Origin of the sequence: Polyangium sp. 15x6 (assembly GCF_029960785.1) — a bacterium.
GTDB lineage: Bacteria > Myxococcota_A > Polyangia > Polyangiales > Polyangiaceae > Polyangium.
The window spans coordinates 1-57671 of sequence record NZ_JASBQE010000036.1 but is presented as its reverse complement, the minus strand read 5'-3'; the positions used below and the strand labels follow the sequence as shown (position 1 = coordinate 57671).

At 67.9% G+C, this 57671-nt stretch carries 47 protein-coding genes (1 of these 47 running past the window's edge); 24 read left to right on the top strand and 23 right to left on the bottom strand.

The window, feature by feature from the left end; genetic code table 11:
* Window positions 1–1001: the 5' portion of a hypothetical protein gene (locus tag QHF83_RS25550; RefSeq protein WP_282420544.1), read on the bottom strand. It extends 2278 nt beyond the left edge of the window; 1001 of the gene's 3279 nt are visible here — the first part of the coding sequence; the start codon lies at window positions 999–1001; its stop codon lies off the left edge, out of view.
* A 14-nt stretch (window positions 1002–1015) separates the two neighbouring features.
* Window positions 1016–3010: a hypothetical protein gene (locus tag QHF83_RS25545; protein ID WP_282420543.1), complete on the bottom strand. Its 1995-nt coding sequence runs from the start codon at window positions 3008–3010 to the stop codon at window positions 1016–1018.
* 189 nt (window positions 3011–3199) lie between these two features.
* On the opposite strand from QHF83_RS25545, the gene QHF83_RS25540 reads away from it, so the two are divergent.
* On the top strand, window positions 3200–4198 hold the full coding sequence (locus QHF83_RS25540; protein WP_282420542.1) for an RNA ligase (ATP): 999 nt from the start codon (window positions 3200–3202) through the stop codon (window positions 4196–4198).
* Between the two features lie 3 nt (window positions 4199–4201).
* Here the strand turns inward: QHF83_RS25540 and QHF83_RS25535 are convergent, their stop codons facing one another.
* The 9 genes from QHF83_RS25535 to QHF83_RS25495 form a co-directional block, all read right to left on the bottom strand.
* On the bottom strand, window positions 4202–6961 hold the full coding sequence (locus QHF83_RS25535; protein ID WP_282420541.1) for a hsp70 family protein: 2760 nt from the start codon (window positions 6959–6961) through the stop codon (window positions 4202–4204).
* Between the two features lie 10 nt (window positions 6962–6971).
* The gene (locus QHF83_RS25530; protein ID WP_282420540.1) at window positions 6972–8819 is read right to left on the bottom strand and encodes an Hsp70 family protein; all 1848 of its coding nucleotides are present in this window, start codon (window positions 8817–8819) and stop codon (window positions 6972–6974) included.
* A complete protein-coding gene (locus QHF83_RS25525; protein WP_282420539.1) occupies window positions 8816–9391 on the bottom strand; it encodes a DUF2760 domain-containing protein in 576 nt (191 codons plus the stop codon). Before QHF83_RS25525 ends, QHF83_RS25530 begins: the two co-directional genes overlap by 4 nt.
* Before the next feature lie 228 nt (window positions 9392–9619).
* Window positions 9620–10402 (bottom strand): hypothetical protein, encoded by a 783-nt coding sequence (locus QHF83_RS25520; protein ID WP_282420538.1) that lies wholly within the window; start codon window positions 10400–10402, stop codon window positions 9620–9622.
* A 65-nt stretch (window positions 10403–10467) separates the two neighbouring features.
* Window positions 10468–11277: a hypothetical protein gene (locus tag QHF83_RS25515; protein ID WP_282420537.1), complete on the bottom strand. Its 810-nt coding sequence runs from the start codon at window positions 11275–11277 to the stop codon at window positions 10468–10470.
* Between the two features lie 466 nt (window positions 11278–11743).
* Entirely contained in the window at window positions 11744–12244 is a 501-nt protein-coding gene (locus QHF83_RS25510; RefSeq protein WP_282420536.1) for a hypothetical protein, read from the bottom strand.
* Window positions 12241–13413: an AAA family ATPase gene (locus tag QHF83_RS25505; RefSeq protein WP_282420535.1), complete on the bottom strand. Its 1173-nt coding sequence runs from the start codon at window positions 13411–13413 to the stop codon at window positions 12241–12243. The genes QHF83_RS25510 and QHF83_RS25505 overlap by 4 nt, the downstream gene beginning before the upstream one ends.
* A 106-nt stretch (window positions 13414–13519) precedes the next feature.
* Window positions 13520–14155: a hypothetical protein gene (locus QHF83_RS25500; protein WP_282420534.1), complete on the bottom strand. Its 636-nt coding sequence runs from the start codon at window positions 14153–14155 to the stop codon at window positions 13520–13522.
* Between the two features lie 481 nt (window positions 14156–14636).
* Window positions 14637–15083 carry a Fur family transcriptional regulator gene (locus QHF83_RS25495; RefSeq protein ID WP_282420533.1) on the bottom strand — a complete coding sequence of 149 codons (447 nt, stop codon included), beginning with the start codon at window positions 15081–15083 and terminating at the stop codon, window positions 14637–14639.
* 233 nt (window positions 15084–15316) lie between these two features.
* On the opposite strand from QHF83_RS25495, the gene QHF83_RS25490 reads away from it, so the two are divergent.
* The 11 genes from QHF83_RS25490 to QHF83_RS25440 all read left to right on the top strand — a co-directional run bounded on the left by QHF83_RS25490 (window position 15317) and on the right by QHF83_RS25440 (window position 28958).
* On the top strand, window positions 15317–17569 hold the full coding sequence (locus QHF83_RS25490; RefSeq protein ID WP_282420532.1) for a DUF4139 domain-containing protein: 2253 nt from the start codon (window positions 15317–15319) through the stop codon (window positions 17567–17569).
* Between the two features lie 190 nt (window positions 17570–17759).
* Window positions 17760–18677: a DUF898 family protein gene (locus QHF83_RS25485; RefSeq protein WP_282420531.1), complete on the top strand. Its 918-nt coding sequence runs from the start codon at window positions 17760–17762 to the stop codon at window positions 18675–18677.
* Between the two features lie 13 nt (window positions 18678–18690).
* Entirely contained in the window at window positions 18691–19056 is a 366-nt protein-coding gene (locus QHF83_RS25480; protein ID WP_282420530.1) for a DUF2752 domain-containing protein, read from the top strand.
* Window positions 19057–19179: 123 nt separating this feature from the next.
* Entirely contained in the window at window positions 19180–21402 is a 2223-nt protein-coding gene (gene tssI, locus QHF83_RS25475; protein ID WP_282420529.1) for a type VI secretion system tip protein TssI/VgrG, read from the top strand.
* A gap of 17 nt (window positions 21403–21419) precedes the next feature.
* A complete protein-coding gene (locus QHF83_RS25470; RefSeq protein ID WP_282420528.1) occupies window positions 21420–21821 on the top strand; it encodes a PAAR domain-containing protein in 402 nt (133 codons plus the stop codon).
* 3 nt (window positions 21822–21824) lie between these two features.
* Window positions 21825–22742 carry a DUF4123 domain-containing protein gene (locus tag QHF83_RS25465; RefSeq protein ID WP_282420527.1) on the top strand — a complete coding sequence of 306 codons (918 nt, stop codon included), beginning with the start codon at window positions 21825–21827 and terminating at the stop codon, window positions 22740–22742.
* A complete protein-coding gene (locus QHF83_RS25460) occupies window positions 22742–23161 on the top strand; it encodes a hypothetical protein (protein ID WP_282420526.1) in 420 nt (139 codons plus the stop codon). Before QHF83_RS25465 ends, QHF83_RS25460 begins: the two co-directional genes overlap by 1 nt.
* Complete coding sequence (locus QHF83_RS25455) at window positions 23158–24801, top strand: DUF2235 domain-containing protein (RefSeq protein ID WP_282420525.1); 1644 nt, start codon at window positions 23158–23160, stop codon at window positions 24799–24801. The genes QHF83_RS25460 and QHF83_RS25455 overlap by 4 nt, the downstream gene beginning before the upstream one ends.
* A 12-nt stretch (window positions 24802–24813) precedes the next feature.
* Complete coding sequence (gene tssI, locus QHF83_RS25450) at window positions 24814–27642, top strand: type VI secretion system tip protein TssI/VgrG (RefSeq protein WP_282420524.1); 2829 nt, start codon at window positions 24814–24816, stop codon at window positions 27640–27642.
* The gene (locus QHF83_RS25445) at window positions 27639–28253 is read left to right on the top strand and encodes a hypothetical protein (RefSeq protein ID WP_282420523.1); all 615 of its coding nucleotides are present in this window, start codon (window positions 27639–27641) and stop codon (window positions 28251–28253) included. Before tssI (QHF83_RS25450) ends, QHF83_RS25445 begins: the two co-directional genes overlap by 4 nt.
* A gap of 18 nt (window positions 28254–28271) precedes the next feature.
* A complete protein-coding gene (locus QHF83_RS25440; protein WP_282420522.1) occupies window positions 28272–28958 on the top strand; it encodes a penicillin-insensitive murein endopeptidase in 687 nt (228 codons plus the stop codon).
* A gap of 27 nt (window positions 28959–28985) precedes the next feature.
* Here the strand turns inward: QHF83_RS25440 and QHF83_RS25435 are convergent, their stop codons facing one another.
* On the bottom strand, window positions 28986–29312 hold the full coding sequence (locus QHF83_RS25435) for a hypothetical protein (protein WP_282420521.1): 327 nt from the start codon (window positions 29310–29312) through the stop codon (window positions 28986–28988).
* A 205-nt stretch (window positions 29313–29517) separates the two neighbouring features.
* Here QHF83_RS25435 and QHF83_RS25430 point away from each other — a divergent pair, with 205 nt between their 5' ends.
* On the top strand, window positions 29518–29943 hold the full coding sequence (locus tag QHF83_RS25430) for an META domain-containing protein (protein WP_282420520.1): 426 nt from the start codon (window positions 29518–29520) through the stop codon (window positions 29941–29943).
* Window positions 29944–29958: 15 nt separating this feature from the next.
* On the opposite strand, the gene QHF83_RS25425 is transcribed toward QHF83_RS25430, so the two are convergent.
* From QHF83_RS25425 to QHF83_RS25415, 3 genes are all read right to left on the bottom strand, one after another.
* Entirely contained in the window at window positions 29959–32580 is a 2622-nt protein-coding gene (locus QHF83_RS25425; RefSeq protein ID WP_282420519.1) for a DUF2169 domain-containing protein, read from the bottom strand.
* 38 nt (window positions 32581–32618) lie between these two features.
* Window positions 32619–33431 (bottom strand): hypothetical protein, encoded by an 813-nt coding sequence (locus QHF83_RS25420; RefSeq protein WP_282420518.1) that lies wholly within the window; start codon window positions 33429–33431, stop codon window positions 32619–32621.
* Between the two features lie 67 nt (window positions 33432–33498).
* Window positions 33499–34998 carry a hypothetical protein gene (locus QHF83_RS25415; RefSeq protein ID WP_282420517.1) on the bottom strand — a complete coding sequence of 500 codons (1500 nt, stop codon included), beginning with the start codon at window positions 34996–34998 and terminating at the stop codon, window positions 33499–33501.
* Between the two features lie 244 nt (window positions 34999–35242).
* On the opposite strand from QHF83_RS25415, the gene QHF83_RS25410 reads away from it, so the two are divergent.
* On the top strand, window positions 35243–36472 hold the full coding sequence (locus tag QHF83_RS25410; protein WP_282420516.1) for a hypothetical protein: 1230 nt from the start codon (window positions 35243–35245) through the stop codon (window positions 36470–36472).
* Window positions 36473–36707: 235 nt separating this feature from the next.
* Here the strand turns inward: QHF83_RS25410 and QHF83_RS25405 are convergent, their stop codons facing one another.
* The gene (locus QHF83_RS25405; protein WP_282420515.1) at window positions 36708–38726 is read right to left on the bottom strand and encodes a hypothetical protein; all 2019 of its coding nucleotides are present in this window, start codon (window positions 38724–38726) and stop codon (window positions 36708–36710) included.
* A gap of 335 nt (window positions 38727–39061) precedes the next feature.
* Here QHF83_RS25405 and QHF83_RS25400 point away from each other — a divergent pair.
* A protein-coding gene (locus QHF83_RS25400; protein WP_282420514.1) for an IS5 family transposase occupies window positions 39062–39843 on the top strand; the annotation gives its coding sequence in 2 pieces (ribosomal slippage) (window positions 39062–39389 and window positions 39389–39843; 783 coding nt in all).
* A gap of 17 nt (window positions 39844–39860) precedes the next feature.
* Here QHF83_RS25400 and QHF83_RS25395 read toward each other — a convergent pair.
* Together QHF83_RS25395 and QHF83_RS25390 are read right to left on the bottom strand one after the other, a co-directional pair.
* Window positions 39861–41072 carry a hypothetical protein gene (locus QHF83_RS25395; RefSeq protein ID WP_282420513.1) on the bottom strand — a complete coding sequence of 404 codons (1212 nt, stop codon included), beginning with the start codon at window positions 41070–41072 and terminating at the stop codon, window positions 39861–39863.
* Window positions 41073–41161: 89 nt separating this feature from the next.
* Window positions 41162–43069 carry a bifunctional homocysteine S-methyltransferase/methylenetetrahydrofolate reductase gene (locus tag QHF83_RS25390; protein WP_282420512.1) on the bottom strand — a complete coding sequence of 636 codons (1908 nt, stop codon included), beginning with the start codon at window positions 43067–43069 and terminating at the stop codon, window positions 41162–41164.
* Window positions 43070–43222: 153 nt separating this feature from the next.
* On the opposite strand from QHF83_RS25390, the gene QHF83_RS25385 reads away from it, so the two are divergent.
* The 7 genes from QHF83_RS25385 to QHF83_RS25355 all read left to right on the top strand — a co-directional run bounded on the left by QHF83_RS25385 (window position 43223) and on the right by QHF83_RS25355 (window position 50758).
* Window positions 43223–43792, top strand: a complete 570-nt coding sequence (locus QHF83_RS25385; protein ID WP_282420511.1) for an O-acetyl-ADP-ribose deacetylase — start codon at window positions 43223–43225, stop codon at window positions 43790–43792.
* 10 nt (window positions 43793–43802) lie between these two features.
* Entirely contained in the window at window positions 43803–44735 is a 933-nt protein-coding gene (locus QHF83_RS25380) for a sigma factor-like helix-turn-helix DNA-binding protein (RefSeq protein ID WP_282420510.1), read from the top strand.
* Between the two features lie 98 nt (window positions 44736–44833).
* On the top strand, window positions 44834–45484 hold the full coding sequence (locus QHF83_RS25375; protein ID WP_282420509.1) for a hypothetical protein: 651 nt from the start codon (window positions 44834–44836) through the stop codon (window positions 45482–45484).
* 16 nt (window positions 45485–45500) lie between these two features.
* On the top strand, window positions 45501–48158 hold the full coding sequence (locus QHF83_RS25370) for a serine/threonine-protein kinase (RefSeq protein ID WP_282420508.1): 2658 nt from the start codon (window positions 45501–45503) through the stop codon (window positions 48156–48158).
* 126 nt (window positions 48159–48284) lie between these two features.
* Window positions 48285–48962 carry a dienelactone hydrolase family protein gene (locus QHF83_RS25365; protein ID WP_282420507.1) on the top strand — a complete coding sequence of 226 codons (678 nt, stop codon included), beginning with the start codon at window positions 48285–48287 and terminating at the stop codon, window positions 48960–48962.
* Between the two features lie 45 nt (window positions 48963–49007).
* Window positions 49008–49652 carry a PE-PGRS family protein gene (locus tag QHF83_RS25360; RefSeq protein WP_282420506.1) on the top strand — a complete coding sequence of 215 codons (645 nt, stop codon included), beginning with the start codon at window positions 49008–49010 and terminating at the stop codon, window positions 49650–49652.
* An 8-nt stretch (window positions 49653–49660) separates the two neighbouring features.
* Complete coding sequence (locus QHF83_RS25355; protein ID WP_282420505.1) at window positions 49661–50758, top strand: serine/threonine-protein kinase; 1098 nt, start codon at window positions 49661–49663, stop codon at window positions 50756–50758.
* Window positions 50759–50825: 67 nt separating this feature from the next.
* Here QHF83_RS25355 and QHF83_RS25350 read toward each other — a convergent pair whose 3' ends face one another.
* The 5 genes from QHF83_RS25350 to QHF83_RS25330 form a co-directional block, all read right to left on the bottom strand.
* The gene (locus QHF83_RS25350; RefSeq protein WP_282420504.1) at window positions 50826–51455 is read right to left on the bottom strand and encodes a hypothetical protein; all 630 of its coding nucleotides are present in this window, start codon (window positions 51453–51455) and stop codon (window positions 50826–50828) included.
* Between the two features lie 677 nt (window positions 51456–52132).
* Complete coding sequence (locus tag QHF83_RS25345) at window positions 52133–53329, bottom strand: hypothetical protein (RefSeq protein ID WP_282420503.1); 1197 nt, start codon at window positions 53327–53329, stop codon at window positions 52133–52135.
* 2 nt (window positions 53330–53331) lie between these two features.
* Window positions 53332–54567, bottom strand: coding sequence for a PEGA domain-containing protein (locus QHF83_RS25340; RefSeq protein ID WP_282420588.1), 1236 nt, complete (start codon window positions 54565–54567; stop codon window positions 53332–53334).
* Between the two features lie 34 nt (window positions 54568–54601).
* A complete protein-coding gene (locus QHF83_RS25335; protein ID WP_282420502.1) occupies window positions 54602–55471 on the bottom strand; it encodes a sigma-70 family RNA polymerase sigma factor in 870 nt (289 codons plus the stop codon).
* Window positions 55472–55576: 105 nt separating this feature from the next.
* Window positions 55577–55771, bottom strand: coding sequence for a hypothetical protein (locus tag QHF83_RS25330; RefSeq protein WP_282420501.1), 195 nt, complete (start codon window positions 55769–55771; stop codon window positions 55577–55579).
* Window positions 55772–55981: 210 nt separating this feature from the next.
* On the opposite strand from QHF83_RS25330, the gene QHF83_RS25325 reads away from it, so the two are divergent.
* Entirely contained in the window at window positions 55982–56581 is a 600-nt protein-coding gene (locus QHF83_RS25325) for a hypothetical protein (RefSeq protein WP_282420500.1), read from the top strand.
* 14 nt (window positions 56582–56595) lie between these two features.
* Window positions 56596–57671, top strand: a 1076-nt coding sequence (locus tag QHF83_RS25320; protein ID WP_282420499.1) for a hypothetical protein, incomplete at its 3' end; no start/stop codon positions are given.

Sequence of the window (57671 nt, the reverse complement as noted above, 5' to 3'; positions counted from 1 at the left end):
ACGACTTCCCCGAACATCATCGATTGCACGGCCACCTCGGCCGCCGCCGGGAACCGCGGTTCGAGCGATCGGCCCTCCCGGCTCGCGCGGCGCGAGAGCAGGGCCAGGGCGAAAGCCGCGCGCTCTTTTTTTCGCTCCACCGAGAGGTATTCGCCGCGGGTCGGCACCTTCCCCGCGACACGCTCGAGACCCTCGACGAACGCGGGCGGCAGAAGCTCGAGGAGGACGTCGAGCACCTCGGGCTTTTCCGTGAGATGAAACGACGCGGACGCGATCGAGAACAATTTCTCCGGGCTGCACGCCGGCGCGAACAGCCGGAGCTGGGCGGGCGTGATCTTGGCGATGTCCGCGAGGGCCGCGGCGACGAGCGCCTCGGCGAGCGGTCTTTCCGGCAAAACGCGCTCGATCCCTTCGAGCTGCTCCGGCGCCCACCCCCCGCCCTCGACGAGCCCCTCCGCGATTTGCTTCACCTCGCTCTTCGTCCATTTGGGCGCTGGCAGGAGCCCGTGACGGACGAGGGAAAACCGCATCCCGAAGCGCAGCGGCTCTTCGAGCGATTCCACGCCCCGAACGACCTCGGCATCGAGCGACGCTCGCAGCGAAGGCAAGAACCTGCGCAGCGCCGCTTCGAGCTCCTCGTTCCAACCATCGTAGGCGGCCTTCTTCAACGCGTCTGTCCCGCGCCGGAAAAAGCCCCAGATAGCCGTTTTTCCGAGCCGGTCCTCCGCCACCTTCAGGTGTGCGAGCACGGCCAGGAGCTCGCCGAGTCCGGGCGCGGCCCGCACGAGATCCCTCCAGATCCACCGCGAACCATTCAAGAGCGCGTCGACGGCTCCTGTCGGCAGGAGCGTGAAGAGCGCCGCCGCCATTTCACCGTGGCTCACGCCGAGCTGCTCGGCGAGGTTCTCCATGGAGACGGTGTACGCGTCGGGGGACTTTCGATCGAGCCGGATTGCGGCGAGGTGGGCGCGGAGCCGTTCGGGCAGGGTCGACGCGGACATGGTTGAAGGTTTCCTCAAAGGACAGGGGCGAGGAGCTCGCCGAGCTCCTCCGAGGCCTTGCGAAGCAGCGTCGGATACACGTCTTCGAGCAGCTTTTCCGGGGTGCCGAGGACGAGCTGCAATCGCTTCGACGACGAATCGTAATCGTTCGGGAGAAACTCCGTGGAGCGACCGGTCGTCGTGACGAACGACGGCGTCGAGCCCTCCCCGGGGATCGCGGCGTGCATCTCCAGTCGGATCCGGACATCGTTGAAGACGTGACCGTCTTCCGTGGATACGAACGGCTCGCTGCCCGAGACGAGGGACATCGAGACCACGAGCCGAGGAACGTCCGGCGCCGCCTTCTCCGTCGAGCTCTGGAATTGAACGGCCCCGCCGAAGGTGCCCCTCGCGCGCGTGACGATCGAATGGAAGATCCGCTCTTCGACGTCCTTCTCGGACTTCCAGAAGACCTGGCCCACCGGGTGGTATCGGGTCCCGTGCTTGTGCATCAGGCCCATCTCCGCGTCCAGAAATGCGTTCGGCAGGATGAAATCCACATCCAGCACGACCTTGGGATCCCCCTTCATTTCGAGCGCCGTGAGCAGCGGACGGAAGATCGCGCGCGCGTCATCGCCGCCCGAGCCCTTTCGCAGCCGGAGCAGGTCGAGCCGGTCGGCATACACGTGGTGAATCGACTCGCTCACCTCCTCGGCCCACCTGCTTCCGTACCGGCGCTCGATCGCGCGGAGCTCCGTCACGTCCTGCTTTTGCCGGGCGTCCACGATTTCGGCCTTGGGCAAGAGCTCCGAGCGAACCTTCGCCTCGTTCTTCTTGCCGTGGGCTTCGAGGTATTGCCGGTATGCGAAGGGGCTATCGTTCCGCTTCGCCGCCGCGAACATCGCGTCGTCGACCTCGTCCAGGTGCCGCCGACCCCGCTCGTCGGCGAGGTAGATCCCATACGTCGGGAGGTAATCCGCCTTCTTCACCATACCGAAGAGCAGCTCGTCCGCCTCGGCCGCGTGTTTGCCGTCGTGGTACATCGACAGGTACGCCGCGAGGGACTCCACGCGCCTTTTCGCCCGCTCGAACGCGATGTCGTCGAGCTCGCTGCGATGGCGCAGGCCCATGTGGATGTATTGCATGTGCTTCCTCGCGAACTCATCGTCCGAGCCACGCTCGCCCGCTTCGCGGATCTGGCTGAACATGGACGCGTCGCTCAGGCGATTGCGCGCAAACCACGATGCAGGGCCGAGCAGCGCGCCCACGGAGGCCGACGCGAGGACGAGCCATCGAAATGCGGGGACACGGCTGTTCTTTTCCTCCGCGGCGTGCGCCGCGCTCGCCCAGTCGTCGGCGACTCGCAATTCGAAAAAGGGATCGATCCGCTCGATCGCGGGCTGGTCGTCCGGTAAAACCAGGCGCGTGGCCTCGTCGATCGCCGCCTGGGCCTCGCCCGCGAGCTCCGTCGCATCCCCGAGGACGCGCAGCGGCGCCGCTTCGCCATCACCGAAGACGAGGATCACCTCGCCGCGCCTCCCACCCGTGCGCCCCTCGACGCGCCGGAGCGTCGCGAGCGAGGTCACCGTGAGAATGCGCCCGCGGACCTCCACGAGATCGAGCGAAAAGAGATACCGGCCCGACGGGAACGGCGCGCCCTCGTCCTTCGATCGCCGGAAGTACACGTGCACGATCACGGCGAGCGCGAGCAGCGATACGACGAGTGCGTGGAGAAGCACGAACACGCGCGGCTGCACGGCGAAGTTACCGTCGAAGTCACCGAACTGCACGAACCACAGCAGGAGCCAAACGAACCCGGAGGTGATCCCCGCGCCGAGCCAGAAGCGCCGCGAGCCCGGAATCGTGCCCGCCGCGTCCCCCTCGACGCGTAAGAGCGGCGCGGGCATGCCACCCTCCGCGAGCCCGCGGACGAGCCGTTCCCGCACGATGTCCGGGAGCCTGTCGAAATCGAGGACGCGGACGATACGTGGCTCGGCGCCGGCGGAGCGGTACTGATGAGACGAGCGCATGGATCCCGGGAGAAAGGCAATCATGTTCCCGCTTGACGCGCCATGGGAAATCCGCTAGTCGTGGACCCTGGCGGGCCGCTCGGGCTCCTTCGGCCTCCTTTTCGTCCGCCTCATCGCGCCGTTCGCGGCGGTCCGCAGGCTCGGTTTCGAGCTTGGCTGGATACGTGCGCGTGGCGTCCGGAGGACGTCGTGGAACGCAAACTCGTTTCGATTCAGGTGGTGGAGAGCCTCGCGCCCATCGAGGGCGCGGATCAAATCGAACAGGCCCGGGTGATGGGCTGGACCGTGGTCGTCAAGAAAGGGGAATTTCGTCCCGGCGACCGCTGCGTGTTCTTCGAAATCGACAGCGTGCTCCCTTCGAGCGCGCCGTGGGCGGAGTTCATGCGGTCACGCGGGTTTCGCGTGCGGACCGTCAAGCTCCGCGGCGTGCTCTCGCAAGGCCTCGCTTTGCCGACCACCATCCTCGACGGCGAGATCCCCGAGGTCGGCACGGACGTGCGAGACCGGCTCGGCGTCACCAAATACGAGGCCGTCTTGCCGGACGCGCGTGAAGTCGCGGGCGGATTCCCGGCGCTCGTGCCGAAGACGGACGAGATTCGCCTGCAATCGGCGCTCGGGGTGCTCGACGAGATCCGCGGCCAGGCGTTTTACGTCTCGACGAAGCTCGACGGCTCGTCGGCGACGTTCTTCCGCGCGCCCGAGGGCGAGTTTTTCGCGTGCTCGCGCAACTGGGCCCTCGCGCCTGGACCGAATGCGGTCTGGCGGATGGCGGAGCGGTACGAGCTCGCGCACCGTTTGCCCCCGGGCATCGCGGTGCAAGGCGAGCTCTGCGGCCCGGGCATTCAAAAGAACCGGCTCGGGCTCTCCGAGGTCGACGTCTTCATGTTCGGCGTGTACGACGCGCGTGCGGGCCGTTACCTCGATTTCGCGGACTTCATCGCGTTCTGCAAGGAGTACGGCCTGCGCACCGTGCCCATCGAGCGCGAGGTCCGCGGCGAGGAGGCAAAACATTTCGAGCACACGCTCGATCGCTGGCTCGAAGCGGCGCGCGGCCTTTATGCGGGGACGAAGAGCCGCAAGGAGGGCATCGTGATCCGTCCTCTCGTCGAATCGCGCTCGGCCACGCTCGGCGGCCGGCTCTCGTTCAAGGTGATCAACAACGATTTCTTGTTGAAGGACGAGGACTGAGCGTCAAGAAACGAGGCGGATCCCCACGGGCAAGCCCTCGCCGTAAAACGCCGCCCGGTCCGCCTCTTCCACCGCGACGACCTCCCGCACGGCCCGCACCCATTCCTCGCGCGCGCCCGACGAAACGAGCCTCCGCTCGACATCGCGCCGCACCCGCTCCGACACGTCGCGCGCTCGGTCGCCCGTCAGCCGCGCCATTTCCATCGCCGCTCGCGGCGCCGTGGGCATCTCCGCCCATTTCTCGCGCAAGAGGTGATCGAGCCAGCGCTCGGCCACGTTCGGCGCGATGACGTGGTGCGCGCTCGCATACGCGGGCACGCGCGCGCCGATGCGCCCGATCGCCGCCCAGATCCGCGGGTCACGGTCGGTCCAGGTCCGTTCGAGCAAAAAGCCGCCGAGCTCGGTCCGCCGCGCCGGCGGCACGCGCTCCAGCGACGAGGCGAGGTCCACGACGTCCGCGTCGGGCTCCGCGCGAATGCCCTTGGGCTTCTTCAATCGTTTTTCCGAGGGCGCGAGGAAAGGATCGACGAGGTCCCGGATCGCCACCTGCGCCGCCTCTTCGAGCCCGCCCGCGATGCGCCGCCAGGCGATCCAGAAATGCTGCCAGGTGCGCGCCTCCTGCGCGAACACGACACGCTCGTGGAACAACGAAAACAGATTCGCGGCGCGCTCCTCGTCGAGCGCGTGGCCGAAGCCCGGCCGCAGCGTGTACCCCGCGAGTTGCCAGAAGACCCGCTCGTGATCGGCCGAGCGCCGCCGGCCCTTGTGCCCCGGCCAGAGCACGTCGAAGAGCGAGCGGTTCGTCTCGGCCGTCCACGTCGGCCGCTCGCCGAGGATCCGTTCGAGCTCGCGCACGAGATCCTTCACCTCGCGCGGCGTGACGTCCGCCCGCCCCTTGCCATAGATCCGCGCAATCGCCTCGCGCGCGTCCTCCAGCCGTTTGCCCCCGGCCGCCACGCCCGGCCGCATCGTCTTGCCCGAGGAAACACCACCCTCGGTCTCGACCGCGGTGTCGGGGCTCGTCTCGCGCAGGTCCCAGGTCAATCGGAAGCGGCGGCCGGCCTCGGCGCCCACCTCGACGCACGCGAGATCCAGCGTGCCGATCGCGCTGAGCTCGCCCGCGAGCGAGACGGTCACCTCGCCGGGACGCGCGCCCGGCTCGAAGGCCGAGGAGACGGGCGGCAAGGCAGAAAACCGCTCGATGTCCGGCGTGACGACCGCGCCCGGCAGGTCGAGCGCCTCGTCGGAGGTGTACATCGGGAATCGAACCGGGCGGCCGACCGTGAGCGAAAACGTTCGTCCGGGCACCTCGTAGCGGATGCCCTCACGCGCGCCGCGCGGGACGACGCAGACGGCCTGCCGCTGCCCGGACGACCCCGCCGACAAGCCGAGGTAATACCCGCGCGCCGAGCCGCCTCCAATCCGTACGCCACGGCCGAGGAGGGACAAGCCATACACGACGGCGCCGCGCGCAACGGCGAGATCGGGATCCGGATGCGGCAGGATTTCCGGGCGAATGGCGCTCCACGCGCCGATCGAGTCCGCGAGCCGATCGACGATCCGTTTGGCGCGAAAGACGCCGCCATTCAGGAGCAAGGCGTGCGGCGCGGGCGCGCCGGGGGCGTGACGGGCGAAGAAATGGGCGACGTGACGGGTAATGGCGACGTCGCGCTCGTAGGGGAGGCCGAATGCGACGAGCGCGCTGCCGCCGCGTCGCGGACGATCGGCGAGGGAGGCGGGCGGCAAGAAGCCGTCGAGCACGACGCGCTCGGCCTCCTCGCGGGAGAGGCGCGTGGAGAGCGCGGAGCCAATGAGGCGCGCGCCTTTTCCGAGCACCGTGACCGCGATGTCGGTCGGCGGCTCGTCGCCGAGGAGCCGCTCCTTGGCGGCGCGGCAAGCGAGCACGAGCTGACCGAAGCGCGCGGGCGGCAATCGATCGGGAGGTTCGATCAGGCGGCTCTCGCAGAGGTGCGCGAGCGCGAGATCCATGTTGTCGCCGCCGAGGAGAAGATGTTTTCCCACGGCGACACGCTCGACCTCCGTGGATCCGCGCTGATCACCGGGACGGACCCGGATCAACGACAGGTCCGTCGTCCCGCCGCCGACGTCGCAAACGAGGACGAGCGCCTCGCCGCCGCTCCGCTGGCAAAGCGCCGCGAGCTCGCCCTCGCCGGCCCGGGCCATGTAATCGTAAAACGCCGCCTGCGGCTCCTCGAGCAGCCGCACCTCGAACCCGGCGCGCCGCGCGGCCTCGACCGTGAGCTCCCGCGCGTCCTCGTCGAACGACGCGGGCACGGTCAAAACGACGTCCTGCGTTTCGAGCGGACACGTGAGGAACGCCTCGTTCCACGCGCGCCTCACGTGCAAGAGCAATCGCGCCGCGGCGTCGACCGGCGAGATCCGCGGCAGGTCCTCGGCGTCCTCGCCCGCGCCCCAGGGCAAAATGGGCGCGGTGCGATCGACGGCCGCGTGCGCGAGCCAGCTCTTCGACGAGGCGACGAGCCTTCCTGCGACCTCGCCCCCGCGGCGCCGCGCGTGCACGCCGAGCGTCCAGGGCGCGTCCCCGAACGGATCGGGCAGGGCCTCGCCCGGAATGGGCGCATAAAGGAACGACGGGAAGAGCGGCTGGGGCTCGATTTCGCCGGCGCTCACGAGCTGGGGGATCGGAAAGACCTGGGGCGGCCGGTTCGCCTCCGGGTCGGCCCACGCGACCACGGTATGCGTCGTGCCGAGATCGATCCCGACGATGCGCCGCGCGCTCATGAAAAGCCCCTTAGCCTTCCACGGCGACCTCGCCGCCGTGCGCGCGTACGCCGAGCTCCACCTTCCACTTCTCGCCCGGCTTTTGCGGCTCGATCGGCACGGCCTCGACGAGCAACGTCCCGACCTCCGTGATGCTCGATCGCAGCCGCACGGGCACGACGTCGCCCTCGCGCCGCCCGTCGGCCGGCAAAGTCACTTCCATGGGCGCGAGCTCGTCGAGCTCGCCCTCGCCCCACGATTCGAGCTCGACGCCGGCCGGGTCGTCCCGGCGAACCGACGAGCCGAAGAACCGGAATCGCACGGGCTCGCCGACCACGACGCCGAGCTCCTGCGGCGGCAAGGCCGCCTCCGTGCCCTCCTCCATGCCGAACGGCGCGACACAAAGCGCGGTGATCGGCGGTTCGAGGCCAGGCACGGCCGGCACCGCGCTCTCGATGCCCACGTAATACGCGCGCGCCGTGCCGCCGCGAATGCGCAGACCCCGGCCCTTGCGCACGAGCCCGTACGTGGCCGCGCCGCGCGCGACCGCGAGGTCGAGGTCGGCCGCGGGCAAGACGCGCACGGGCTTTCCGCCATCGGCCTGGAGCCATTCATTCAGGGTCGAGACGATGCGATCGGCGAGGACCTTGCCCTTCATCACGCCGCCATTGAAGAGCAGGACCGTCGGGTGCAGGAGCGTGCGGCCCTCGCGCTTCGGAAACCCTTCGATCCGATCGAGCGCGCGCGCGTGGCGGCCGAGGAACGCCGCGAGGTGGCGCGTGACGCCCGGGTCCTGCGCATACGGCAAGCCGAGCTGCGTGAGGCCGCCGCGGGCGCGCTGCGCGGGGCGGGCGTTTGCCCCGACGACCGGGAAGAACCCGTCGACGAGGATCTTTCCGACCTCGGATTGCAAAAGCTCGGTCCGCAAGGACGAGCCGAGGAGCTTCGACCCGCGGCTCGGGACGACGACCGGCATGCTCTCGATCGAGGCGTCCGAGAGGAGCCGCTCCTTGGCCACGCGCGCCGCGTGCGTGAGCGCGATCATTTGCCACCGATCGAGCTCCTTGCCCTCGGCGACGAACTTCTGCCGCGCGACGTGCGCGAGCGCGAGGTCCATGTTGTCGCCGCCGAGCAGGATGTGATCCCCCACGGCCACGCGCTCGAGCGCGAGCGAGCCATTCACCTCGGTGGCGGCGATGGCCGAGAAGTCGGTCGTGCCGCCGCCGACGTCGACGACGAGGATCACGTCGCCCGGGTGAATGTATTTGCGCCAGTCCTCGCCGGCGGCGTCGATCCAGGCATAGAGCGCGGCCTGCGGCTCTTCGAGCAACGTGAGATCCTCGAACCCGGCGAGGCCCGCGGCCTCCACGGTCAGGTCCCGCGCGGACGCGTCGAACGAGGCCGGCACCGTGAGGACGATCTCCTGCTCCGAGAGCGATGGCTCCTTTCCTTGTCGATGGGTCCACGCCTCGGCGAGGTGCTCCAGATATCGCCAGGAAGCCTCGACGGGCGATATTTTCTCGACGTCCTCGGGCGCGCCGAGCGGCAAGAGCGCCGATCGCCGGTCCACGCCCGAATGCGAGAGCCAGCTCTTCGCGCTCGACACGAGCCGGATCGGCGCGTCGATGCCACGCGTGCGGGCATATTCACCCACCACGAACGCGCGCTCCGCGTCCCAGGGCAACCCCTGCGCGCCCTCGCTCTCGTGGGCGGCGTAATAAAACGATGGCAAGAGCGTCCGCTCCTCCAGCGTGCCGCGGGCGACGAGCTGGAGGACGGGCAATACCTCGGGGCGCGGTTTTTCTGCCGCGCTCTCGGCGAACGCGAGGGCCGAATGGGTGGTGCCGAGATCGATACCGACGACGAAACGAGCGGTCACAGCTCCACCTCCGCGGGCGCGAGGATCTTCGGGTCGTGCCCTTCCGTGGGCGTGGGCAGGTGAATCTTCGCGACCCTCCAGCCCCGATGCTGGATGGTCCCTCGATAAGGAGGTTTGCCCTGCACGTTGCCCGTGAGCTTGACCTCGGCCGGAGAGAAGCCCGCTTCCAGCGTCACCTTTTGCCCCTCCTCTTCGCTGCGCACAGGGACGACGGTCACGTGGTCGTGCAGCGCCTTGCGGCATCCCTCGTGGACGACGCGGACGGCGGCGCCGATCTCGGCGTCGGGGAAGGTGGCGATGTCCTGCTCCAAGAAGTCGACGAGCCTGCCTTCTCGCTGGAGGAGGGCGAGGAGGGAGAGGGCCGGGGAGAGGTCTGGCTCCGTGGGCTTTTTCGGCTCGGGTTTCTTGGCCTTTTCAGGCAGCTTGGCGGGCTCGGGTTCGGGGGGCGGGAGGGCTGGGGCGGTCGCCTTGAAGGCGCGGGCCGCGAACTGGCCGTCGAAGAGGACACGAACCAGGCAGGCGAAGGCGAACCAGAGCCGTGTGGTCAGAGGGAGCGGGGCTTCTTCGGACACGCGGGAAGGGTAACGCGTGTCGCGTCAAGGTGGGAGTTTCCGGCGAGCGGGTTTTTTGTCGGGGCTCAGGGGAGCCGGGGACGGTGAGCTTCGGACTGGACGATCGGCGCGCGGGAGGCGTGTCACGCGCGGGGGTGGTTCCCCCGAACTCGGGGTCGCAGGGCGACCCCTCAGACAACAGGACCCACCACCCCCGCGCGTGCGGTTCTTTATCCCAGGGGCCGGTCTTCATGTGATGTCGGGCGAGCCGGGCCAGGTGATGCCGACCTTTTGAAGCCTGCGCTGCGCGCCACGCACGTGTTTCGGGTCGGGCGTGGGGCGAAGGAGCGTTTCGAGCTCTGCGGGCGTGAGCTCCGTGGGGCCTTTCAGCCTCCGATCGACCACCGCGTCAATCACCGCGTGAGCGGGGGCGTCTTGCGGGCGGTCGTGGAGCGTCACGATCTTCCCGGGGCGCGGCCAATACGACTCACACGCAAGCGGCAAGAGCCGCCCCTTGTGGAGCAAGCCCCACGCGGCCAGCCGGTGGGCGCCGTCGGGCGCCGGATCGTCGAAGAGCGTGCCTCCCGCGCGATCGCCGTGAAGCCAGAAGCCCACGCCGGCCCATCTCTCCTTATGCTCCGGCCCCACGATGAGCATGCCGACAGCGAGCACGAACGTCGATTCGAGCTCGGCAGGGAGACCCGGCACGGCCCCGCGCACGTCGTCCGGGCCGCCGGTCACCGCATCGACCGAGAGGCCGAGCTGCTGGATCGGCCCGCGCCCGTCCTCGCACGCGAGGCCGACGACGCCCGCCTCGGTCCACGCCACGACCTCGTAGTTTCCTTCCAGGTCGACGTTGAAGATCGCGCCTCGCTGGAGGTCGCCCGTCCACTCCATGCCGTCGGAGGCTGGATACCCAAAGCGCGCGATCCGCCTGAGGTAGCCTTCGACGTACGCGCGCAGCGCAGCGCGGACGATGGCGTCTCGGTCGAAGACGAGGCGGCCGAAGTGACGGGTGACCCGTTCGATCATCGGCTCCGCCTAGACCCCGTTTGTCTCGGCGTCAACGGGCTCGCCGCCAGCGTCCGCCGGCCGCGTCACGGCGTGTACGCCGGGACCTTGTTGATCTGCGTCACCTCTTTCTCCGGCGGGACCTTGTTCTTGAGATGTTGGTTGAGCCTCGCCGAGATGACGGCCGCGTTCTTGTACGCGTTCGTGCCCCACCGGCAACCGCGCAGGTCCTTCCTGGGCACCACGTGGTGCACCTCCGCGCGATCGGGATCGTATCGAGGCGTCTCTTCATCATCCGGATCCTTGAGGACGAGCTTCTCGGTGCACGTCGTCGGCTTGCAGTTCTCATCCTCGCAAGGCCACGTGAAGCCCGCGAGATCGGAGTGAATCTCGCCGCCGTGCGCCTTGCGGTTGACCTCCAGGACCCACTCCCTCTGGCTCATGGTCGTGCCGTCGGCGCCGACCTGGCCGCTCGAGCAGTAGAAGCCTTTGTCCGGCTTGATCGGCGTCACCTCGACCAAGTTTCGATACGGACCATTCACCTCCGTCGGCACGGTCTTGATCTCGATGAGCGACGACTGGAGCGGCGCGTCCTCGTAGGTGATGGTGATGTTGATCGCGGGATCCGGACCGACTTGCAGGGTGTAGTTGCCTTTGCCGTCCGGCTGGCACGTGTAGTCCTTGCTGTACGGCGCAGCTCCATAGACCTCGGCGATCCTCTGGGCATCCGTGCACGCTTTGCCCTTCGGCGTCATGTCCTCCTCTTTGTAGAAGCAGTTGAACGTGGGGGTGGGGCCCTCGGACATGTAGCAAGCGCTGCCGAACGCGGCGATGTACTCGCCCCGCAACGCCACGTCCATGCTCGGGTTTCCCAGGAGCGGGATGCGGTAACGCATGCACGCGTCCTCCATCGGCTCCGCGCATTCGCTCGACGTCTCGGTCGGGGTATCGGCTGGAGTCGCGCACGAATCGAGCGGCCCCGGATCAGGAGCCCCCCCGCACGCACCCATCAGCACGACCCCCCCGAAGCCCAATACCACAACGCCCACCATTGCGGTGCGGCGCCTCCTCATTGCTTTCATGGCCGACCGAATCGCACGCCGACCGGCAGGCGGCAAGGCAAGCGAACCAGAGGGGCTCACGATGCGCCCCGGAACGCGAGCGGGTTTTTTGTCGGGGCTCGGGGAGCCGGGGACGGTGAGCTTCGGACGGGACGATCGGCGCGCGGGAGGCGTGTCACGCGCGGGGTGGTTCCCCCGAACTCGGGGTCGCAGAGCGACCCCTCAGACAACAGGACCTACCACCCCCGGGCGTGACACGCCTCCCGCGCGCCTCGATCAGGTCAGGGGACGGGCTCAGGTCTCAGGTGAGGAGGAGGGTCTTGCCGGCGAAGAGGAGGCCGCGCTTGCGGAGGGTGGTCTGGAGCTTTTTGTACTGGGGGGTGTGCTGGGGGATGTTGATGCGGCCGGAGGCGATCCAGTGGAGCTCGCGGGGGAGTGCTGCGAGGTTTCGCGCCGCGTCGTGCTGGAGGAAGGTTTCGAGCCAATCGAGCTTCTTCTCGATGACCGAGACCTCGCTCGTCTCGGCGGAGTGTACCTCGATGAAGTGGGCGATGGTTTGGCCCGAGCGCTCGTAGCCGACGACGTAGTCCCAGCGGTTGGATTCCGGATGCGTGGCCCGGCAGTCGCCGTCGATGTCCACGCTGCCGAGGATCTTGCTGGCGTCCTGTCCGGAGATCTGCCCCTTGCCTTCGCCCCTCTTGATGGCCTGGAGCCCCTCGCGATGTTGCAGAGGCTTGCACGGGTTCACGGCGTCGCGGAACGTCTCTTTCGGCGGCCGGGCTTTCTTCTTGCCCGCCGTCATCGCGACACGGCCTCGCCGACGATCTGCGCGATGCGCCCCGAGAAGCCGCTGAGCCCGCCCCAGCCGGCGACGCTCGGGTCCTCGGAACCGGGGTCCAGGGTGGAGATGTCTTCCGTGATCACGCCGCTGTCGGTGCGGTGGAAATAGTAGGTGCGATATTGCTTTTGCAAGGCGGAGGTCAGGGTGGCCTTCAGGGGCTTCGTCGGGCTATCAATGTTGAACACGCGGCAGAGCGCCTCAACGCCGACCTTGGGTTTCACGCTGGAGAGCTCGCGCAGGGCCCACACGAGGTCCAGGATGACGGGGGAGTGCGTCGAGAGGATGACCCGGTAGCCCCTTCCCAAAAGTTCCAGCACGAGTAGCCCGAAACTGACGATAGCCTGGGGGTGGAGGCCCATCTCAGGTTCTTCGATGATGACGGTCTCGATATCCGCCACTCGTTCCCTACCCGGCCACGTCGGAGGAATGACCGAGTACAGCCCAAAGAGAAGCGGAGTAAACTCTCTCTGACCTGCAGACCACGCGGTATACGGTAATGCTGACTTCATGCCGGATGGCTTCAGGACAACACGCTTACGCATTCCCTCCCTTTCAAGTTCTAGCGTCGAACCAACGTATATGGATGCATCGACCACCGAGCCCAGCTCCGCCCAGAGATGCTTCGGACGCGGAAAAATGGCACGTTCACTACCGCGTTCCCGCTCCATGAGCAGACGGAGTGATTCGCTGAACTTTCGGATGGCGTATGGATCGCCCCCGGCATACGCCATAAACGGCTTGGGCCAACCATCCTGGAGCACGAGAACTCGCTGCGCTGGAATTAAGAACACCGTATCGCCAGTATGAACAGAAGGATTCGGATTGACAATATCACTAACTCTTACAGAGTTCCCGTCGCGCAGAATTACCGTCCTACTCTGGATAACGTACCCCAACCCGCTACCAAAATATAGCGAACAATAATCATGGACGGGGGTTTCGTCCGAATACCAATCGAACCCGTACTGCATCAAATCGCGCTCGATCGCCCCCGCATCCACGATCGCCTTGAACAGCTGCACGAACAGGCTCTTGCCGGTAGCCTGCGGCCCCACGAGGACCGTGAGGTCCCCGAACTCGACATCGCCTTGCTGGATGGGGCCGAAGCCCTGAACTTGCAGCCGCTTCATGGTTGCCTGTGCGCAGGCAACCACATGTCCGCGGATCGGTCAACGATCCCACGGGAACACGGGGCGGGCGCCGTTCCGCTTGGAACGCCCCGCCCCGCCCGTCCCCTCACTCCTTCGGGCCGTCGTCTCCACCCTCGTCCACCCCACTCGCCGCGCGCAGGTGGATTCGCTTGTATTCCTTCGACGACGGCCCGTGCACCTCGCGCACCACACGCTTGAACGACATGTACTTCTCGTAGGCCGGCCCGTACGCCGTCGCGCGCGCGTGTTTTGCATTGGCGAGCGCCGTGTTCGCCTCGACCGATTCGCGGATTTCTTTGATCACCAGGGGCGCGCGCTGGCCGAAAGCGCCGTTCACGATGTCGTCGGCCCACGGCGTCCCCAGGTGATCGTCGACCGCGTCGAGCAGGTCTTCGAGCGCGGTCACCTTGTCCGTGTCGGTCGGCTGCCGCTTGAGGGTATCGGGCACCGCCAACGTGGGCACGTAGGCCAATGCGATGGCGCGCGCCTCGCGATAAGGTTGGTCGATCGACACGAGCGCGGCATTCGCCTCCGCTCCCTCCTTGCCCGCCGCGCTCTCCCCCGCGATGACGGACTTGTGCGCGGTGAGAAACGCCTCCACCAACCCCTTCAAGACATCCGCATAGACCCGCGCCACCGCCGGCCGCGCACTCGCGTCCGTGCCGAGCTCCTGGCATCGCGTGAGAATCCGGTAGAAACGCTTGTAGTCGATCGCACCCATCAAACCATCCTCCCGACCGAGCGGCGTACGCTGGTTCGGTATGGACGGTACCAGAAGACCCGTGAGCCGGGGAGCAGAACCGTACGGCTGTACACGATCGGCGCGGAGACGCCCCCGAGGCCGGGGCGGACGTGCAGGGAGCGCGGCGGGGCGCGCACGAGCAAAACGCGGCCGCGCGCGAGCAAAACGCTCGTCCGTGGGAGAAAACCGCTCGCGGTCGAGGAGCAAAACGCAAACCCGTAGGAGCGAGACGCAAACCCGTAGGAGCGAGACGCAAACCCGTAGGAAGGTCGGCGTGTGATGTAGCTGTCTTTACTCGACGTGCAGGAAGCAACCGCGCGGGGGCGGTGAGCGAACGGCACGGGCGTTCGAAGGGCCGGCGCGTCGGCTCGTTGCGATCGATTTCGTGAGGGGCAGGGGCGGCGCGAAGCGGGCGGCGATAGGCGGTTCCGGGAGCGTTACGAGCGTCCCTCGTGTCCGCTCACGCGCACCTGTCACACGTCCCGCGGAACTGGATTTCGAGCCCCTTCTTGCGGAGGGCCCGCGGGATGCCGCGCGCTGGCTTCACCTCGACGATCTCGTCGGGCAGGCATGCCACCTCGCCGCAGCTGTTGCAGACGAAGTGCGGGTGCGTTCCGCTGTCGTGCTCGCCCCCTTCGCGCACCAGCTCGAAACGCCAGACGTGGTCGCCCACGTCGGTGCGTCGCACGAGGCCGACCTCCGTCAGGTCGATCAGGTTGCGGTAGATCGTCGCGCGGTCCCAGCCCTCGGGCGCGAGCTCGGCGCACAGGTCGCCGTGGCTCACCGGCGTCTTCTGCGCGAGCAGACGGCGGAGCACCGCCAGGCGGGGAGCCGTCGCGCGCAGGCCCTTGTTTCGGACGAGCGACCGCAGCTCGTCGATGTTGGGAGGGTCGGTCGAGCGCGCCATGCCTGTTCCCTACCCCGACCTCGGTCGGGTCGCAATGGGGACCAAGGAGAAGGAGCAACGCGGATGCTGTTGCAGATGTCCCCCCTGTGTAAGGAGATGGCCCCGTCGCCGTTCTTTCTGTCTCGAAGCCGAGGGACTCGGTTTACCATCCTCAGATCGTTGGGGCGGGTCGTTCGTCGAAGGGCCTTCGGCGCACCGCGCCTTCTGCTGGCTCGCACGTAGAGGTCTTCCCGATGAGAAAGATTCTGGCTCCGATCGCGCTCCTCTGGCTCGCCGGATGCGCCAAGACGACCACCTTCGTCAAGAGCGACACCACGCTCGGCCGCGTGGTCGTCTACCGCAACGGCATCGCCTACTTCGAGCGCTACGCCGAGATCGACGGTGACTCGCTCCGGCTCAGCGTGCCGGGGGACAAGATCGACGATTTCTTGAAGTCGCTCACCGTGATCGACGCGACCACGGGAAAACCCGCGCCCGTCGCGTACCCGACCTCCGGCTCGGCGTTCGTCGGCCAGGAGAACAACCAGCAGAACTACCAGCAGAACCAGCAGTACGGCGGTTCGCCCCTCGTCAACATGGAGATCCAGCTCCAGGGGCCGAAGCCGCACAAGCTCCTGCTCTCGTACGTGACCGAGGCCCCGTCGTGGAAGCCGAGCTACCGCGTCTCCGTCGGCAAGGACGGCAAGATGAAGGTCGAGGCGTGGGCCATCGTGGACAACACCTCGGGCGAGGACTGGAACAAGGTGAAGCTCGGCGTCGGCTCGAGCTCGGCGCTCTCCTTCCGCTTCGATCTGCGCTCGGTCCGCATGGTCCAGCGAGAAACTTTGCAGACCAACGATCTCTTCGCGCAAGCGCCGCCCATGGGCGGCTCGACGTACGCGGGGCAGCCGGTGCTTCCGGGCGGAGGCCTTTCCCCGGGCAAACGCGTGGTCGCGGAGCTCGACGACGCGCGGCTCGCGGACGCGACCACCGCGCGTGATGAAGAGCGCATGGAGGCGCGAACGCAGTCGGCCGACAAGAAGAGCAACGCCGGCCCGACGAGCGGGCTCGGGGGCTTTGGCGGAGGCGGGGGCAGGCGCGCGACCAACAGCGCGCCCGCGAAGAGGGAGCCGGCGCGCGAGCCGCCGATGGTCGACAACAAACCGAGGGACACCTCCGGGCTCGATCGGCTGGCGGCGCAGTACAAGAATTCGCGGCGGCAGGTGGTCGTCGAGGGGTATGCCGACGGGCGCGACGGCGACAAGTACGGCGCGTCGCTCGAAAGGGCGAACCGGGCGCGCGAGCAGCTCATCCGCGCCGGGCTCGATCCTTCGCAGGTCGTCGCCGTGGGTAACGGCATGCAAGCGGGCCGCGCGGGCGGCGTCCGTGTCGTCGAGGCGCCGGAAGAGGCCCAGCAGCAAGGGTTGATGCAGAACACGGCGACCCTCGATCCGAACGCGGCGACGTCTTCGAGCTCCGAGCCGATCGGGACGTCGCACTTCGAGTCGCCCACGGCGATGACGGTGCCGCGCCTGACGAGCGCGATGGTGTCGATCCTGAGCACGGAGACCGAGGGCGGCTTCGTGTATTTCTACGATCCGGAGAGCGCGCGTGGGAACACGACGTTTCCGTTCCGCGCGGTGCGCCTCAAGAACCCCACCGAGTCGGTGCTGGAGAGCGGGCCCGTGACCGTGTTCGGCGAGGGTCGGTTCATCGGCGAGGGCATGAGCGATCCGATCCCGGCGCGCTCGTTCGCGTTCGTGCCGTTCGCGCTCGATCGGCAGATCGTGGTGGAGCGCAAGGACGATACGCGCGACGAGATCGCCCGCATCCTCAGCGTGCAGCGCGGCGTGTTCTCCACCGAGGTCCGCCACACGAAGAAGAAGACGCTCGTCATGACGAACCGCCTGCAAGACACGGCGACGGTGTACGTGCGGCATACGGTCTCGCCCGGATTCAAGCTGGCGAAGGCGCCGCCGTCGCAGGAGCGGATCGGCGAGTCGTACCTCTTCAAGATCGAGATCCCGGCGGGCGCGAAGGTCGAGGTGGACATCGAGGAGGCGACGCCGCTCTTCAAGAGCACCGACATCCGCAGCACGGTGGGGATGGAGATGGTGCGCGTGCACCTGTCGAGCGCCGCGGCGTCGGGCCCGCTGAAGGAGTCGGTGACGAAGCTGCTCGAGCTGCAGAAGGAGATGGCAAACCTCGAGCAGCGCATCACGACGTCGCGCGAGCAGATGGGCGAATACCGGCAGCGCCTCGACGAGCTGCACGCGCAGATCGTGACGCTGAAGGTCGTGAAGAGCGGCGGGCCGCTCATGCAGAGCCTCGAAAAGAAGATGCAAGAGGTGAGCGATCGGATCTCGAAGGCCACGATCGATCTCGTCGCGCTGCAGGAGAAGCTGATGCTCGCGCGTATCCGCTTCCAGGACGGCGTCTCCGAGCTGTCGCTGGAGAAGGAGACGGCGGGTACGGACGCGAAAGACAGTTCGACCACGAAGATCTAGCGCCAGAAGGCGCGAAGCCATCTTTACACCCTCTCCCGGAGGGCTGTACGCTCCGCCCTGACTCGCAACCAGGGACGGTGCACGGATGAACCCAGGCGGTTACGGTGGCGGCGGGGGATACCCGCCCGGCGGTGGTTACCCTCCCGGCGGTGGATACCCTCCCGGCGGTGGTTATCCGCCTGGTGGTGGAATGCCCCCGTCTGGCGGAGGTGGAGGCTGGGGGCCGCCTCCGGGCGGCGCGCCGCCTCCGGGTGGTGGAGGCGGCGGCTGGGGACAACCTCCGGCCGGCGCCCCGGGCATGGGGGCGTATGCGCCTCCGCAGGGTGGTTATGGTCCGCCGCCCGGCCCGCCGATGGGGATGATGGGCGCGGGCGTGCCCGGCATCGGGCAACGCGTCGTGTTCAATGGCGACGGCGGCAAGCTCTTCGGCACGTACCTGCTCTTCGCGGTGGTGCCGATGATCGTCGCTTACTTCATCTTCGGCATCTTCTACGGCATCGGAATGGCCATCGAGAGCGCGGCGCGCACCGGTGGCGTCATCATGTTGCTGTTCTCGCTCGTCGGCGGGCTCATCCTGTTCGCGGGGATCCTCGCGGCCTCCGTGATGTTCGCGAACAAGTTCTACGCCTTCTATTACGAGGCGCTCCTGCTCGACGGCCAGCCGTGCCAGTACACGGGCACGCCGCAGGAGCTCGCGAAGGTGATGGTCATCAATACGCTCCTCTCCAGCGTCACCTGCGGCATCTACACGCCGTGGGCGATCGTGCGAATGAAGGAGTTCGTCGACAGCAAGGTCCTCGTGGGCGGGCAGCCGGGGCGGCTCACGTTCCACGGCGATCCGGCGTCGCTGCTCGGCACGTACATCCTCGGCATGATCCTCGTGTATTGCACGCTCGGGATCTATGGCCCCTGGTTCGCGAACAACATCTTCGCGTTCATGTGGGAGAACACGAAGCTCGACGGCCGGGCCTACCAGTTCCGCAAGGATCCGGGCGGGTTCTTCGGGACGTACCTGCTCACGATCATCCTGTCGTCGATCACGTGCAACATCTATTACCCCTGGGGCATCTGCAACATCCTCAAGTGGGAGGCGGAGCGCGTCACCTGACGCGTCCGAGCCCATGCGCGAGAGCGCCGCAAAGCGGCTCCGCTTCGCCTTGCCGGCGCTCTCGATAGCCTCCCTCCTCGCCCTCCTCCCGCAAACCACCTGCATCCTCCGCCTCACGCTCGGGCTCCCCTGCCCCGCGTGTGGCCTCACGCGCGCGGCGCTCGCGCTCCTGCGCCTCGATCTCGCGGCCGCGACCGCGTTCCATCCGCTCGCGCTGCCGCTCGCGCTCGTGGTGATCGCCACGGTCTTCGCCGCGCGTTTCCTCGACGACGCCGCGTGGAAAAGGTTTGGCAGGGATGTCTCCGGCGGCAGCGCGGTCGCGCTCGTGGTCGTGTGGGCCTTTCGATTCCTCGGCCTCTTCGGGGGGCCCGTGCCCTGATCTCACGCAGCGCGGCAAAGTGATTCCGTCAAAAAAATCCGCCAGGGCGCGCGGCGCGTAGACGCGAAAACGAGGGAAATAGCCCTTGTTTTCCGGTCTGGCACGCGTGGTAGGATTACAAACATGCCCATCCTCGAGCTCAAGGTAGCTTCAGGCGCGGATCTGTCCGTTCGACGCTTCACGGTGGAGGAGAGCGTCTCGTCCCTCTCCACGATCGCCGTGTGGGCCCGCTGCGAAGAGCCGGACGTCGATCTCGAGGGCATCATCGGCAAGGACGCGTCGCTTCGGATCGTGCACGGCGTGCGGTTCGTCGCCGGGCTCGGATCGCGGACGTGGAAGGGCGTGGTGACACACGTCGAGCAGGTCCACGGCGTCGCGCCGCTGCCGGGGCAGAAGGCCGAGTCGACGTACTTCTTGCGGATCGCGCCGAAGGCCTGGCTGCTCACGCAGCGCCGTGGTCACCGCATCTACCAGCACCTCTCGATCCCGGACATCGTCGACAAACTCCTCGGCGAGTGGGCGATCACGCCCGTCTGGAAGATCGATCGCGGCACGTACCCGAAGCTCGAATACAAGGTGCAGTACGGCGAGAGCGACTACGCGTTCATGAGCCGCCTCGTGGAGGAGGCGGGCATCGCGTTCACGTTCCCCGACGAGGCGGGCACGAACATCACGTTCCACGACAAGCTGGAGAAGGGCCCGAAGCGCGGGGGTTTGCCCATCCCGTACATCGAGGAGCCGAACCAGGAGTCGGAGAAGGAGTTCGTGACGAACGTGCGGCTGTCGCACGAGGTGCGGCCGGGCCTGCACACGCAGCGCGACTACGACTTCCGCAGGCCCTCGTACGAGCTCGCCCAGCAGTCGCCGCGCGCGGCCGCGCCCGAGGACAAATACGAGCAATACGTCTACCAGCCGGGCTCGTTCCTCTCCGAGACGGGCAAGGCCGACGGGAACACGCCGGTCGCCGACGACAAGGGCGTGGCGCGGCACGAGGAGAAATACGGCAAGGGCCGCGCGGAGCGGGCGATGCTCGGGCGGCGCATGGGCCGGCGGCAGGTCGCGATCGACACGAATTGCCCCGATCTCGCGCCGGGCATGATCTTCAACATCGGACATCACCCGCACCCCGAGATCGGCGAGGGCTCGGATCTGCTCGTGATCGATCTGCGGATCGAGGGCAGCCCGCAGGACGAGTGGAGCATCTCGGCGCGCAGCGTCTACACGGATGTCGTGTACCGGCCGCCGATGCGGACGCCGAAGCCGAAGCTCAACAACGTGCAGAGCGCGACGGTGGTCGGTCCGCCGGGGCAGGAGATCCACGTCGACGAGTTCGGCCGCGTGCGGGTGCAGTTCCCGTGGGATCGCGAGGGCACGTTCGACGACAATAGCTCGTGCTGGATCCGCGTGAGCCAGGGCTGGGCGGGCACGGGGTACGGCATGATCGTGATTCCGCGCATCGGCCAGGAGGTGCTCGTGGGCTTCCTCGACGGCGATCCGGACATGCCGATCATCACGGGGCGCGTGTTCAACGCGACGCAGGTCGTGCCGTACGAGCTGCCCAAGTACAAGACGAGGAGCACGTGGAAGAGCAACTCGTCGCTCGGCGGAAACGGCTTCAACGAGATCATGTTCGAGGATCTCAAGACGCGCGAGCTCGTGTGGATGCAGGCCGAGAAGAACCTGCGCAAGTACGTCAAGAACGACGAGATCATCACGATCGGGCACGACCGGCAGAAGTACGTCGTGCGCAACGAGATCGAGTCGACGAGCGGTACGCGCGTCGAGGTGACGAGCGTGAACCGCATCGAGATCACCGACAAGGATCGGACGCTGTTCGTCGGCGGCGGGAGCCTGAAGCTCGTGAACGGCGACGAGCACGAGATCACGGACGGCAACATGCAGCTGCTCGTCCAGAAGGATCAGGACATCGTGGTGCGACAGATGCGCCGCGAGCGGGTCGAGAAGGATTCGAGCCTGTACGTGGTCGGCAATCGCAACGAGCGCGTCGACGGGACGCTCTCGGTCACGGTCGACAAGAACCACTACGAGAAGATCGCGAAGAACGCGGCGCTCGAAGTGTCGAAGGAGATCCACCTCAAGGCGGGCTCGTCGATCGTGATCGAGGCGGCGAAGGATCTCACGCTGAAGGGGCCCGGCGGGTTCATTCGCATCGATTCGAAGGGCGTGACGATCAAGGGCAACCTCGTGCGGATCAACAGCGGCGGCAGCGCCGGTTCGGGGTCGGGCGCGAAGCCGATCGTGCCGGACGAGGCGAAGCTCGCGGTGGTGGACGAGCCGGAGAGGCCGAAGCCGATCGATCTGCGGGTCGAGGGGATCGGGCAATAGAAAGGGGACGAGGGGTCATGCCTCCTGCTGCACGCATCACGGACATGCACGTCTGCCCCAAGGTGGATCCGGGGCCGAAGCCGCACGTCGGCGGGCCGGTGATCACGGGCGAGCCGACGGTGCTCATCGGCTACATGCCGGCGGCGCGGGTCGGGGACAAACTCATTTGCATCGGTCCGCCCGACGCGGTGTCGCAAGGCGAGCCGACGGTGAAGATCGGGAAGAAGGACGCGGCGCGGCGCGGCGATCCGACGGAGCACGGCGGGAAGATCGTGCTCGGCTGCCCGACGGTGAACATCGGCTCGTCGCCGCAGGCGGACGCGCTCCGAACGGACGAGCCGTTCTGCGAGGAGTGCGAGCGGGCGAAGCAGGAGCGCGAGGCGGCGCGGAAGAATCGCGGCGACGACGGGACGGGCTGAGCGATGCAGCGCGCGATCCTGGAGCTGCGCTGGGGTCCGGAGGGCGGCACGAAGAAGGTGCTCGCGCCCGGCGAGCGGCTGCGCGTCGGGAGGAAGCCGAAGGCGCAATGGGTCGTCCCCGACAAACACATGTCGGGCGTGCATTTCGAGGTCGCCTACGACGGGACGCGCTTCGAGGTGCGGGACCTCGCGAGCGCTTCGGGGACGCTCGTCGGGGGGCAGAAGATCACGGCGGCCGAGGAGCTCGTGAACGGGGGCTGGATCCGCGCGGGCGAGACCGATTTCATGGTGTACTTCGAGGCCGCGACGCCGCCCGAGGAGGACGAGCTCGAGCGCATGCTCGAATCGGAGCCGGACGACCTCGACCCCATGGCGGCGCAGTGGCTCGAAGAGCACCGCGAGCGGATTCTACGGGACAAACGAAAGCTGGAAGCGCGGCGCGTGGAGGCGCTCGACCGGCTGCGGAAGGTGGAGGGCCCGCTTTACGTGGTGCTCGACGCGGCGCGGACGGACCGGATCCTCACGGTCGTGCGGGAATCGGTGGATCGGTACAAGTCGCTGTACGAAGGGATCGACGGCGAGGCGCTGGAGGACGTGGCGCCGTACCTCGTCGAGCTCGATCCTTCCTCCTCGCTGCTCCCGCGGATCATCGAGGAGGGTTGGGGGAATCGCTGGGGGATCTTCATCGACTATCCGCGCAGCTTCAAGGAGCTGCGGCGGCACCTCCGGCGGTTTCTGATGGTCGCGGACGCGGATACACGAAAAAAGTTCTATTTTCGATTCTACGATCCGGTCGTCCTGCGCGAGTTCTTGCCGACGTGCACGACGAAGCAGAGGGCGGAGCTCCTCGGAGAGATTCGCGCCTTTCTCGTCGAGGATCCGTTCGCGCACGTCGCGCGCTTCGCGGCGGAGGTCTCCTGATGCTGCTCGTCACGAAAGCTCAGCGGCGAGACGCGGGGTATTCGGCGTTCGTGGATCGCGTCGTGCGGCACATGAAGCTCCATTACTGGGCCGACGTGGGGCACCTGCCGCCCGAGGTCCTCTGGCGGCGGGTCTCCCATTGCGTCGAGAAGGGGCGCGAGCGGGGTTTTACCTACGAGCGGAGCCTCGCGATCTTCACCGCGAACATGATGCGCATCGATCCGAGGTTTCACGAGCAGAAGAACATCGCGGCGCTGCTCGCCTCTACGGACCGACCCGAGCAGGAGCGGCTCGAGGGGCTCGTGAAGGAGATCTCGCCGCATGCCTGGGCCGAGGCCGGGGCGATGTGCGACGCGAAGGAATACTGGTGGAGCGTGGATCGAGCGATGTCCGATCCGGCGGCGAGGAGTGAGCCATGAGCGAGAATGGACAAGGCGGCGGCAGGGTCGACTCGTTCCTCAAGGCGCTGGAGGCCATGGAGAATGGCCAGGGCTTGCCGCTGGAGCCCCCGACCGGGGAGGCGGAATGCCCGAAGGCCCGCATCCGGATCGGCATCTTCTTCGACGGCACCGGCAACAACCTCTGGGTCGACGAGGCCCACGCGAACGATACGTACGGCGAGGATGGAGGGCCCAATGGTCCGACGAACGTCGCGCGGCTCTTCCGGGCGTATCGAAAGCAGGGGATCGTCCTCGACAAGGCCTATCACCACGGCGTCGGCACGGACTACACCGGCTGGTTCACGCGGGCCCAGCCGAACATGGACGATCCGGCGGCCAAACCCTCGACGCCCCTGGTGCACCGGAACCTCTCGGGCATGACGGTGGGCGCCGGCGGCAAGGCCCGTATCGAGTGGGGCCTGCGCATGCTGGCCGAGTTCTTCAGCAACAACAACAAATGGCGCGCCAAGGAGAAGTACTTCGACGTCTGCGGCTTCAGCCGCGGCGCGGCCCTCGCCCGTGATTTCGTGAACCAGGTGCGGGCGCAGCGCGTCGCGAACCTGACGAAGACGACCTCGCCCGGTTTCTTCCGGCGAAACCCGGACGCGATCCCGTCGATCGAGACCGAGCACCAGGACCTGGGCATCCGGGAGTTCTACCAGCCGATCGATCCGGCGACGATCTACCCGAAGTTCATGGCGATCTTCGACACCGTGGAGATGTGGGGCCCGGGCACCGGGACGTTCCTGCCGGATGTCGATCACACCTACGTGGAGCATTGCGTCCACCTCGTCGCCGAGGACGAGTTCCGCACGCTCTTCCCGCTCACGTCCATTTTCATGGATCCGAACACGGAGCCGGGCCGGGCGTTTCCGCCGCTGGAGCCGCACCGGCCGGCGCGCCCGCGGGCCGATGCGCGATATCAGGAGCCGCGCGATTACAAGCGATGGATGCTCGAGGTCTGGTACCCCGGTTGCCATAGCGACGTCGGCGGCTCGTACCAGCCGCGCACGAACAAGAAGTGGCACCTCCAGTTCATCACGCTGCGCGACATGCACAAGGCCATGGTGAAGGCGAAGGTCCCGATCGGGTCGGTCGATCTCCCCTTCGACGGCATCATCCTGCGCTTGTACGAGGAGTATTGCGGGTTCCGGCAAGACAAGGACTGGGCGCTCCACCTCGAGCAACCCGGCGCGCCGAAGAGCCAGTACGTCCACTGGTACGAGACGGACGAATACATGGCACGGTTTTACGGGCCAGACCCGCACGCGGACGACCCGTACCGCGGCATGAGCCCCGTCCTCGTGGGCCTCTCCCACGCGGGGCCCGGCGCGCACGGGGCGTACGTCCCCCCGCCGGTTCCCCGCCGGCCGCAGTGGCCCGCGCGCCTGCTCGCCTTCACGCCGCGCGACACGAACCCGGCCTACCAGCTCTTGCTCCGGCACTACATCCACGACTCCGCGACGGAGTCGCCGGGCTCCACGATCCTCGGCGAGGCCACGGATCGCCGCGGGCGGCAGCGGCTGCAAAGGAAGGTCAAGCCGGCGGGCGCGCAGCCGCGGTATACGCCCGAGGTCCCGGTCCGGAACGAGCACCGCCCACCGCGGTCGACGTACTGACGCGAGGTTGTCATGCCTTTCTTCGAATTGAGCTTCGATTGCGGAGAGACCTCGCTCGTCGTCCGCCGCTTCTCGATCCACGAGGCGGTGTCGACGCCGTTCACGGTCTCGCTCTGGGTGCGCAGCGAGAACCCGGCCGTCGACATCGGCGCGATCGTCGGGCAGCCGGCGATCTTCAAGGTGCGCTCCGGCTACCTGAACCTCACGGGCGGCGGCCTGCGCGTGTGGAGCGGGTACGTGAGCTACATGGAGCAGACGCACGCGGAGCACCGGCAAAACAAGGTGCTCTCGACGTATCACTTCCGGATCGTCCCGCACCTCTGGCTGCTCGATCAGCGCCGCAATCACCGCATCTTCCAGCACCTCTCGATCCCCGACATCGTCGACAAGATCCTCACCGAGTGGAACGTCCGGCGCGCGTGGAAGATCGATCGCGGGCAATACCCGAAGCACGAGTTCCGGGTGCAGTACGGCGAGAGCGATTTCACGTTCGTGAGCCGCCTGCTCGAGGAGGCGGGCATCGCGTATACGTTCCCGGACGTAGATGACAATGGCTCGCTGCTCACGTTCAGCGCAGAGCTCCACAAGAACCCGCCTCGCCCCGGGCCGCCCGTGCCGTACGAGCACAACCCGACGATGGAGGCCGAGCGGGAGTTCGTCTCGAAGGTCTCGCTCGTGCGCGACGTGAGGCCAGGCGCGCTCGTCCTGCGCGATTACGACTTCCGGAGGCCCGATTATGCGCTCTTCACGGAGGCGCCGAAGGCCGGCGACGAGGCGCGCTTCGAGCAGTACCATTACATCCCCGGCGGCATGTTCGTCGAGGCGGGGCGCGGGGGCGATACGCCGTTCGCGGACGACAAGGGCGTCGCCAGGCACGATCAGCCGACCGGCGAGAAGCGGGCGACGCGCGCGCTCGAGGCGGCGCGGGCCGACCGCGGGGGGATCGCATTCGAGAGCAATCTGAACGACCTCACGCCGGGCGTGGTGTTCAAGGTCGATCACCACCCGCACCCGGATCTCGCGCGGCCGTTTCTCACGACGGATACGATCCTCGAAGGGTCGGCGGAGGGCGAATGGCAGGTGTTCGGGCACGCGACGTTCGCGGACGTGCCTTACCGGCCGCCGCTGGTCACGCCGCGCCCCGAGGTGCTCGGCGTGCAATCGGTGCGGGTCGTGGCGCCGCGAAATGCGATCGACCTGGACCAGGCGGTCCACGTCGACGAGTTCGGGCGCGTGCGCGTGCAGTTCCCCTGGGATCGCGAGGGCAACCTCGACGACGACAGCTCGTGCTGGATCCGCGTCGTCGAGGGCTGGGGCGGCACGGGGTATGGCTGGTTGAACCTGCCGCGCGTCGGGCACGAGCTTCTCGTGACGTTCCTCGACGGGGATCCCGACCGCCCCGTGCTCGCGGGCCGCGTCTACAATGCGGAGAAGCCGGTCCCTTACAAGCTGCCGGAGCACAAGACCGTCAGCACGTGGAAGAGCCAGTCGATGCCGGCTCTGAATGGGTACAACGAGATCAAGTTCGAGGACCAGAAGAGCGAGGAGCTCTTTTACATGCAAGCGGAGAAGAACCTCCGCAAGCTCGTCAAGAACGACGAGATCGATACCGTCGGCCACGTACGCGACAAACTGGTGCAGGCCTGGGAGTTCGAGACCGTCGGCGGCAACCGCATCCAGCACACCGAAAAAGAGCGGGACGAGATGACGGGGCGCCAGCACCACACGCACATCAAAGGCAATCGCCGGCAGCTCGTGCGTAAAGACGAGATCGAGGTCAATTTCTTGCGCAGGCGCCTGCTCGTCAAGAAGGACGTCGACGCGGTCGTCAAGGGCGAGAAGCGCGAGCGCACGGAGTGGGATCTCCACCTCTACACGAAAGAGAACCGCAAGGACCGGACGGGCAAGGACCACTCGCTCTTCGTGTACCAGGAAAAACACGAGAAGGTGGGCGGCGATTATGCCCGGGAGGCGGGCAAGGAGATCCATTACAAGGCCGGCGAGAACGCGGTCGGCCAGGCGCCCGACATCACGCTGAAAGGGCCCGGCGGGTTCATCCGGATCGACGGGAGCGGCATCGTCATCTCGGGGACGAAGGTCGACATCAACGTCGGCGGAAGCCCGGGGCACGGGCACGGCTCGCGGCCGAAGGAGGTCGCGAAGGCCGAGGAGGCCGTGCCGATCATCGGCGACGTCCACGTGCAGCCAGATTCGCCGGCATTCGCCACGATGAAGGCGCTCTGGGATCAGCTCGTCGCGGACCTCGCGGTCAAGCCCGCCGATGTGAAATACGCGACGCTCAAGCGGATCGCGGAGCTCAATGCGATTGCGCTCAACGCGGACGTGGAGACGCCCGTGAACGGGCTCGTGCTCTGGTCGGGCATGGGGCCGCCGATCGCGGGCACGGTCGCGCAGGACTTCGCCAACCAGCGCACGGTCGACGGGATCCCGTCGACGACGCTGGAGCAGACGCCGGGCGGGATCGAGCTCGGCCACCTCGGGTCGAGGGACGCGTGGGAAGCAAAGGACGAGGCGTGGACGCTCGTCTCGAAGAAGCTGGCGACACAAGCCTCGGGCGATGTGCACATCGTGCTCGGCATCGTGCCCATTCCGGAGGGCAGGATCGTGCGCCATGAAATCGAAATGCTCTCGAACAACCCGAACGTGACATCGATCACGGTGCTCCAGATGCAGTCGAGCCCGACCGGGAAATACAAGGACGCGGGCGGAAAGGCGTACGAGCTCGTGCCCATCACGATGCAAGAGGCGCTCGGGCTGAAACCGCCCCCGCCGCCGGCGCCCGAACCCGACGACGACGAGGACGAGGAGGTCGCGGCGTGACGCATTCACCCATGTTCCAGCGCTTCGTCGAGAGCGTCGAGGGCGTTTCCCCGCAATGGCGGGAGGACGTCGACATGGACGCTCTGCGCGCGCTCGACAAAGACGAGCGGCGCGAGGCGGAGGAGCTCTTGATGAGGCGCCTCGAGGACAACGATACGCGCGCTCCTCGGACGCTCGCCGAGGTGCAATGCCGCGGCGCCGTCGTCCCCATGCAGCGGGCTTATCCGAACGTGAAGGGCCACATGAAGGTGGCCATCGCGCTCGCGCTCCGCGACCTCGAGGTAGGCCCGGCCGAGCCCCTGATCGCCGAGATCATTCGCTCGGGTGATCTCGACGGCGGCGTCCCGGCGGTCTCCGCGGCGCGCGGGATGAACAAGCCGGAGATCGCGGACGCGCTCGCCTGGGCGGCTTTGCATCACGCGGATCCGAACGTGCGAAAGAGCGCGGGCTCGATCCTGATCTATCACTCCGGGGCCACGGACGACCCGCTCGCCTGGAAGCTACGGCCGCTTTATTTGCCGCTCGGCTCGGAGGACATGGCGGTTCGCCGGAATGCGTTCCGGGAGATCTGCAAGATCGCGCAATTCCCGCCGGAGATGGCTGATTCTTAGAAGAGCGGAGAAACGAGCATGTATCGTCTCACGGGTTCGGTCGGCCAGGGTGGGCGCAACGCGCACGACGACGTCGTCCTCGTCCAGAAGCAGCTCAACAAGAACGCGCATATCGCATCGGCGATCGGCGCCGTGCCCGAGACCGGGATCATGGACGAGGCGACGCTGCGCGCGATCCTCTCGTTCCAGCGCTCGGTCGTGCGGCTCGGATCGCCCGACGGGCGCGTCGATCCGCACGGGCGAACCTGGCGCATGCTGCTCGGCGATCAGCCCCAGGCGACGAACGTGGCGTTCGTGCAGCTCTCGGGGGAGAACGGCAACTTTTATCTGTACGAGCCGCAGGACCGGGTCTGGGGGACGCCCGCGACGATTCAATCGATCAAGAACGTCGCCGCGGTGCTGCGGCCGCACGGGTTCGAGATCGCAATCGGGGACATCAGCTTCCAGCAGGGCGGCAAGATGGCGCCGCACGGCTCGCACCGGCGCGGCACGGACGTGGACATCCGGCCGGTGCGCGCCGACGGGCGCCGGGCGCCGGTGACGATCACGGATCCGAATTACAGCCACGCGCGGACGAAGCTCGTCGTGGAGGCGCTGCACGCGGAGCCGAACCTGAAGCTCATCCTGTTCAACGATTCGAAGATGACCGGCGTGCGGTACTGGGAAGGGCACCACAATCACCTGCACGTGCGCTTCGAGGAGTGAGCCGCAGCCGGGGACCCGTTTGCGTCATCAGTCTCCGAACTCGCCTGTGGTGCACGTGAATTCCAGGGGGCCGTGGTTGGGGACCCCCTCCCGGCAGAGAGCCTGATAGATCGGTGTCAGGGGACTCTCGCACAAGTACGCCCTACCCGAATACACCTTCCCGGCCACCGTCGTGGTGCACACGCGAAGATGCGGGATCATGGCGCATTGCAAGCGGACCGCTTCGTCCTGCGCCTCGAGCCTCCGCGCCTCTGCACAATAGGACGGCTCCTCCGCGGCGAAGGCCCCTCCGATGGAGAGGAGGCTTCCGCCCATTCCCACGAGGGTCAGCCACGCCGAGATCCATGACTTCATCACACGCTCTCCTGGCCGCTCTGTCGCTTTGCAGCGCGACCACAGCATCGGGCGTGCCGCTCGGCGCGCTCCTCGGCCGGCTCGCCCGTTCGCGCGAAGGGCAGGGATTGCACATCCGCGCAGGCACGCTCGGGGCGCACGCATTGCTCCGGCTTCGAGGCACGGTTCGCGTCGACGGTCCACAGGCGCGCCCGGGAGGTACACCATGGGTTACGTTCTGCGATCCCTGTTCGCGATGCTGCCCGTCCTGTCGATGGTCGCCCCTGCGGCGGCGAACGAGGCGAACATCCTGACGAATACGCGATGGGAACTCGAATCCATGATCGAGGGAAGGATGGTGTGGGAGCCTTCCGGGAGGACCGACGTCACGCTGGAGTTCCAGGCGGACGGGAAAGCGACCGGCAGAGCCCCCTGCAACTACTACTTCGCCTCCTACACGGTCGAGGGGAACACGCTCTCGATGTCCTCCGCGGGGAGCACGAGAATGTGGTGCGAGGGCGTGATGGAACAGGAGGGCCGGTACCTCCGAGCGCTGGCGCTGGCCAACACCTTCGAGCTCGTGGGAGATGAACTGAGAATCGTGTACGGCAATGGGCAGGGCACGCTCATCTTCGAGAGAGACGACGACTGAGGAGACCTGCCCGCGTCAGCGCCGATCGAGCGACGATTGCACCCGGCCGATGGCGAGCGCCTTGAGCGCGGCCGGGTGCGGCTCGTACTGGTCTTCCTGGAAATAGAGCTCGACGAGCAGACGCGCCCGGAACTTTTGAAAGAGCGGGAGCTTTTTCGCGATGTCCTCGGGCAGGTAGACGGGCGCGGGGCGCGCGCCGGTGCCGGTGCTCGTGTAGAGGTGCGCGCGGATCGCGTTCATGCCGAGGACCTGGCGCTTCTGGTAATGGCGGCCCTCGATGAGCGCGCGCTCCATTTGCAGCTCGAGCGCGTCGGGGCCGAGGGCGCGGCGCCCGCGCTGGTACGCCTCGCGAATACGCGCCGTGTATCCCTCGGTGATTGGCGCGGGGCAGAGCTGATCGGGCGTCGCGAGGAATTCGCGGGCCTCGCGTAGCGCGGTCTTCAGCCCCTCGTCGGCGCCCGCGATCGGCGTCGCCACGGCCACGGCGGCTTCGAGGGTCTTGCGCTCGTCGAAGACGAACGAGAGCTCGCCGGCGAGCAGGAGCAAGGACGGGACGAACTTGTTGCCCGGTCGAACGGCCGCGCCGAGCTCGGCTTCGAGCTGGTCGACGTCCTGCGAGGTGCCGCGGGAGAGGATCTCGAAGATGTCGCGCGTGTCCTCGATCTCGATCGGATCCTTCGTGGGGGCCGGATCGTTCAGCGTCTCGTCGGCGGGTTCGTCCTCCATTTCGTCGAGGATGGCGCGCCAGACGGGGACGCGGCAAATGCGCGCGACGCTCTCGGGGTTGTACCAGATCAAATGGAGGACGTCGCGCGTGTCGAGCCGGCCCGAGGGGCGGACGCCCGCGCCGAAGGCGGTGGGGGAAATGCGGAGGTCGTCGCGTCTGCCCGCGGCGAGGCCCGCATTCGAGGGGCCCGCGGCGGCATTGGAGGCGCCGAGGACGCCGGCGGTCGCGTCCTGCGGGGCGACCTGCGCGGCGGCGCTGGCCGCTGCGACGACGACCTGGCCAATCGATTGCCCGGCCGGGGCGTCGCCGCGGCTGATGCCCGCGCCCCACACGCTATCGTCGGCGGCAGGACGAGGGGCGCCGCCCGGCTGTGAGGACCGCGCGACGGGCGGCGGCGGCTGCACGGGCGGCGGCGGCGGAGCCATCGCGGGCGACGGTGAAGCCACGGGCGGCGGCGGCGGCGCCGCGGGAGGCTGACCGGGCATGGCAGCCGCTTTCCAGGACGGCGACGAGCTGCGCGCCGGAGGCACCTGCGGCGGCTGCGTCGGCTGCGGCGGCTGCGGCGCGACGGGCGCGGCGGGCACGGGCGTCGTCTTGGGCCAGGGATTCGCGGATTGGTTTGACTTGGCGAAGGGCAGCCCGCCCGACGGCGTGGTCCGCTCGTCCCAGATCGCCCGGGCCTGCGCCGGCGGCGCGTTCGGGGTGGCGAACGGGAGACCGCCCGATTGCGTCGTGCGTTCGTCGACGATGTTGTGCCCGGTCGCGGCCCTGACGAACGGGAGCGCGCCTTTCGTGCGCGACGGATCCGTGGGAATGACGGTGTCGATGCCCTCGTCGTCGGGCGTGATCATCGTCATCGTCGTGGCGCGCGGCTTGGGCGGCGGGGGAATGGCGGGATCCGGATTGACCGGCCTCCCGGGGACGGCGGGCACGGCGGCGACGACGGTCGTGGCCTCCTCGAGCGTGATCACGATCCGGCCCGGCTCTTCGAGGCGTTCGAGCTGAATACGTCCGCGGAAGGTGAGCGTCGCGAGCTGGCGATCGGTGTCGATCCACAGCGTATCGCAAAGCAAGGAGAGGGCGTGCGAGCCGCCCCGGCCTTCGAGCACGGCGCGCGGGCGGAGGCCCGGCAGGTTCGTCACGAGGCGGGGGATCTGCGGGTGCATGTTTTCGAGGACGATTCGCGCGTCCTCGGCGAGTTCGCCGATCTGCTGGTCGCCGGGCGCGACATTGAAGAACGAACGATCGAGGTCGTCGGGCAATGGGGCCGCGATGAGCGAATGCGGAGTGAAGGTCGCGGCATGACGACCGAGCTTTCCATATCGGAGCGGCCAGCTCGGCGCGACCGGGCCGAAGCCGACGGGCGCAATGGCAATGCTGGAGGAGCTGACGAGGAGGCCGGGGGGCTGGAGGTTCGGCAGTTTCGTGCGGCCGAAGGAGTCGCGGACGTCGGTCCGGACGCCGACGGGGTTCGTGGAGTCGGGCCCGCCGGCGGCGCGCTCGTACGCGAGGGACATGCGGGAAAAACGCGGGCCCTCGACGAGGGCGCCGTCGGCGGTGAATGTGCGGTCCTGGTGGACCTCGATCGATTTGTCGAGGTCGCCGACGATGAGGCGCGCGAAGAGGGAGCGAACGGGCTGTGCTTGCGGCGCGAACGCGGAGCCGACGAGGGTGATGTCGACGCGCGGCTTGAGGGGGGCGAGGTCGCTCGGGGCGAAGAGGCTACGGGCGTCGTCGTCGTCCCAGTGGGAGTCCTCCTCGTGCACGGGCTCCTGGGCCGCGGCGAGGGGCGATTTTCCGGGCTGGATCTGGCACGTCGCCTTGGCGACGAAGGTGAGGGTCCAGGCGCCGGGCCCGGACTGCCAGATCATCGAGGCGACCGGCAGCGGGGAGAGGGAAACGACCTCCATTCGGGGAGGGTAAACCAACGGGCACGCGGCTTACCAGGTCATTGCATCGAGGCGCCGCCGTTCGGATCGGGCGGCAGCGGCGGGCGGCGGGCGAGGAGCTCGAGGGCGGCGGAGCGCAGGACAGCCGGGACCTGGGTGGCGTCGGCGACCTCGACGAGCTCGTGGCGGAGGAGCTGCGAGAGGACGGGGACGGAGAGCTCGGGGGGCGTGCCGGGGTTCAAGACGAACGCCATGCGCACGCGGGCGCGGGCCATCCAGCGCGCGGAGCGAGCGAGCTCGGAGGCGATTTCGGGCTTTTGAGGGCGCTTGGCGGCGATCCGGACGACGTCGTCCTCGGTGAGGCGCGGATTGGCGAGGAGGTTCTCGATGACGCGGGGATGCGGGTCGGCGAGGAGTTTGTCGAGGATCGCGCGGGAAGGCCGGCGCGCGAGGGCACGGCGCTCGCCGAGCGAGAGGGGCCGGCCGCCGGGTTCGAGGGCGATGCCGCGGTGTTCGATGGGCGAGGTGGGGCGGGGTTCGGCGTGTTTGGCCCTGCGGCGGAGGAGGCGGGAGAGGGCGAGGAGGGAGGCGTCCTTGGCGACGGCGCGGAGGGCGCCGACGAAGGCGGCGTGGGCGGGTTCGCCGAGGACGGGGAGGAGGGCGGCGATGACTTCGCGGGCGGCGGGGTCGGTCTGTTCAGCGCGGGAGGTGATGTCGTCGAGGGCGCGGGCAGCGGCGGAGGGGCCGGCGTCCTCGAGGGTGCGCAGGACGAGGGCGCTGCGCATGGCGAGGTCGGCGAGGGCGGGGACGACCTTGCAGAGGCGCGCGGCGAGGAGGACGGAGGGGTCGCCGGAGGGCGGAGCGGGGTTCAAGCGGTGGAGGGTAGCAGGGAACGGGAGGCGGCGGCGCCGCCCGGCCCGAGTGCTCCTGCGTGCGGCGTCAGGGTACGAGGATGTTCGACAAGACGTCTGCCCGCGCGAATTCTGCGGGGTAGGCGTACGGGTGGGTCGTGATGTCGACAGCCGCCGCATGGGCCTGGACACGGACATAGAAGGCGCTCGCGTCATCGAGGATGCGCGGCGGCAGATCGATCTTCGTGTCCTTCGTGTGCAGCATCGCGACAATCGTCCCGAACGGGTTCCCGGCGGTCTTCAAGACCGCGATCGAGTAGTACGTCGGCGTCCCGACGGCTGGCGCCTTCCAGCTCAAGCGTGGTGTCCGGGTGACGCCCGTCTGGTCGCTGAACGCGCTTTTCCCGTTGACCTCGAGGTCCTGGACCGGGCTCAAAGGCGGCTCGATGGGCTTCCCGCTGACGCTCGCGACATCACGGCTGAACATGATGATACCGAAGTCGCTCCACGGGGTCGCCACGCCGGGCGCGGTATAGGCCACGTCGACGACGTGGGAGACGTACACGGAGCTCCCCCAGGCCGCGGGATACGGGTTTCCATAGGGGATCGCGCCCAGGTTCACGTCGGCGGATCCGGGGGCGAGGTTGAGGAGAAGAAGCGACGCGGAAGAGCCGGCGGGGGCGTGCGTGTTGCCGGGCCGCGTGCGGATCTCGACGAAGGTGCCCAGGTCGACGGCCTTCGGGTTCACCGCTGCGACGTGGCTCGTGAATTTCGTCGTCTGGACATCGAGCGAGACGCTCAGGTTCGACGGGACGCTGGTGAACGCACCGCTCTTCGAGACGGTACTCCCGTCGGTCTGCGTGATGTCGTCGAAGCTCGCGAATCGCGTGACGATGCTGTAAGGCACGCTGGAAGCGCCCGTCTGCTGCGAGAGCTGGGAGACCGTGAGGACATCCCCCTTGCCCGCTTCGATGAGGCTGCCCCAGGCGAAGGCCGACCAGTTCACGGTGAGCCTGTCGAGCTTGGTGTCGCCTATCGCAGGCCAGTTATCGGAGGCCGAGCCGAACAGCCTCTGCCCTGCAGCGCTGTTGGGGACGAACAATTGAATGTCATCACCGGCCTTCCAAGGATCGAGGTTCGTGATGTCCAGGGTGAGCTTGGTCGCGACCGTCGCGCGCTGTGCATCCTTGCGCCCGGCGATTGCGGCGCCGAGGTCGACGACCCTGGCCGAGGTGTAAATGTATTCGAACGGGCCCACGTGGAGGACATAGGGGCCCTCGGGGACGCCGGGGATGACGACCGAGCCATCCGCCTTGCCCACGCCTTCGAACGTCCGCCACTGCCCGCCGCCCATGGGGACGAGGGCCTCGATGGGGATCGCGCGGAGGTCTCGGGGGGCCTCGACGGAGGCGTTTTCTCCGATCCAGAGGTCGTTCGCGTGGACGGACACGGCGCCGCTCTCCGAGGGGCCCGGAGGGTTCGACGATGGCGGGCCGCCTGCGCCGTCGTCCTTGCCGCCGCAAGCAGGGAAGGAAGCTAGAGCAAGAAGGGTCGCGGCGGCGTGTGCTGCGTGGGTACGTCGGATCATCAGGTTCCTCCCGGGGTGCGGCCCTCCGCAGGGGCCATGCCACGAGGGCCCGTCGTCCCGCACATTCGAGCCGCCGATAGGCGGGGCTTTCCCGTCGCGCTCGTGGACGAGGTCGTCGGACCAGCTCGACGAGATCGTCGTACCAGGACGACGACTTCGCCGACCTTCTCGACGACGTCGTCGACCTTCTGGATGAAGTCGTCGTACCAGGTCGACGACTTCGCCGACCGTCTCGACGAGGTCGTTGGACCAACCGACGAGGTCGCCGACCGTCTCGACGAGGTCGCCGACCTTCTCCACGAGGTCGTCGTACCAGGTCGACGACTTCGCCGACCTTCTCGACGACGTCGCCGACCGTCTCGACGAGGTCGTTGGACCAACCGACGAGGTCGCCGACCGTCTCGACGACTTCGCCGACCGTCTCGACGACTTCGCCGACCTTCTCCACGAGGTCGTCGGATCAGGCCGACGAGGTCCCGGACCTTGCCCGCGGAATCGAGCGACGATGTTGCATGGCAGCCTCGCTCGGGATGCGCGAGCATCGCCCAAGGACGACGGGACGCGCGCGTCCCACCCACGCTCCCATCGTCACCCTACCGCAACGAACAGGGTCCCAATGAAGTCGCTGGTGCTCCCCGCCCTGACCATGGCGTTCGCCCTTGGTTGTAGCCACCCGAGAGAACCGCCCCTCCCCTTCGGCGAGATGAAAGGGAAAACCCTGTCGGGCAAGGATACCGAATGCACGAGGGTCCCGAGGACCCCAGAGCCGGCCGTGGCCCCAGAGCCCGATGCGTCCCGTGCCGGCGACGATGTCGAGTCCCGGATACGGATGGTCGCGGCGACGGACCTGCGCTGCTCCGCGCAGCAAGTGTACGTCCGAGGGCTTCACAAGGACGGCGACTTCGAGTTCTATGGCGCGGAAGGGTGTGGCAAGTACCAGTTGTATCGTGTCTCCGAGAAGCACGGCGTGGAGATGGAGGGCGTCGAACTGTTCCTCGTTTCGCCGGTTTCGCCAGGGACGCTCCGGATCGGATCGAGCACAGCCTTCAGCGCCCGAGCCCTCTCGCTCGGCGAGGCTATGCTGATCGTCGACAAACAAGGTGTGGCGTGTCGCGCGACGGTCAGCAACGAGTTCTCCGACACCATATGGGACCTGGAAGGCTGCGCGCTGAAATGGCCCATCCCGTTCGGGCTCGTTGCAGTTCGCGCGTCGGACGCAACGAACGCTGTCCGACTCGAAAAGAATTGGATCGCGGAGAATGTCGCGCCAAAGCAGGACGGCAGCGAATCCATGTGGAAGCCGTTCACCGTCGTCGATCTGACCGGGGACCGCCGGAAGCAGGTGGCCGTGTTTTGCAGGAACATCGCCGGCGAATACGAGTGTGAACGATTCATGGTATACCGGGGAACCGAGAAAGACCCCGGGTGGCACCTTCCCATCGCACGTGGGCGCTGGATTCCGTCGCGGTACTGACGCGTGGGCCAGCCTCCACGTGGGGCTCGGACGCGCCCGCGTTGGTTTCTTGCATCTCGAGCCAGCCTGAGCGCGCGAGGCGACGTCGGTTCCGGAGCCTCACCCCCCAACCCCCTCTCCGCGCGGCGGAGAGGGGGCGAAAGGCACGGAACCGAGCCGGAAACTCCCTCCCTTTCCACCGCGTGGAGAGGGAGGGTTGGGGTGGGTGAGGTCCGGATGCCTGTGGAACACCCTCTCAGGCTTTGGCTTTTTGCGGGAGCTGCCGCGGGATCACGAGCCCGAAGACGGGGCCGCTCTCGACCAGGATCGAGAGCTGGATGGTCTCGGGGATCTTCACGCCGAGGAACTCCTCCAGCGCCTGGCGCGGCCGTATCCGGAGCTCCGCGGCGAAGATGGAATCGGACTGCGCCTTTTCGATGATCCGCCGCTCCACCGCTTGCCGCCCCTCGGCCTCGATCAGCCGGGCGAGGGTCTGCCCCTTCTTTGCCGCGCGCAGATAGGCCACGGAGAGCTTGACCTCCCCGCGAGGAGCCGCTCCGACGGGGGCTGCCTTCTGCTCGAGGCCGAGCTTGAAAAACACCGTGTTGCGTTCGTAAATGGCATCGCTGTTGATGATGGTCCCCGGCGTGCTGTCCTTGAACAGGTAATGGCACGCGGCCGCGCTGAGCGAGCCATCATCGAACGGCCCAGCCCCTCTTCCCACGTTGTATTCGGTAATCACCCACCCCTTGTACGAGCCGCAGCAATCGCCGTCCGACCATGTCCAGGTGATGTTGTACGCCGGGTTGCGCTTGATGACCTCCTGTGCCCACTCGACGGGCGGATGATCCGGATCTTCACCGATGATGATCGGCGAGTTCGTGATCCACTGCGTGACCACGTCATTCGCCACGAGCACCTGGCGCCAGACGCTCCGATCGAGCTCCAGGACCGCCGCGTCCTGCAGGAGCTGGTAGTCCCGCGTAGCCGGTTGCGGGAAGTCGATGGTCGCCAGGTCGCTCAGCGAATGAAGCCCGCCGTCGAAGTAGAACGGAGCGTGCCAGTACTTCTTCACGTCGTCGTGATAGGTCGCGAGCTGCAAGCTCACGGCCCTCGTGGTCTTGTCGAATCGCGTGATGTAATCCGCGAACTGCGCTCGCAAGTCCTGCGGGGGGTCGGCGAGCCAGTAACGCACGAGACCACCGATCACGGCTCCGCCGATGGCGCCCACCGGACCGAGCTCACCGGCGACCGCCTCGAACGTGCGGATGAAGAGCTCCACCACGAGGTTGAGCCCGGGATCGCTGTTGTCCTTGATCGAGACCAGCGTGAACGCGTTCGTGATTTTGAGCGCGCCGGGGGTCTCCAGGTCCCTGTTGAACCGCACCATGTTCGACAGGTTGGACTGTGTCTTCTTGATTTGATCAGCCGTCGGATCGGGGAGGGAGATGTCGGTGACGCTGACCGGTTGACCGACCTTCCAATCCCCGAAGAGCGCCTGGGGCGAGCTGAATTTCGAGCCATCCTGGCTGGTCACGACGTAGACACCCAGCTCGATGCCGACGAGCGTGACTTGCAGCACGTCGCCGACCGCGGCGAGGTTCAGGGCCTCGTAGGTCTGCCAGGAGCTCATGAAGGGCTCGGGAGCGCTCCAGTGCTCGCCGTCCTCGGACGAGGCCAGGTACATGTGCCTGCTCTCCCCGACGAGACCCATGTACAGTTTCTCTTTGAAAGCCGCGAGGCCGATCCTGGCGGGGCTCACCCACGTACCGAAAGGCATCGCAGGCGGATCCCAGTTGAGACCGTCCGTCGACGAGGAAAGGTACACCTGCCCGCTCTTTCCGAGGAAGGCCATGTACAGCTTGCCGTTGAAGGACGCGAGGGTCAGCCCGCGGGACGTCTCCCAGTCTCCGAAGAGGCGCCGGGGCTCGCTGAAGCGGGTCCCGTCGGAGGAAGTGGCGATGTAGATCCCGCCCGCGAGGCCGACGAGGCCCAGATACAGCTGGTCCCCGTGGACCGCCAACGCGGGAGCTTGCTTGGTCTGCCAGCTGTCGAACAACGACGTGGGATCAGTCCACGAAGCACCGTTCCCGGACGAGGTCATGTAAATAGGACCGGTGAGGCCGATGAGGGCCATGAAGAGGCGGCCCTGGAACGCGGTCAGGGCGGGCGGAAGCGGCGTCTCCCAGTGCTCGAAAATGAGCGCGGAGCCGCCCCAGTCACTCCCATCCGACGAAGCCGCCACGTAAATCGACTTGTCCGAAACCGATGCCATGAAACGCCACCGAGTACTCGACATACATTCCTCCTGTGGGTTGAGCCCGGAATGGAGCTGTATCCGAACGTCGTCGCCTCGACAACGTCGTTATTGCGGATTTTTACTCGATGAGCAGAATGCCTTGGCAGGTTTGATTCGCTCCGGACCGTGACGCCGCGATTGCGCGGGGGCGGCTTCCTCGTGAAGATTCACGGCTCTCCCCGCGCAAGTAGAAGTCATCTCATAAACCGTCGAGTGGGTCCATCTGCTCCAACATCCTACTTTGTAGGATCAATCTAACGAGCATCGTTCCAGCCGTCGGTACATTTCGATTGCTGGCGACATATGCAGGTGTGGACCTGACAGACCCTCAGTGGGCGCTACTCGAGCCGCTTATTCCTGCTCCGCGCGTACGCGCCGATCGCCGTGGCAGGCCGTGGAGGGATGCGCGCGAGATACTCAACGGCATCCTATGGATCATGCGCACCGGCGCTCGATGGGCCGACTTGCCCGAGAGATATCCGCCCTACCAAACATGCCATCGGCGATTCCAGCAGTGGTCGAAGGACGGGACGCTCGAACGGATCCTCTACGCCTTGGCCGGGGACTTACGTGACCGAGGGCAGATCGACTTGAGCGAAGCGTTCATCGACGGCACGTTCGTGAGCGCCAAAAAGGGGGGCGATGCGTTGGAAAAACGAAGCGTGGCAAGGGGACCAAGATCATGGCCATTGCAGACGGCTCTGGTCTTCCTCTCGCCGTCTGCATCGAAAGTGCTTCGCCGCATGAAGTCACGCTCGTCGAGCGAACCCTCGATAACTGCTTCCTCGCCCAGTTCCCCAAGCGTCTCATCGGCGACAAGGCCTACGACAGCGACGCGCTCGACGCGCGGCTCGCGGAGGAGCGGGGGATCGAGCTAATCGCGCCCAATCGCTCGAATCGCAAGCGCCTCACGCAGGACCTCCGCCCCCTACGCCGATACAAGCGCCGCTGGAAGGTAGAGCGCCTCTTCGCCTGGCTCCAGAGCTTCCGCCGCATCTTGGTACGCTACGAGCGCCACGCCGAAAACTTCCTCGGCTTCGTTCACCTCGGATGCGTCGTCCTGTTCCTCAGGAGACTCTTGGGGGGTTTATGAGATGACTTCTAGAATCGTCACTCCGTGCCGATGCGTCGCACGGTCACCTTCCGTTGTTCGAAGGGGATGTGCTGACCGGCCTCGCGCGCGGCGATCCAGATCGTGCCCCCCGACTCCATCGCGAACGCGTGCGCCTCCGACGCTTCCGTGCTGATTCGCGACCAGCGGCGTTCGCCGTTCGAACCGCGTATTTCGATCCAGTCTCGCCAATCTTCGGCGTTCTCGATGCTCGTGCCGAAGAGGACGACATCCCCACTGGGCAGCACGGATAGATCGATGACGTCGACCGCGGAACCGAGGGACTGGGAGGCCGTGATGCGTCCGTCGATCGCGACCTCCAGGAGCCGCGTCTCACCTGCGCTCGAATGCTTGGACATGACCACGTAATGCGACGGGCCCACGATGGCGACCGCACGGCCATCGGGGTGACACGCGAGGGCCAATACGTCATCGTCGCCGAGCTCGGTCTGCGCGAGGCGTCTGCCCTCGGGGGAGATGCGCAAGAGCACCCTCTTGCGTTCGGAGTACGATTCACCCGCTCTGCCTGCGACCACGAGGTTGCCCGAGCCATCGATCGAAAGCCTTTCGGGACGAAAGACCTCGGGGAGCTCGATCGACCGGAGGTGCCTCGCGCTTTCCTTTTCGAAGGAGGCGACGACGGCGGGGTGATGGCCCGTGTGAATCGGAGGCGCGGGGACACCGAACATGGCGAGGACGACGGGGGAGCCCTCGGGCGAAATGGAGAGTCCCGCGAGAGGCCACGGGTCCACCCTCTGGGAGGCGAGCGCCATGGCGGCGACCGGTTCGCCCGCCGGATCGATACGCCAAAGGAGCAGATCCAGCGGCGTCTTCCAATCATCAACGTCGGTCGCCTTGCCCCGCGGCACGTACCGATGAGGGCCGAGCTCGATCGGACGCTCGTACGCGAGCACCGCCCAGGGGATTCCGTCGGAAGACCGTGCGAGCGCGAGGTCCATCGCGGGGAAGACGCGCGCCCATTGGACCTGGCCATCGACCACGTGCGCGAGAAAAACGTGGACCTGCGGGGGATCCTCGGTGGGATCGGCGCGCACGGTGCGATCGCCGATGCGCGCCTGGCGAAAGAACCGCCCTCCGACGAGGAGGTCATTCTCGCCCAGCACGACGAGGTCCGTCACCCACGCGCCCTCCAGGGTGAGCACGACGGTCTCGATACGTTTCGGCGGATCCGGCGCGGGTGTGATCGTCACCTCTTCACGAGGGGCCCCGCAAGACGCGCCTCGACACCCCGCGAGGGCAAGCCAGGCCATGGCGAGGCAAAGCCCGGCGCGTCGAGGCGTCACACGATCCCGTCCATCACCTCGAGCGCGAGCTCGTACCGGCCGAGCGGCGGCATGATGTAGGCGCCCGCGACGCGATTCCGCACCGCCGCGAGCATCTCCCGGGCAATGGCGACGCCCTCCTTGCGCGCGGCGGGGCCGCTGCCGGCGCGTTGCATGCGGTCGCGCACGTCCCTCGGGATCTGCATGCCGGGGACCTCGTTGTGCAGGAACTCGGCATTCTTGTGGCTCGCGAGCGGCAGAATGCCGACGAGGACGGGCAGGCCCAGGGGCTCGGCGTCTTTCAGGAATCGATCGAGCACGGCCGGGTCGTAGACCGGCTGCGTCATGATCAATTCGGCCCCGGCGCGTTTCTTCAGCTTGAGGCGCTCCATTTCGCGCTCGTAATTCAAAGCCGCGGGCTCGGCGCCGGTCGCGCAGAAGAACGAGGTCACGCCGCCGAGCGGTTTGCCGCCGGGATCGATGCCGGCATTGAGGCGTGAGGCGAGGCGGAGGATGCCGATCGAGTCGAGGTCGTAGACGGCCGTGGCGTCGGGAAAATCGCCCATCTTCGGGGGATCGCCGGTGATGACGACGAGGTTCCGGATGCCGAGCGCGTGGGCGCCGAGGAGGTGCGCGACCTGCCCGAGCAGGTTCCGATCCCGGCCGCAGACGTGCAGGAGCGTCTCGACGCCGAGCTCCTCCTGCATACGCACGGCGAGCGCGAGGTTCGACATGCGCGCCTGCGCGCGCGCGCCGTCCGCAATGTTGATGATGTCGACGCCCCCCGTGACAAGCATCTTCGCGGCCTGGATGGCCGAGGTGGGGTCGACGCCGACGGGCGGGTTCACCTCGACGGAGACGACGAACTTCTGGCCAATCTTGGACGCGAGTTTGCTCTTTTCCGCCGTGGCGACGGGCCGCTGGCCGATCACCAGGACGGGCGGCTCGGGGGGAATGCTGCTATCGGCGACCCCGACCCATAGGGGGCCCGGGTCCTCACACGCGCCCGCGGCGGCGCTCGCCTCCATACGCGCGGCGGCGGCCATGCGGCGGATGTGCTCGGGCGTCGTGCCACAACAGCCGCCGATGAGCCGGACGCCGAGCTTGCAGAGCCTCCGCGCGAAGACGCCGAAGTATTCGGGGGTGGAGACGTAGATGAAGCGGTCGTCGACGCGACGGGGAATGCCGGCGTTGGGGATGGCCGAGAGCGGAATGCCGAGCGGCAGGAGTTTTTCGATCGCGGCGAGGACGACCTGCGGGCCGTCGGAGCAATTGACGCCGATGACGTTGCAGCCGAGGTCGCGCAGGCGCGCGCCGAGGTCGGCGACGGGCGTGCCGTCGGAGAGGGTGAGGTCGGCGTCGACGGAGACATTGGCGACGATGGGCAAGGCGTCGCCGACGCCTTTGCGGACGCCGTCGATGGCGAGGAGGAGCTCCTCGGGCTGGCGCATCGTCTCGAGGAGGAGGAGGTCGGCGCCGCCCTCGGCGAGGGCTTCGGCCTGCTCGCGGAAGGCGTCACGCACGCGGGCGCGGTCATCCTCGCCGAAGGCGGCGAGCACGAGGCCGCTCGGCCCGATCGCGCCGGCGACGTAGCCGCGGTCGCCCACGGCTTTGCGGGCGAGCTGAACGGCGGCGACGTTGAGCTCGCGGACGCGGTCGGCGTAGCCATGGCGGGCGAGCCGGACGCGGTTGGCGCCGAAGGTGTTGGTCTCGAGGACCTGGGCGCCGGCGCGCACGTAGTCTTCGTGGATGCGGAGGACGAGCTCGGGGCGCGAGACGACGAGCTCTTCGTAGTTGACGTTGAAGAGGACGCCGCGCTCGTAGATCTGGGTGCCCATGCCCCCGTCGATGACGAGCACGCCGCGACGAACGGCGTCGAGGAAACGCGTGGGTTTCGGGGTCAAAGGCGACGGGGCGCTCGACATCGCGCGCACCCTAGCACAGGAGAGGAACGTAGCGGCCGGACGAGCGGCCGCCTTTCGCCTGTGTTCCGGGCCGCCTCCTCGGAGGGCCCTGCCCCGGGATGCAAGGAGAACCCTCCTGCCGTATCGTACGCGCCCCGAAACGAGGAGCGACATATGCCGCGCGAGTTCGCCGTGGGTCCTTGCAGAGTCTCCCTGGTGGAAGGTGACATCACGACCGAGGACGTCGACGCCATTGCCAATGCCGCGAATGCAGGGCTCCTCGGCGGCGGCGGCGTGGACGGCGCCATTCATCGGGCCGCGGGCCCGGAGCTCGTCGCGGCATGTCGCGAGGTGAAGAAATCCCTGCCCGGAGGCGTTTTGCGGACCGGCGGGGCCGTGATCACGCCCGGCTTCCGCCTGCGCGCGAGGCACGTGATTCACTGCGTCGGCCCGGTCTACGAGCGCGAGGGAGCACGCGCGCCCGGGCTCCTCGCGAGCTGTTACACCGAGGCGCTGCGCCTTTGCCGCGAGCATGGTCTGTCGTCCATCGCATTCCCCGCGATCAGCACGGGTATTTACGGCTATCCGCTCGACGCGGCCGCCCGCGTGACGCTCACGGCGGTGCGTGATGATCTGCGCGCCCACGGAGCGCCGCCCGTCGTGAAGATGGTGCTGTTCGGGCCGAGCGCGCTTTCGGCATTCTCGCGCGCGGCCGACGAGGTTTTCCCTGCGGCCGAGCCTTGACGAGTCGGCCTTGGCCACGAACGATGGCGCCGTGATCGGGAGAAAGAAGATTGCACGAGACGCGTTCGAGGCGGGCCTGCCCGAGTCGCTGCGCGGTGAGCTCGACGCGCTGTCCGAGGCCGCGCTCGAACGGGCGGCGGCGCGCGGCCGAGAGGCGTGGCCCTCGGTCGAGGTCGAGGACGAGGTGTGGTTCGGTCACCTCGCGCGCCGGCTCCGCGAGGGCGAGCCGCTCGCCGCGCAGCTCGAGGCCATCGACGCGGGCGGCCTGTATCTGGCCGCCGCTTGCTTGCGCGGCGTGCACGCGGCGCTCGATGCGTTCGAGCGGGAGGTGCTTCCGTCGGCGCGGCGCGCCCTGTCCATGCGCGCCGACGAAGCGCGCGTCGACGAGGTGCTGCAACGGACACGCACGCGCCTGCTCACCGAGCTCCACGGTTCACCCAAGCTCGCGCTGTACGCCGGGCGCGGGCCCCTCGGCGGGTTCGTGCGCACGGTCGCGGTCCACCTCCTGGCGAGCGACGAGGCCGCCGCGAAGCCGGTCGAGGACGACGACGACGCGCTGGCCGCGCTGCCCGAGGCGGCCGACGTGGAGGCGGGGCTCTGCCGGCTGGACCAGCAGCAGCACTTCCGCGCGGCCTTTCGCGAGGCGCTCGCCACGCTCTCGTCGCGCGACCGGGCGCTCTTGCGTCTCAGCTTGCTCGATGGGCTGTCGATCGACGACATCGCGCCGATGTACGGCGCCCATCGCGCGACCGTGGCCCGCTGGCTCGGCGCCGCGCGCGAGCTTCTGGCCACCCGGACCCGGCAGGCCCTCGCGAGCCGCCTGCACCTGCGTCCCGACGACCTCGAGAGCCTGCTCGGCGGGGTGCTCAGCCGCTTCGACCTCAGCTTGTCGCGCTTTTTGCGCGAATCGCACGGCGCCGATGCTCCGCCCGATGCGACCTGACGATTTCGTGCGACCTCGACGGGAGCCGACCTGTCCCTTGGTGCGGGGTGCATGTGCACTGGCCGCGGTGTTCATCCACGTCACCAAGGAGTCTCGTCGTGAAACAACTCGTGTGGTCGCTCCCTCTCGCTTTCCTCCTCGCCTGCAGCTCCGGCACCGGGAGCTCCGGCTCCGACAACGGCGAGGGCGGGAGCGGGGGCGAGGGCGGGAGCGGGGGCGAGGGCGGGAGCGGCCCTGGTCCGTCGTCTTCCTCGAGCTCGTCGTCGTCCACGTCGTCCGGGCCGAGCGGCCTCACCGAAATGGACCGGCTCCAGGTCTACTGCGAGAAGACGATGCTCGCCGGCTGCCCGGCCTGGTTCACGTCGGCGGCCCAGTGCGTCGACATCATGAGCAAGACGCAGAGCGATCTATGCCAGGACAAATGGGTCGCGGAGACCGATTGCCTCGGCAAGACGCAGGCCGCGGACTGGACCTGCAACGGCTTCGGCGAGCCGGAGATCGTCGGTACGGTGTGCCGCGACGAGTACGGGTTCGGCTCGTATTGCCGGATTGCCGTCGCCACCCCGGACTGTTACGGAGCCGCGTGCATGTACAACGCCGATTGCCCGGGCGACGCGACCTGCAACGACGCCACGAAGCATTGCGTGCAGGCGGACGCCAAGTGCGGCGGGCTGCCGTGCACGTACAACGCCGATTGCTCGAGCGGATTCACGTGCAACGACGCGCTCGGGCAGTGCGTCGTGAACTAAGGCGCGAGGCGCGTTGATGGCCTGCCTCGACGAGAACCTCTTGTTCGAGCTGTCCGTCGGGCAGCTCGACGGGGCCGCCTTGGCCAAGGCCGAAGAGCATCTCGACACCTGCCCCCGCTGCCGGCGCGTGGTGGCCGCGACGCTGCGCGCGAGCGGGGCCGCCGCGCCGCCGCCGCCCCCGGCGCTCGTGAAACGCGGCACGGCGATCGGTCGGTACCTCGTCGTGGAGCGCGTCGGCGTCGGCGCCATGGGGCAGGTGTTCGCCGCGTACGATCCCGAGCTCGACCGCAAGGTGGCGCTGAAGCTCTTGCGCTTCTCGTCGCGGCCTCGCGCGGAGGAGGAGCAGAGGCGCGCGCGGCTCGCGCGCGAGGCGCAGACGCTGGCGCGCCTGTCGCACCCGAACGTCGTGACCGTGTTCGACGTGGGGACGTGGGAAACGCAGTTCTTCGTCGCGCTCGAGTTCGTCGCCGGTGGGTCGGCCCGCGCATGGGCCACGCGAGAGCCGCGCGCGTGGCGCGAGATCGTGCAGCTCTGGATGCAGGTCGGGCGCGGCCTCGCCGCCGCGCACGCAGCCGGGGTCGTGCACCGGGACCTGAAGCCCGACAATGTGCTCGTGCGCGCCGATGGTCGCGCGCAGGTCACCGACTTCGGTCTGGCCGCCGAGACACGTCCCCGCGACGCGGCGGCCATGCCGACGGGCATGGCGATCACGGAGACGGGCGCGCTGCTCGGAACCCCGGCCTACATGGCGCCGGATCAGCTCGAGGGCGCGCCGGCCAGCGAGGCCTCCGACCAGTACGCGTTCTGCGTGTCGTTATGGGAAGCGCTTCATGGCGAGCGTCCCTTCGTCGGTCGCACGGTCGCCGAGCTCGCGCGCGCCGCGCGGGAGGAAGCGCCACGCGCACCGGCGTCGTCGCCGGTGCCGCAAGCCGTGCGCCGCCTGCTGCAGCGCGGGCTGCATCCCGATCCACGCGAGCGTCATCCCTCGGTCGGCGCGCTCGTCGACGCGCTCGAGCGCGCGACGGAGGAGCGTCGTCGCTTCGGCGTCCCGATGCTGATCGGCGCGGCCCTGCTGGCCCTCGGCGTCGTCCTCGTCACGCGGCCGAAAGAGGCCGTCCGCCGTCACCCGACGTGCGTGCTCGCCGAGGAGCGGCACCGGGCCGCGTGGGACGATACGCGCCGCGCCGCGGTGCGTGAGGCCTTCGATCGCACGGGGCTCTCGTATGCCGCGCAGGCCTTCGGCGCCGTCGACGGCGCGGTCTCGGCGCGCGCGTCCGCCTGGCGGTCCGAGCGCGCCGAGGCGTGCGAGGCGCTGGTCGAAGCTCCGCAGCCCGATCCGCTTTTCCGCGCGCGGGTCGGCTGCCTGGACGAACGGCTGGCAGAGCTCGACGCCGCCGTCGAGGTGCTCTCGCTCGGCGGCGTCGACCCGGTCAACCGCGCGACGTCCGTCGTCGAGAAGATGGCGCCGCTCGACGCCTGCGTGGCGATCGACGTCGGACCCGCCGACGCGGAGCCATGCGAGGCGTGCGTGGTGATCCGCGCCGACGTGCAGCGCGGCAGGACGCTCCGGGAGCTCGGAAAGTTCACCGAGGCCGAGCGTGTGACCAAGGACGCGCTCGCGCGCGAGGCTCCCCCGAACGCCGCCGCCGCGCGGGCCGCGCTGCTCGTCGAGCACGCGCGCACGCTCGAGCCGCTCGGCCGCCTCGACGATGCCGAGCGCGAGATGTTCGACGCGGCGCTCGCCGCGCACCGGGTGGGCAGCCGCGCTCTCGCCAGCGAGGCGTTCGCCGAGCTCGCCTACTTCGTGGGCTATTTGCGCGCGCGTCCCGATGACGGCGAGCGCTGGGCGCTCCAGGCGGACGCGCTCGTCGGCGCGGACGATCCGCTCCTCGATCGCATCACCACGGTGCGCGCGGTCATCGAGACGCGCCGCGGCAACCTGCGGCTTTCCGAGGAGCACTTTCGCCGCGTGGAAGAGCGCGTCCGCAAGCGGCTCGGCGCGTCGCACCCGAGCCGCGCCCGCGTGCTCTCCAATCTGGCGAGCACGATCTTGCATCAGGGTCGCTTCGACGACGCGCTGCCGCTGCTGAAGGAGTCGTACGACCTCTTCGTCGCGGCGCTCGGCGCCGATCACCCCGACGCCTTCCAGGCGCAGAACTCCTGGGGCGCGGCCCTCGGCCGCGCGGGCCGTTTCACCGAGGCGGTCCCGGTGTTCGAGGCGGCGCTGGCCGGGTACAAGCGCACGCTCGGCGCGAACCATCCACGCATTGGCCGCGCGGCCTCGAACCTCGCGGAGGCGCTCTTCCGGCTCGAGCGATATTCGGAGGCGCGCGCTCGCTACATCGAGTCGGCGGCGGCCATCGAGCGGGCGCTCGGGGCCGACGCGCCGGACCGCGCGCGCGCGCTCGCCGGCGTCGGTCAGGTGTACGTCGCGGAGGGCGCGTGCGCCGCGGGCCTCGGCGAGACGGAGCGTGCGCTCGGCATCTGCGCGAAGTCCGCGTGCGAGCCCGGGGACGCGGCGGCGATCGAGTTCCTGCACGCGAAGGCGTGGGTCTGCGCGGGCCGCGCGAAGGCCCAGGCCATCCCGCACGCGCGCCGCGCTCTCGAGCTCTTCCGCTCCATGGGCGCAGGCGCCGAAGAGCAGATCGCGGAGATCGAAGCCTGGCTTCGCTGAAACGAACGAGAGGGTGTTTGGTGGTCGTACCGAACCCCCACCTCGACGGCCCACCGCACCGCGACGAACTAGGCTATGCTCCGCCCGCCCGCGCACCTGCGCGAGGGATGTACGGAGGCGAGCACCATGTACGAACCGATCAAATTTCCGACGAAAAGTGGGGCGGAGGCACCGGGGGAGCTCGTGGCGCCGGAGGGTGTGGAGCGGGCGCCCGCGGTGGTGCTGATCCAGGAGTGGTGGGGGCTCAACGGGCAGATCCGTCACGTCGCCGCGCGCCTCGCGCGCGAAGGGTTCCTCGTGGCGATCCCCGATCTCTATCACGGGCGCTGGACCGTCGATCCCGCCGAGGCCCAGAAGCTCATGGAAGGCCTCGATTGGCCCCGCGCGCTCGACGAGATCGGCAGCGCGGCCGCCTTCCTGAAGAAGCATCCGCGCAGCAGCGGGCACGTCGGCGTGGTCGGCTTCTGCCTCGGCGGCGCGCTCTCGTTCGCCTCGGCCACCGTCGTGCCGGAGTTCGAGGCCGTCGTGCCGTTTTACGGACTCCCGCCCGCGGACAAGTTCGATCTCTCGAAGGTGAAGGCCCCCGTCCTCGCGCATTTCGCGAGCAATGACGATTGGGCCCGGGCGGATAGCGCGCGGGCGGTCATGGAACAGATGCATTCGCGTGGACAAGCCATGGAGCTCCACGTGTACGAAGCCGGGCACGCGTTCGCGCACGAGTCGCGCAAGGACGTGTACGTCCCGGAGGCGGCCGCGCTCGCCTGGAGCCGCACCATTGCTTTCTTGCACCGGCACCTCGGCTGATCCGAGGGGCCGCTTTTTCGTGATGACTTGGTTGGAGGTCGGTCGATGTCGAATCGTTGGATGAGGGTTTGGCTTTTCGCCGTGCCTTGCGCGGCCGTGCTCGGCTTCGCGGGCACCGGCTGCTCGGACGGCTCGGACGGCGCGGGCGGCGCGGGCGGCGAAGGTGGCGCGGGTGGATCACCGGCGAGCTCGAGCTCGAACTCGGGGAGCGGCGGCGCGGGCGGACAAGGCGGCGCGGGCGGACAAGGCGGCGCGGGCGGCGGCGGCTGCGGCGATACCATGACGGACCCGATGAACTGCGGCGCCTGCGAGAACCAATGCGCGCCGGGCCAGACGTGCGCGGGCGGCGTTTGCACCTGCGGATCGGCGAGCGTCGCGTTCGCGGACGTGCAGGCGATCCTGTCGGCGAGTTGCGCGATCGGCGGCTGCCATTCGGGCGGGTCGCCGAAGCAGGGGCTCGATCTGACGAACGCGAACGCGCACGCCGATCTCGTGGACGTGCCGGCCGAGCAATGCGCGGGCGGGACGCGGATGCGCGTCAAGCCGGGCGCTCCTTCGGAGAGCTACCTCATCGACAAGATCATGAACGTCGACAAGTGCTCCGGAAACAAGATGCCCCCGGCGATCGCGCTCTCGGAGGACAAGATCCAGACGATCTCGGACTGGATCTGCGGCGGCGCGATGCCGTGATCGATTGAATGGGACGGGGACCGATGTATTGCTCGCGTTGTCTCAGGCGTTTCGAGGATGAAGAGCACCGCTTCTGTCCGTACGACGGCACGAAGCTCGTCGCGACGCCGGACGTCTCGTCGCTCCGCGCCAAACCCACGCCCGAGACGGGCGTGGTGCTCGGCGGGCGCTACGAGGTGCGGGGGCTCATCGGTCGGGGGGGCATGGCCCGGATCTATCTGGCGCTCGATCGGAACACGAGCGAGCCGGTCGCCATCAAGATGCTCGACTCGCTGCACCTCCGCGCGCCCGGCGCGCGCGCTCGCTTCGATCGCGAGGCGAAGGCGGCGAACGCGCTCGCGCATCCCAATATCGTGAAGGTGCTCGATACGGGGGAGCGGCCGGACGGCGTGCCTTTCCTCGTGATGGAATATCTCTTCGGCGAGACGCTCGGGGACTGGCTGCGTCGCGAGACGACGATGCCGCTCCACCTCGCGCTCCCGGTGCTCTCGCAGACGGCCTCGGCGCTCGGGGTGGCGCACCGCGCGGGGATCGTGCATCGGGACGTGAAGCCGGACAATGTGTTTCTGGTCGGCGAGCCGGGCGAGCCTTACAACACGAAGGTGCTGGATTTTGGTTTGTCCAAGCTCGAGGCCGCCAAGGCGGTCACGCAGGCCGGGGTGGCCGTGGGGACGCCCGAATACATGCCGCCCGAGCAGGTGGTGGGGGACAAGTCGGATCCGCGGTCGGACGTGTATGCGCTCGGGGTGATGATGTATCGCATGCTGACCGGGGAGCTGCCGTTCCGCGCGGACGATTATGCGGTCCTCCTGGCGAGGCAGCTCATCATGCCGCCGCGCGAGCCCTCGGAGGCGCAGCCGGGGATCGATCGGGCCACGGAGGGCGTGATCCTGAAGGCGCTGCGCAAGAAACCCGAGGACCGGTATTCGACGATGGAGGCGTTCTGCGACGACGTCGAGCGGCTCATGGGCAAGCGGCTCGGGTCGCTGTCGGCGGGGCTCTTGCCGCGCGGGCCGGACGTGTACGAGCCGAAGGATCAGCTCTCGCGGACGGCGGCGAAGTTTTTCTACAACAAGCTCGGGATGACGCCGCCTGCCTGGAAGTGAGGGCGGGCGACGGTCTCGAACGGCAAGGATGGCCCGACCTTACCGCAGCATCGCGACCGCAGCTTGATCACAAGGGAACCCGAAGGAGCACGCGCGTCGTGCCCCCCTCCGTCGTTCCCGTGAGCGCCACAATCCCAGCGGCCTCCAACCGAGTCAGCGCCGACACGAGCGTCCCCGAATACGACAATTCGGGAAGGCGGTCTCGCAAACGTGCGATGGAGACGAACCCCTCGGCATCCGGCCGCATGCGCGAGAGCGCGAAGTGCAGGAGCCCCTCGGCATACGCGTCGTCCCCGAGCTTCCGGAGTACCGCCGCGTAGTTCGCAACGTACACCGCGGCGTCCTGGTAGGGCCGCGCCGCGCGCATGATGTCGAGGAGGAGCTGCTCGCCGCGTTCGTCATGCGCCACGGCGCCTACCGAGACGCGGGTCGCCGTCATGGACCGCGGTGGTGGGAGCGGGGGTAGGCGGTCAGCGAGGCGGGCCTTGCGGAAGCGCTCGCGCACGCTGCGGAGCGCGGCCCCGAGCGCGGCATGGGCACGGCTCCACGCCGACGGCGTGTCCACGACGCTGTCGCGCGGCGGCTCGGAATGCGCGAGGCTGGGGCGTGTCCCGCTCTGCGGCGGAAGCGCAAAGCGGGTCATCACGGTCGTCGCGACGTCATCGTCATCCATAGCCATGTGCGGTGCGGCGCGCATCGTTACCTCCAGGAAAGTCACCGACCCGAGGCGGCTGCGTCGCGTGAAGCGTGCGCGTATGGGGAAACGCCGCGCGGCGCAGCCGCCTCGGAACGGTGACGAACGACCGGCAGAAGAGGACGATGGAGGCGAGAGGTGCTTGCCCAAACGCGCGCGCCCCCATCGCCCTCTTCTGCCGGTCGGTGAAAAGTTTGGCTTGACAGGACACCCGTCCTTGGACAAACGTAAGCGTCAGAGAGCGCGTCTACACCGGATCCACGAACTCGAGTCACCCACCCGGTTTCCGGGAGACGGGCCGAGAAAAACCGCCTTGTCGGCACTCCGGTCAATGGGCGCGCTCTCGCTTTTTCGAAAGCGCACATCGTAGCAAGAGCAGGGACAAACGACCCGCAGGAGAGGACGATGGAGGCGAGAGGTGCTTGCCCAGACGCGCGCGCCCCCATCGCCCTCCCCTGCGGGTCGTTTCGTGGAGAACCCGCCCGAGGCCGAACACGGCGCCTTTTCGTTATACGAGGCCAGGAGGACCGTGTTCGGCTCGGGCAGAAGGGACGAGCGTCGAGCCCTCGGTTTAGCCAGGCGCGCGTTCGCCGGAGGTCCGAGTCTCGCCCCTCACCTGCGCTACATGATCGAGGAGGCGATTCGGATCGACGAACGTGAAAAATAGGTGGGAGCTTTGACTACTCGGCGAACTCGAACGGCGGGAGGCAGCAGAACGTCACGGCGTCGGCGAAGTCTTCCGAGGCTGCGCCAGTGGGCTCTCCGCCCGTCGCGAGGCAGAGGCCGGGGATGTACGCAAGGTCCGTGATGGCTTTGCTTCCGAGTGCTCGGCCCGGCGGGAAGACGTTCGTGCACTGCTCGTCGAAGGATGCCACGTCCACCGTATTCGCCCCAACGGTGCATGCGCCATCGCTGTAAAACCGTAGGTTTCCGATGCACCCGCTCCCGACCGGGCTTCCCCCGCACTCGCACGTCGTGCAGCCGCGCGTATCGATGGGCACCTCGCCGTAGAGGTAGATGGGGTCATATCGGTCGTAGTTGCCGGGGCACTTGGCGTGTATCCCCCGGAGCGCGACGCACTGGAGAAACGGGTAAGGCAGGTCGTACATGCAACGGTGCGTGGACGTCTCGCATCTCCCCTCGCGCTCCTTCGCCTCGCAGGCGAGGCCTATCCAGCGCCAGTCCGTGGTCTTGGTAAACGCGGCCGGCTTCGTGATCGACGGGCAAGCCTCGCTCGTTGGGCCAGGCAGCGGAGAAGCGTAAACGGATTGCGCGCACGGCTCGCCACCACAATCAGCCCCCGCCGGCAGGGCGTTCGCGCTCGTGCACGAGCCGTCCCAGCCGGCGGGACCTCCGAAAGGGAGCGCGGGGGCTCCGTTCTCCGCGCACGTGCCAGCACGGACCTCGATCGTCTCGGGGAGCTTGGTGCACGAACCTTCCGAGGCCGGACACGAGCACTCGCATGCCGCAGGCGGCGCGTCGAGGTACGCGAAGCGTCGGTACTTCTCGAAGAACTCCACGTCGTCGCCGTAGCCGCCCAGCTTGCGCGCCTCGTCGCAGTTCGCGGGCGCAAGCTCACGCGGCCCGTACCAGAGCAGCATCGTCGTGCGCGGCCAGTCCCCAGCGGACTCGCTGCTCGGCTCGGGGACGCAGCGCCCCAGGCCGTCGCTGCACGTGGCCTGAGCCGCGTCCGGCTCGTCGGACCCGCCGCCGGCGTCGGCGTCGGCGTCGGCGCCGGCGTCGGAGCGACATGCGGGAGAGGGTTCCAGCGCCTCCGGGTCGCACTCGCCACGATTGTAAGAAGGTGGCGCCGAGCAGGCTTCAACGACAGCCAGGCCGAGGATGGACACGAGAGGTAAAAGCGAGGCAATTCGCATGGTCAAAACTCCCAAACGCCTACAAATTGAGCCGTGATCATGACGGGAGGCTGCTCCGCCAAGACCGTTTCGCCCGCGACGATTTTCAGGCCACTCGACAATCCGAGGACATCGGCGGACGAATTTAGCGAGAAAGACGGTGTTACACGGACGCGGGCGCCGAGGCGTCCGCCCGCTCCCGGCTTGAAATTCACGAAGCTTGCTGGCTTGTAGCTCTGCGACGAGAAGTCAACGTTGATCACGCCGAGGTGCCCGAGCGCGCAGCCGAAGAACCATCTGTAGTGTCCGCACACGCTCGCGATTCCGCCAGCGGTCATCGCGCTGATCGGTTCCCCGCCGACCGCCGTCGTCAGCCACGCGGCGCGCCCCTCAATCCCCAGGGATACGTACTCGCTCGGCCACAAGCTCGCCCCCACGGCCAATCCCACCGCGGGCATCCACGACGCCACACCAAACACCACGACCGGCCCCGCGCCAATCGAGCCCCGCACCCCTTTCTTCTCTCCGTCGCCTCGGTTCGTCGCCGGACTGTCGTCGTACGCGTACGGGTCCTCCTGCTTCGAGAGCTTCGTCTCGCCGACCACCACCGTGGGGGCCACGATCTTCGGCGGATCCTTCTCCGGCTCATACACCGCCGGCACGGCCGGGGGCGGCGCCGATTGCGGTTTGAGCGTGATCCGAACCGGCCGGTTTTCGCCCTTGACCGCCGTGAACTTCTCGACGGCCTCCTCGTACCCGTCGAGCTTCGCGCGCACCTCGTGCTCGCCCGCGCGCACGAAGAACCAGGACGCGGTGTGCCCCCCCGTGTCCGCAGGCTCGCCGTCGAGCGTCACCGCCGCGCCCGCGTGCGACACGATGAGCTCTATCCAAGATCCTTGTGCGCGCGCCGCTTCGTGCGCCTGGAAGAACCCTTCACGCTCCTTCGGCGACGTGGTCGCGCGATGGATCGCGTCGAGCAAAAGCTCGGGAGCAAGCTCGGGCCGGCCAAGCTGCACGAACAGGACGCCGAGCCGCCCGCCAATGAGCGGATCGGAGCGGACCTCGAGCGCAGCCATGTAGGCCCTCGCCGCCGCGCGGGGATGGCCCGCGGCCCGCTCGCGATCCCCCAGCGACGCGAACGCGCGGAAGCGCATGTCCTCCGCGCTCTCTTCGTCCTCCTCCTTGTCGATCGGCGCGTCTGCCCATGCGGGCGATGCGAGTCCACAGAGGAGAACCGGTACGAGGCCGAGGCGGAGCATCTCCACGATCGATACTGGGGTTTGGCGGCGGCGTCTACCAGGCCCAACCCTTTCCGCGGAACGGCCGATGTCCTCGCCCCGATGGTTTCGCGACGAACGGATCAGGCGACGCCGCGCTCGGCGCGGGCGGAGTCGGCGGCGCAGGTACCGGCGCGAGGTTTGTCGGCGGGCCCGAGACCTCGGTCGCCCTCACCAGATCGGCCGCCGACGCCCCGATGACGTGGGCAGCGCCGGTCGCGACAGCCGGAGCCTCGGGCCGCACCGGCCGGTACAGGGCGAAGAACAGCGACGCGAGGAGCAAGTGCCCGTACGGGTATACGTAGTCGAACACCCTGCGCGCGAGGGCGCGGCGGTGGAACAGGGCGATCGGCAGGGCGCCGAGGTACTGCTCCTTCGGTCCGAGAGCGCGCAGCATGTTCGTGCGCGCCGCGGCGAGTCGTGATTTCACGGTGCCAAGCGGGATGTCGAGCAGCTCGGCCGCCTCCGAGCACGTGCACTCTGCGAGGTCGACGAGCACGATCACGATGAACTGCTCTGGCGAAAGCGTCTTCAAGGCCGATAGAAGCGCGCGGCGAGCCTCGGAACGAAAAGCCCCTTCCTCCGGCGACACGTCCGGCGTCGCCGTGCGCTCGGCGTCGCCGAGGTCCGGGCAGAAATGCTCGCGCTCGCGCCGCGCCCGACGCTTCTCCTCGCTGCGGAGGTTCTTGGCGATGCCGAATAGCCATGGCCGAACCCCGTCGGGGTGCGGCGTGTAGCCGAACAGCGCCGCGAGCCCCCGCAGCATGAGCTCCTGCATCCTGTCGGTGGCGAGGGCGTCCGAGCGACGTTGCAGAATGCGTGCCACCTCGGGACGAAGCGCGACCAGTTCGGTCGTGAGCGGAGAGGGAATCGTTGTACGCGCCATGTCCCCCCCTTCATGATCGGCCGAGGAATTTGGATCGAAGAAATCGACCGGCACGTGTCGATTTTCGTCCGTCCGCGGGAAACCCAGAGAGCCCGACCCTACTGCTCATTTCTGGGTGGAGCCAAGCTCCTCGGCGACCCGAGCCACGTCGTCGAGCCCGTCGACCGCGCAGAGGTTCGCCACTGCCTTCCAAGCCTCGCCATTACCGCGGAGCTGCGCCGCGTCGACAAACCCACGCCGCGCCGCGTCCCGGTTGCCCGCGTGGCGAAGCAGGCCTCCATGTCGAAAGCGGCGAGACACGCGCTGCGTTGACAGGCGTTCGGTGTTCCTGCTCCGATCCAGGCAATGAGACGTCCGCGTTGGCGACCGCTCCTCTCCCTGGGCCTTCTCGGTTGCCTGACGCTCTCGCTCCTCCCGATTGGCTGCTCGTCAGCGAAGATCTACCGCCCTCCGGCGCCCGATGACCGGCCGCGCATCCCTGAAGCCACCGCAGAGCGCCTCAGGGCGTGTGTGGATGAGCTCAGCGGCACCATCGAGCCCGGATACTACACGCTCGACGCCTCGGTGAAGGTCGACCAGGAAGGTCGTGTCGTGGAGGTGGAGACGACGGGCCAGCCCAATCCGGACGTTGGGGGTTGCATGCGGATCGCCCTGCGAGAGATGAGGCTGCCCAAGGATGTCTTCCAGATGGGCATGTTGCGTACGTCCGCGTCGGCGAACGGGCAGGCGATGCCGGATCGGGCGCAGATCGGGGAGGTCGTGACCGTCGTCGTGGTCGTCACGGTCGTCTTCACCGAGGTCATCATCGAAGCCTTCGCGATCGCCGTCGGCGTGACGGTCACGGCGACGGTCGCGGCGGGGGCGGCGGAGGCGCTTGCGAAGAGGAGGAAGCCGAAGAAGGAGGAGGACGAGCCGACGTGTCTGGACCATTATGAGGCGTGCATGGATGACGCCAGCATCGCCGACAGACTTGGGGCCCATTGGAAGTCATCCCTCTGCAATGCGTGTCGAGTAACGTGCGAGGCCAAGAAAAATTGGCCCGATACCGTCCCCATGAGCTGGGGAATGGAGTCCTGTAAATACAAAGGGCATGACAAATGGAACAAGTAAAGCCCAACAGAACCATGACCCCGGAGGAGCGTGTGTTCGTGCAGGCGCACAGCAAGCTCCTTATCAAGTCGCTACAGCGAACCCGCACCTTCGCCGAGGCCGCCCTCGACTTCCGTAAGCTCGAGACCGAATTCGTGGAGCGCGCAGGCGATGACGAATTTGATGTACGCGAAACGAGACGGCGCATTGCTGAAACCATTTTGAACCTAGCCTATAACAAGCGTCCCCCCTTCGAGGTCTGCCGCGAGGCGTGGAACGATCTGGTCCGCCTCGGCTTCTCGGGCATCGACCTCGAGTGCTCGATGTCCTGGTTTTACGCCGATTGCTGCGCATACGACGAGCGGCCCGACGAGGGGCTCGCGGTGCTCGAGCCGCTCCTCGCGAAGCTCGAGAGTCTGCTCGAGGAAACGAAGGGGAGCGGGGTGGAGTACCCTGCGCGCCTTTACGAAAACGAGCTGGAGCGCCTGGGGAACCTCCGGAACGCGCTCCTTGCCCAGAAACGCGGCGAGGTCGTCCCGTGGCTGGAGACCCGCCGCGAGGACGAGGCGGCCCCCCCGATGACGCCGGAAGAAGAGCAGGCCGACGAGCTTTACGAGGAGTTCTGGAAAGCGCACCGCGCCGCTTACAAGAGCTTCAGGGACTCGAAAAATCGGAGCTTCGCCGATATCGCGGCCGCCTACCGCCGGGTCGAGGCGGAGTTCGTGGCACGCGCGGGCGAAGGCGAGGCGTTCGAGGTTTCTGTTCGCGCCATCAAGGCAAGGACCGCCGAGGAGATCCTCAGGGCCGCTTGTGAGCTTCGCGCGCCCTTCCAGGCCTGCCGAGACGCCTGGGACGAGTTTGTCCGCATCGGCCAAGACAAGAGCTGGATGTATCCAACGATGTACGTGGAGACCTGCCTCGATAACAACGAGCCCGAGGCGGGGCTCGCCGCGGTCGAGCCGTGGATCGCCGAGATCGAGCGCAAGCTCCAAGCGTGCAAGGAACCCTTGCGGCCCCCGGGGGAAACCAGCGTGGAGCTCAACCGCAAGCTCAAAGAGCTCCACGAGCTCCGGGACAAGCTCATTGCCAAGCGAAGCGGCGGCGAGCCGGC

Coding starts and splice junctions, on each gene's coding strand:
- QHF83_RS25455 (WP_282420525.1), top strand. CDS start 23,158: ATGAGCGAGAATGGACAAGGCGGCGGCAGGGTCGACTCGTTCCTCAAG.
- QHF83_RS25430 (WP_282420520.1), top strand. CDS start 29,518: ATGGGTTACGTTCTGCGATCCCTGTTCGCGATGCTGCCCGTCCTGTCG.
- QHF83_RS25390 (WP_282420512.1), bottom strand. CDS start 43,069: ATGTCGAGCGCCCCGTCGCCTTTGACCCCGAAACCCACGCGTTTCCTC.
- tssI (WP_282420529.1), top strand. CDS start 19,180: ATGCCCATCCTCGAGCTCAAGGTAGCTTCAGGCGCGGATCTGTCCGTT.
- QHF83_RS25505 (WP_282420535.1), bottom strand. CDS start 13,413: ATGAAGCGGCTGCAAGTTCAGGGCTTCGGCCCCATCCAGCAAGGCGAT.
- QHF83_RS25365 (WP_282420507.1), top strand. CDS start 48,285: ATGTACGAACCGATCAAATTTCCGACGAAAAGTGGGGCGGAGGCACCG.
- QHF83_RS25490 (WP_282420532.1), top strand. CDS start 15,317: ATGAGAAAGATTCTGGCTCCGATCGCGCTCCTCTGGCTCGCCGGATGC.
- QHF83_RS25415 (WP_282420517.1), bottom strand. CDS start 34,998: ATGATCCGACGTACCCACGCAGCACACGCCGCCGCGACCCTTCTTGCT.
- QHF83_RS25460 (WP_282420526.1), top strand. CDS start 22,742: ATGCTGCTCGTCACGAAAGCTCAGCGGCGAGACGCGGGGTATTCGGCG.
- QHF83_RS25440 (WP_282420522.1), top strand. CDS start 28,272: ATGTATCGTCTCACGGGTTCGGTCGGCCAGGGTGGGCGCAACGCGCAC.
- QHF83_RS25350 (WP_282420504.1), bottom strand. CDS start 51,455: ATGCGCGCCGCACCGCACATGGCTATGGATGACGATGACGTCGCGACG.
- QHF83_RS25355 (WP_282420505.1), top strand. CDS start 49,661: ATGGGACGGGGACCGATGTATTGCTCGCGTTGTCTCAGGCGTTTCGAG.
- QHF83_RS25480 (WP_282420530.1), top strand. CDS start 18,691: ATGCGCGAGAGCGCCGCAAAGCGGCTCCGCTTCGCCTTGCCGGCGCTC.
- QHF83_RS25405 (WP_282420515.1), bottom strand. CDS start 38,726: ATGGCATCGGTTTCGGACAAGTCGATTTACGTGGCGGCTTCGTCGGAT.
- QHF83_RS25385 (WP_282420511.1), top strand. CDS start 43,223: ATGCCGCGCGAGTTCGCCGTGGGTCCTTGCAGAGTCTCCCTGGTGGAA.
- QHF83_RS25520 (WP_282420538.1), bottom strand. CDS start 10,402: ATGATCGAACGGGTCACCCGTCACTTCGGCCGCCTCGTCTTCGACCGA.
- tssI (WP_282420524.1), top strand. CDS start 24,814: ATGCCTTTCTTCGAATTGAGCTTCGATTGCGGAGAGACCTCGCTCGTC.
- QHF83_RS25470 (WP_282420528.1), top strand. CDS start 21,420: ATGCCTCCTGCTGCACGCATCACGGACATGCACGTCTGCCCCAAGGTG.
- QHF83_RS25370 (WP_282420508.1), top strand. CDS start 45,501: ATGGCCTGCCTCGACGAGAACCTCTTGTTCGAGCTGTCCGTCGGGCAG.
- QHF83_RS25485 (WP_282420531.1), top strand. CDS start 17,760: ATGCCCCCGTCTGGCGGAGGTGGAGGCTGGGGGCCGCCTCCGGGCGGC.
- QHF83_RS25335 (WP_282420502.1), bottom strand. CDS start 55,471: ATGGCGCGTACAACGATTCCCTCTCCGCTCACGACCGAACTGGTCGCG.
- QHF83_RS25465 (WP_282420527.1), top strand. CDS start 21,825: ATGCAGCGCGCGATCCTGGAGCTGCGCTGGGGTCCGGAGGGCGGCACG.
- QHF83_RS25515 (WP_282420537.1), bottom strand. CDS start 11,277: ATGCGTTACCGCATCCCGCTCCTGGGAAACCCGAGCATGGACGTGGCG.
- QHF83_RS25535 (WP_282420541.1), bottom strand. CDS start 6,961: ATGAGCGCGCGGCGCATCGTCGGGATCGATCTCGGCACGACGCATACC.
- QHF83_RS25360 (WP_282420506.1), top strand. CDS start 49,008: ATGTCGAATCGTTGGATGAGGGTTTGGCTTTTCGCCGTGCCTTGCGCG.
- QHF83_RS25545 (WP_282420543.1), bottom strand. CDS start 3,010: ATGCGCTCGTCTCATCAGTACCGCTCCGCCGGCGCCGAGCCACGTATC.
- QHF83_RS25345 (WP_282420503.1), bottom strand. CDS start 53,329: ATGCGAATTGCCTCGCTTTTACCTCTCGTGTCCATCCTCGGCCTGGCT.
- QHF83_RS25340 (WP_282420588.1), bottom strand. CDS start 54,567: ATGCTCCGCCTCGGCCTCGTACCGGTTCTCCTCTGTGGACTCGCATCG.
- QHF83_RS25500 (WP_282420534.1), bottom strand. CDS start 14,155: ATGGGTGCGATCGACTACAAGCGTTTCTACCGGATTCTCACGCGATGC.
- QHF83_RS25510 (WP_282420536.1), bottom strand. CDS start 12,244: ATGACGGCGGGCAAGAAGAAAGCCCGGCCGCCGAAAGAGACGTTCCGC.
- QHF83_RS25435 (WP_282420521.1), bottom strand. CDS start 29,312: ATGAAGTCATGGATCTCGGCGTGGCTGACCCTCGTGGGAATGGGCGGA.
- QHF83_RS25495 (WP_282420533.1), bottom strand. CDS start 15,083: ATGGCGCGCTCGACCGACCCTCCCAACATCGACGAGCTGCGGTCGCTC.
- QHF83_RS25425 (WP_282420519.1), bottom strand. CDS start 32,580: ATGGAGGTCGTTTCCCTCTCCCCGCTGCCGGTCGCCTCGATGATCTGG.